Origin of the sequence: Gilliamella sp. wkB195 (genome assembly GCF_001690445.1) — a bacterium.
Lineage (GTDB): Bacteria > Pseudomonadota > Gammaproteobacteria > Enterobacterales > Orbaceae > Gilliamella > Gilliamella apicola_E.
On sequence record NZ_LZGP01000025.1, the window covers coordinates 1 to 57671 of the forward strand.

Annotated in this window: 44 protein-coding genes (1 of these 44 running past the window's edge); 17 read left to right on the forward strand and 27 right to left on the reverse strand. The window is 34.4% G+C overall.

Going from position 1 to position 57671, the window contains the following annotated elements:
• The first annotated feature begins 190 nt into the window (after nucleotides 1–190).
• Nucleotides 191–1249, forward strand: a complete 1059-nt coding sequence (locus A9G08_RS06185) for an FAD-binding protein (protein WP_065562861.1) — start codon at nucleotides 191–193, stop codon at nucleotides 1247–1249.
• A 44-nt stretch (nucleotides 1250–1293) separates the two neighbouring features.
• Nucleotides 1294–1953, forward strand: coding sequence for a carbonate dehydratase (gene can, locus A9G08_RS06190; RefSeq protein WP_065562862.1), 660 nt, complete (start codon nucleotides 1294–1296; stop codon nucleotides 1951–1953).
• 2 nt (nucleotides 1954–1955) lie between these two features.
• On the opposite strand, the gene nrdG is transcribed toward can, so the two are convergent.
• From nrdG to trxA, 5 genes are all read right to left on the reverse strand, one after another.
• Nucleotides 1956–2420, reverse strand: a complete 465-nt coding sequence (gene nrdG / locus A9G08_RS06195; protein WP_065562863.1) for an anaerobic ribonucleoside-triphosphate reductase-activating protein — start codon at nucleotides 2418–2420, stop codon at nucleotides 1956–1958.
• 18 nt (nucleotides 2421–2438) lie between these two features.
• Nucleotides 2439–4574: an anaerobic ribonucleoside-triphosphate reductase gene (gene nrdD, locus A9G08_RS06200; RefSeq protein ID WP_065562864.1), complete on the reverse strand. Its 2136-nt coding sequence runs from the start codon at nucleotides 4572–4574 to the stop codon at nucleotides 2439–2441.
• Between the two features lie 378 nt (nucleotides 4575–4952).
• Nucleotides 4953–6368, reverse strand: coding sequence for an NADP-dependent phosphogluconate dehydrogenase (gene gndA, locus A9G08_RS06205; protein ID WP_065562865.1), 1416 nt, complete (start codon nucleotides 6366–6368; stop codon nucleotides 4953–4955).
• Between the two features lie 164 nt (nucleotides 6369–6532).
• Nucleotides 6533–7795 carry a transcription termination factor Rho gene (rho, locus tag A9G08_RS06210; protein WP_034883026.1) on the reverse strand — a complete coding sequence of 421 codons (1263 nt, stop codon included), beginning with the start codon at nucleotides 7793–7795 and terminating at the stop codon, nucleotides 6533–6535.
• Between the two features lie 324 nt (nucleotides 7796–8119).
• The gene (trxA, locus tag A9G08_RS06215) at nucleotides 8120–8446 is read right to left on the reverse strand and encodes a thioredoxin TrxA (protein WP_065562866.1); all 327 of its coding nucleotides are present in this window, start codon (nucleotides 8444–8446) and stop codon (nucleotides 8120–8122) included.
• 153 nt (nucleotides 8447–8599) lie between these two features.
• On the opposite strand from trxA, the gene rhlB reads away from it, so the two are divergent.
• Nucleotides 8600–9826, forward strand: a complete 1227-nt coding sequence (gene rhlB, locus A9G08_RS06220; RefSeq protein WP_065562867.1) for an ATP-dependent RNA helicase RhlB — start codon at nucleotides 8600–8602, stop codon at nucleotides 9824–9826.
• A gap of 95 nt (nucleotides 9827–9921) precedes the next feature.
• On the opposite strand, the gene A9G08_RS06225 is transcribed toward rhlB, so the two are convergent.
• Entirely contained in the window at nucleotides 9922–10539 is a 618-nt protein-coding gene (locus tag A9G08_RS06225) for a TfoX/Sxy family protein (RefSeq protein WP_065562868.1), read from the reverse strand.
• A gap of 319 nt (nucleotides 10540–10858) precedes the next feature.
• Here A9G08_RS06225 and A9G08_RS06230 point away from each other — a divergent pair, with 319 nt between their 5' ends.
• Nucleotides 10859–11515 (forward strand): hypothetical protein, encoded by a 657-nt coding sequence (locus tag A9G08_RS06230; RefSeq protein ID WP_141673941.1) that lies wholly within the window; start codon nucleotides 10859–10861, stop codon nucleotides 11513–11515.
• Here the strand turns inward: A9G08_RS06230 and glnB are convergent.
• Nucleotides 11508–11846, reverse strand: a complete 339-nt coding sequence (glnB, locus tag A9G08_RS06235) for a nitrogen regulatory protein P-II (protein ID WP_034883030.1) — start codon at nucleotides 11844–11846, stop codon at nucleotides 11508–11510. The two genes, A9G08_RS06230 and glnB, sit on opposite strands and share 8 nt — an antisense overlap.
• A gap of 23 nt (nucleotides 11847–11869) precedes the next feature.
• Nucleotides 11870–13477: an NAD+ synthase gene (locus A9G08_RS06240; RefSeq protein WP_141673942.1), complete on the reverse strand. Its 1608-nt coding sequence runs from the start codon at nucleotides 13475–13477 to the stop codon at nucleotides 11870–11872.
• Between the two features lie 113 nt (nucleotides 13478–13590).
• Here A9G08_RS06240 and aroB point away from each other — a divergent pair, with 113 nt between their 5' ends.
• Together aroB and A9G08_RS06250 are read left to right on the forward strand one after the other, a co-directional pair.
• Entirely contained in the window at nucleotides 13591–14670 is a 1080-nt protein-coding gene (gene aroB, locus A9G08_RS06245; protein ID WP_065562871.1) for a 3-dehydroquinate synthase, read from the forward strand.
• Nucleotides 14671–14918: 248 nt separating this feature from the next.
• Nucleotides 14919–15989: a 3-deoxy-7-phosphoheptulonate synthase gene (locus tag A9G08_RS06250; protein WP_065562872.1), complete on the forward strand. Its 1071-nt coding sequence runs from the start codon at nucleotides 14919–14921 to the stop codon at nucleotides 15987–15989.
• A gap of 60 nt (nucleotides 15990–16049) precedes the next feature.
• Here the strand turns inward: A9G08_RS06250 and purL are convergent, their stop codons facing one another.
• From purL to A9G08_RS06270, 4 genes are all read right to left on the reverse strand, one after another.
• Complete coding sequence (gene purL / locus A9G08_RS06255) at nucleotides 16050–19952, reverse strand: phosphoribosylformylglycinamidine synthase (RefSeq protein WP_065562873.1); 3903 nt, start codon at nucleotides 19950–19952, stop codon at nucleotides 16050–16052.
• 363 nt (nucleotides 19953–20315) lie between these two features.
• Nucleotides 20316–21992: a glutamine--tRNA ligase gene (gene glnS, locus A9G08_RS06260; RefSeq protein WP_065562874.1), complete on the reverse strand. Its 1677-nt coding sequence runs from the start codon at nucleotides 21990–21992 to the stop codon at nucleotides 20316–20318.
• A gap of 206 nt (nucleotides 21993–22198) precedes the next feature.
• Nucleotides 22199–23542: an ATP-binding protein gene (locus A9G08_RS06265; protein WP_065562875.1), complete on the reverse strand. Its 1344-nt coding sequence runs from the start codon at nucleotides 23540–23542 to the stop codon at nucleotides 22199–22201.
• Nucleotides 23539–24267 carry a winged helix-turn-helix domain-containing protein gene (locus tag A9G08_RS06270; protein ID WP_065562876.1) on the reverse strand — a complete coding sequence of 243 codons (729 nt, stop codon included), beginning with the start codon at nucleotides 24265–24267 and terminating at the stop codon, nucleotides 23539–23541. Before A9G08_RS06270 ends, A9G08_RS06265 begins: the two co-directional genes overlap by 4 nt.
• 158 nt (nucleotides 24268–24425) lie before the next feature.
• Between A9G08_RS06270 and A9G08_RS06275 the strand changes: the two genes are divergently transcribed.
• The 4 genes from A9G08_RS06275 to A9G08_RS06290 are packed head-to-tail and all read left to right on the forward strand — an operon-like array spanning nucleotide 24426 to nucleotide 26757.
• Nucleotides 24426–25154 (forward strand): MtnX-like HAD-IB family phosphatase, encoded by a 729-nt coding sequence (locus A9G08_RS06275; RefSeq protein ID WP_065562877.1) that lies wholly within the window; start codon nucleotides 24426–24428, stop codon nucleotides 25152–25154.
• Nucleotides 25155–25164: 10 nt separating this feature from the next.
• Nucleotides 25165–25992, forward strand: coding sequence for an alpha/beta hydrolase (locus A9G08_RS06280; RefSeq protein ID WP_065562878.1), 828 nt, complete (start codon nucleotides 25165–25167; stop codon nucleotides 25990–25992).
• A gap of 5 nt (nucleotides 25993–25997) precedes the next feature.
• Complete coding sequence (locus A9G08_RS06285) at nucleotides 25998–26354, forward strand: EamA family transporter (protein WP_065562879.1); 357 nt, start codon at nucleotides 25998–26000, stop codon at nucleotides 26352–26354.
• Between the two features lies 1 nt (nucleotide 26355).
• The gene (locus A9G08_RS06290) at nucleotides 26356–26757 is read left to right on the forward strand and encodes a DMT family transporter (RefSeq protein ID WP_065562880.1); all 402 of its coding nucleotides are present in this window, start codon (nucleotides 26356–26358) and stop codon (nucleotides 26755–26757) included.
• 49 nt (nucleotides 26758–26806) lie between these two features.
• Here the strand turns inward: A9G08_RS06290 and A9G08_RS06295 are convergent, their stop codons facing one another.
• The 3 genes from A9G08_RS06295 to A9G08_RS06305 all read right to left on the reverse strand — a co-directional run bounded on the left by A9G08_RS06295 (nucleotide 26807) and on the right by A9G08_RS06305 (nucleotide 30200).
• Complete coding sequence (locus tag A9G08_RS06295) at nucleotides 26807–27679, reverse strand: arginase family protein (RefSeq protein WP_065562881.1); 873 nt, start codon at nucleotides 27677–27679, stop codon at nucleotides 26807–26809.
• Entirely contained in the window at nucleotides 27676–28725 is a 1050-nt protein-coding gene (locus tag A9G08_RS06300) for a GNAT family N-acetyltransferase (protein WP_065562882.1), read from the reverse strand. Before A9G08_RS06300 ends, A9G08_RS06295 begins: the two co-directional genes overlap by 4 nt.
• A 65-nt stretch (nucleotides 28726–28790) precedes the next feature.
• Entirely contained in the window at nucleotides 28791–30200 is a 1410-nt protein-coding gene (locus tag A9G08_RS06305; protein ID WP_141673943.1) for an aspartate aminotransferase family protein, read from the reverse strand.
• Between the two features lie 170 nt (nucleotides 30201–30370).
• On the opposite strand from A9G08_RS06305, the gene A9G08_RS06310 reads away from it, so the two are divergent.
• The 7 genes from A9G08_RS06310 to gyrB all read left to right on the forward strand — a co-directional run bounded on the left by A9G08_RS06310 (nucleotide 30371) and on the right by gyrB (nucleotide 39616).
• Nucleotides 30371–31120 carry a MipA/OmpV family protein gene (locus A9G08_RS06310; protein WP_081299519.1) on the forward strand — a complete coding sequence of 250 codons (750 nt, stop codon included), beginning with the start codon at nucleotides 30371–30373 and terminating at the stop codon, nucleotides 31118–31120.
• Nucleotides 31121–31226: 106 nt separating this feature from the next.
• Nucleotides 31227–32135, forward strand: coding sequence for a recombination-associated protein RdgC (locus A9G08_RS06315; protein WP_065562883.1), 909 nt, complete (start codon nucleotides 31227–31229; stop codon nucleotides 32133–32135).
• A 180-nt stretch (nucleotides 32136–32315) separates the two neighbouring features.
• Nucleotides 32316–33416, forward strand: a complete 1101-nt coding sequence (gene ompA / locus A9G08_RS06320) for a porin OmpA (protein WP_065562884.1) — start codon at nucleotides 32316–32318, stop codon at nucleotides 33414–33416.
• A gap of 157 nt (nucleotides 33417–33573) precedes the next feature.
• Nucleotides 33574–34926, forward strand: coding sequence for a chromosomal replication initiator protein DnaA (gene dnaA / locus A9G08_RS06325; RefSeq protein WP_065562885.1), 1353 nt, complete (start codon nucleotides 33574–33576; stop codon nucleotides 34924–34926).
• A 15-nt stretch (nucleotides 34927–34941) separates the two neighbouring features.
• On the forward strand, nucleotides 34942–36045 hold the full coding sequence (dnaN, locus tag A9G08_RS06330) for a DNA polymerase III subunit beta (RefSeq protein ID WP_065562886.1): 1104 nt from the start codon (nucleotides 34942–34944) through the stop codon (nucleotides 36043–36045).
• Nucleotides 36046–36091: 46 nt separating this feature from the next.
• Entirely contained in the window at nucleotides 36092–37162 is a 1071-nt protein-coding gene (gene recF / locus A9G08_RS06335) for a DNA replication/repair protein RecF (protein ID WP_065562887.1), read from the forward strand.
• Nucleotides 37163–37204: 42 nt separating this feature from the next.
• Nucleotides 37205–39616, forward strand: a complete 2412-nt coding sequence (gene gyrB, locus A9G08_RS06340; protein ID WP_065562888.1) for a DNA topoisomerase (ATP-hydrolyzing) subunit B — start codon at nucleotides 37205–37207, stop codon at nucleotides 39614–39616.
• Nucleotides 39617–39721: 105 nt separating this feature from the next.
• On the opposite strand, the gene A9G08_RS11830 is transcribed toward gyrB, so the two are convergent.
• From A9G08_RS11830 to A9G08_RS06400, 12 genes are all read right to left on the reverse strand, one after another.
• A complete protein-coding gene (locus A9G08_RS11830; protein WP_065562889.1) occupies nucleotides 39722–41323 on the reverse strand; it encodes a VWA domain-containing protein in 1602 nt (533 codons plus the stop codon).
• Nucleotides 41324–41376: 53 nt separating this feature from the next.
• Entirely contained in the window at nucleotides 41377–42831 is a 1455-nt protein-coding gene (locus A9G08_RS06350) for a VWA domain-containing protein (protein ID WP_065562890.1), read from the reverse strand.
• Between the two features lie 58 nt (nucleotides 42832–42889).
• Complete coding sequence (locus A9G08_RS06355; RefSeq protein WP_065562891.1) at nucleotides 42890–43375, reverse strand: hypothetical protein; 486 nt, start codon at nucleotides 43373–43375, stop codon at nucleotides 42890–42892.
• 1 nt (nucleotide 43376) lies between these two features.
• Nucleotides 43377–44066, reverse strand: a complete 690-nt coding sequence (locus A9G08_RS06360) for a hypothetical protein (RefSeq protein WP_065562892.1) — start codon at nucleotides 44064–44066, stop codon at nucleotides 43377–43379.
• A complete protein-coding gene (locus A9G08_RS06365) occupies nucleotides 44066–45673 on the reverse strand; it encodes an SUMF1/EgtB/PvdO family nonheme iron enzyme (protein WP_065562893.1) in 1608 nt (535 codons plus the stop codon). Before A9G08_RS06365 ends, A9G08_RS06360 begins: the two co-directional genes overlap by 1 nt.
• The gene (locus A9G08_RS06370) at nucleotides 45630–46853 is read right to left on the reverse strand and encodes an ABC transporter permease (protein ID WP_065562894.1); all 1224 of its coding nucleotides are present in this window, start codon (nucleotides 46851–46853) and stop codon (nucleotides 45630–45632) included. The genes A9G08_RS06365 and A9G08_RS06370 overlap by 44 nt, the downstream gene beginning before the upstream one ends.
• A 10-nt stretch (nucleotides 46854–46863) precedes the next feature.
• Nucleotides 46864–47577 carry an ABC transporter ATP-binding protein gene (locus A9G08_RS06375; RefSeq protein WP_065562895.1) on the reverse strand — a complete coding sequence of 238 codons (714 nt, stop codon included), beginning with the start codon at nucleotides 47575–47577 and terminating at the stop codon, nucleotides 46864–46866.
• A 3-nt stretch (nucleotides 47578–47580) separates the two neighbouring features.
• Complete coding sequence (locus A9G08_RS06380; protein ID WP_065562896.1) at nucleotides 47581–49545, reverse strand: vWA domain-containing protein; 1965 nt, start codon at nucleotides 49543–49545, stop codon at nucleotides 47581–47583.
• A 12-nt stretch (nucleotides 49546–49557) separates the two neighbouring features.
• Nucleotides 49558–50619, reverse strand: a complete 1062-nt coding sequence (locus A9G08_RS06385; RefSeq protein ID WP_065562897.1) for a hypothetical protein — start codon at nucleotides 50617–50619, stop codon at nucleotides 49558–49560.
• A gap of 126 nt (nucleotides 50620–50745) precedes the next feature.
• The gene (locus tag A9G08_RS06390) at nucleotides 50746–53418 is read right to left on the reverse strand and encodes a putative virulence factor (RefSeq protein ID WP_065562898.1); all 2673 of its coding nucleotides are present in this window, start codon (nucleotides 53416–53418) and stop codon (nucleotides 50746–50748) included.
• Complete coding sequence (locus A9G08_RS06395) at nucleotides 53415–56441, reverse strand: virulence factor SrfB (RefSeq protein ID WP_065562899.1); 3027 nt, start codon at nucleotides 56439–56441, stop codon at nucleotides 53415–53417. The genes A9G08_RS06390 and A9G08_RS06395 overlap by 4 nt, the downstream gene beginning before the upstream one ends.
• Before the next feature lie 8 nt (nucleotides 56442–56449).
• A protein-coding gene (locus A9G08_RS06400; RefSeq protein ID WP_065562900.1) for an SrfA family protein crosses the window boundary here: on the reverse strand, nucleotides 56450–57671 show its 3' portion. 428 nt of this gene lie beyond the right edge of the window; 1222 of the gene's 1650 nt are visible here — the last part of the coding sequence; its start codon lies off the right edge, out of view — the gene reads right to left on this strand; its stop codon occupies nucleotides 56450–56452.

A 57671-nucleotide genomic window follows, 5' to 3' on the forward strand; every position in this document is an offset into this window, starting at 1 on the left:
ATATTAAATAAAAAATTCTTAATTTTATTTTAAATCAATTAGTAGGAAGTAGAATTAGATTTCAAAAACCCTCTCCTCAACTTTTTTTACGAAAATTGACTAATTTCCTTATTTTCCTATTTACTACAATTTTATCGAAGTATGATAAAATAGATGATATTCAATCTTATAAATCAAACAATACAATAATATGGATTACGATATTGCTATCATTGGACTTGGACCTGCAGGTAGTACCCTCGCACGTCTACTTAACCCATCTTTTAAAATTATTGCATTAGATAAAAAGCATCAAGCTGGTAATGAGGGTTTTCATAAACCTTGTGGTGGATTATTAGCAGATGACGCTCAAAAAGCATTTGTGCGACAAAAGTTAAATTTACCTACTGATATATTGACTGATCCACAAATTTTTAGCGTTAAAACGATCGATCTTCAATCCAAACTTATTCGTAATTATCAACGTAGTTATGTTAGTTTTGACCGACATAAATTTGACCTATGGTTAAAATCATTAATTCCCAACACTGTCAAGGTTTTACATAACACACTATGTAAAGAAATCAGAAGAGTAATCGATGGATATCAAGTTACTTACATCGATGAAAATAAAATCGAACACAAAATTACGGCTAAATATGTAGTTGGTGCAGATGGCGCTAACTCGATTGTTAGACGAATGCGTTATCCTCATCATTCCATCAGACAATATGTTGCTATTCAACAATGGTTTACTGAAAAACATCAACGTCCTTTTAATACATGTATTTTTGATAATCAATCAACAAATTGTTATGCGTGGAGTATTTCTAAAGATGGATATTTCATTTTTGGTGGTGCTTTCCCGAAAAAAACAGCGAATCAACACTTTGAATCGTTGAAAGAAAAGCTAACAAAGCAAGGGTTTATTTTTGGAGAACCGTTAAAAACTGAAAAATGTCTTGTGGTTTATCCAAATCGCTTCCAAGATTTTTATACAGGCAATGAAAATATCTTTTTAATCGGTGAAGCAGCAGGTTTCATAAGCGCAAGCTCATTAGAAGGTATTAGTTATGCGCTTGATAGCGCAGAGATTTTAAGCAAGATATTAAATAGTGGTATAGCAAAACCAAATAAGCGTTATTATCAAAAAACAATTCCATTACGCTTAAAGCTTTATAGCAAAATTATCAAGGCTAAAATACTGACTACACCATTGTGGCGTAAATTAATTATGAAAAGTAAAATTCAACATATCAAAACAATTTAATTTATAAAAAATGAAATAATGAAATATAACAAGGAAAAGACATTATGTTTGATGTCAACGATCTAATTCGCTTTAATCATGAATGGTCAGAAAAGATAGCACAGGAAGATCCTGAATTCTTTAAACAGCTCGCGGTTGCGCAAAATCCTAAATTTTTGTGGATCGGTTGTTCCGATAGTCGCGTTCCAGCAGAAAAGCTTATCAAACTAAAACCGGGTGAAATGTTTGTTCATCGAAACGTTGGCAACCAAGTGATTCATACGGATCTAAATTGCCTTTCAGTTGTCCAATACGCAGTTGATGTACTTAAAATCGAAGATATTATTGTTTGTGGTCATTTAGATTGTGGTGGTATCCGTGCCGCAGTTGAAAATCCCGATTTGGGCCTAGTTAATAATTGGCTACTTCATATCCGTGATTTATGGTTTCGCAACAGTTCTTTACTTGGTAAGTTTCCTGCTGATATTAGAATGGACATTTTATGTGAACTCAATGTAATTGAACAAATCTATAATTTAGGGCATTCGACCATTATTCAAGCAGCATGGCAACGTGGTCAAAAGGTTAATTTACATGGTTGGGTTTATGGGATCGATAATGGAAAAATTACAGATTTGCATATTACATCATCAAGTAGTGAAAATCTCGAAATCAACTATCGTGAAGCGATTTCTTATCTGTTAAATCTGCATAAATTACAATAAATTTATTTGAATCGATGGATAATTTGATTACTGCTACCTCGCCATAATAGTTTAGGATCAGCGAGATCTTGTACAAATTTTCCATCAATCAAGACATCAATATAAGGCACTACAGATTGCTGTTCATCGGTTAATTCATTAAGTTTATAACCTGTCCATAACCAAATATCTTTATTATCACATTCGGCTTTTACTCGTTTAACTAATTTCAAAATGGTTGGCACATTTTTAGGGTGTAAAGGATCACCACCAGAAAGTGATAATCCTTGGCGTTTTATTTCGGTATCTTGTAAATCTTTAATGATTTGATCTTCAAGTGATTGTGTAAATGGCTTACCAGAGTTTATTCCCCATGTGCTTTTGTTATAGCAGCCAGGACATTGATGTACACAACCTGCTACAAAAAGTGTACAACGAGTCCCTTCGCCATTAACAACATCAACAGGATAATAACGATGATAATTCATAATAACAAAATTAATTTTTTAGCCTATTTGGCCATTATCCAAATGTTTAACTCGACGTTTTACTTCTTCTTGCTTACCGGCATTAAATGGACGAGCATCAGGACTTCCTAAATAACCACAAACACGGCGAGTAACAGAAACTTTTGACGAATCATGGTTACCACAACTAGGGCAAACAAATCCTTTGCTAGTACATGAAAACTCACCGGTATAACCGCATTCATAACATTCGTCAATCGGGGTATTAGTGCCATAATAAGGTACACGAGTGTAACTGTAATCCCAGACATCCTCTAATGCTTTAACATTATTAATCATGTTAGGATACTCGCCATAACAAATAAATCCGCCACTTGCTACTGCTGGGTAAGGTTTTTCAAACTCGATTTTTTCATATGGGTTAACCTTTTTCTCAACATCGAGGTGGAAACTATTCGTATAATAACCTTTATCTGTTACTCCAGGAATAATACCAAATTCAGCTGTATCTAAACGGCAGAATCGGTCACATAAATTTTCACTTGGTGTACTATATAAGCTAAATCCATAGCCTGTTTCTTTCTTCCATTGGTCAACAGCTTTAGCTAAGTGTTCAACTATTGCTATACCTTTTTTGCGTAAAGTTTCACTGTCAAATGGATGGGTTTGGTTTCCGTATAGTGCATTTAGTGTTTCATGTAGACCTATATAACCTAATGAAATTGACGCACGACCATTTTTAAAGATTTCAGAAACACTATCATCTTCTTTCAATCGAACGCCACACGCCCCTTCCATATATAAAATCGGAGCAACACGTGCTTTTACTCCATCAAGGCGAGCAATACGCGTCATCAATGCTTTTTTACAAAGGTTTAAACGTTTATCTAAAATTTCCCAAAAACGTGCTTCATCACCTTTTGCTTCAATTGCAATACGAGGTAAATTAAGGCTAATTACACCTAAATTGTTACGTCCGTCATGAATTTGTTGTCCGTCTTCTTCATAAACACCTAAAAAGCTTCGGCATCCCATTGGTGTTTTGAATGATCCAGTTACTTCAACAACTTTATCGTAATTTAAAATATCTGGATACATACGTTTACTAGCACACTCTAACGCCAATTGTTTAATATCATAATTAGCATCACCTTGTTTATGGTTAATACCATCTTTAATAGCAAAAACAAGTTTTGGGAATACTGCAGTTTTATGATTTTTTCCTAACCCTTTTATGCGCACTTTTAAAATTGATTCTTGGATAAGTCTTGATTCCCAACTGGTTCCTAAACCAAAACCAAAAGTAACAAAAGGCGTTTGTCCATTTGCAGTATGAAGTGTATTAACTTCATACTCTAAAGATTGAAATGCATCATAACATTCTTTTTGCGTACGGCTTTCTGCATACGCTTCAGGATTTGGAATATCCCACTCTTCTGCAACTTTTTTATGCTTTTGATAACTGATAGTCACAAATTTTGCTAGAATTTCATCAATTCGATTAATGGTTGTACCACCATAAATATGACTAGCGACTTGTGCGATGATTTGAGCGGTTACCGCAGTTGCAGTTGCAATAGATTTTGGTGGCTCAATTTCAGCATTACCCATCTTAAAACCATTTGTTAACATCCCGTCTAAATCAATTAACATACAGTTGAACATTGGGAAAAATGGCGCGTAATCGAGATCATGATAATGAATTTCACCACAATCATGTGCACGAGAAATATCTTTAGGTAACAAATATTGTTTAGCATAATGTCTTGCAACAATACCCGCTAATAGATCTCGTTGAGTTGGAATAACTTTACTATCTTTATTCGCATTTTCGTTCAAAATAGCAACGTTACTTTGTTCTATTAAGCCACGAATATCTTGATTCAAACGGCTACGTTCTTCACGCGCGCGATCACGATCATGTCGGTATTCAATATAAGTTCTTGCCAATTTTTTATAAGGCCCTGACATAAGTTGATTTTCAACGACATTTTGAATTTCATTAATATCAACACTTTCACGATCCATCATTTGATTGGTCACAACGCGAGCAACGGAGGCACAATAGTCTGGGTCATTAACATTGGCCGCAACAGCTGCTCTTATAATAGCGTCTTTAATACGAACCTCATTAAATGCAGTTTGACAGCCATCACGTTTGATTACTACGGGCATATATATACTCCTCAATATTCATTAATAGTTAGCGCTTGGCATGAGTTTTATATCAACCTTAATAGTTGTTGTGGCTATTCAAAACTATTGATTTTTTATTAAAATATGGGCCTTTTGATATAAACTCGGATTTTCACATCGCTTTAGAAAACACTATATGTAGTAAATATTAGTAAATTATACACCATATATTGTGTTTTTCTAGTTTATTTGAAAAATAAATTTGCTTGACAAGACCAACACTAATAATTGCAAGTCTTTCGATGATTAATTTCAGAAAAATTTGGGTAGATTGGATATAAAAGATGGATAAATTTTGTATGAGTGCAACTGATTTTGCACTCATACATCGAATACAACAACAAATCTTAATCAGAATTAAGATTCAATATTTAACCAATCAGTATGGAACACACCTTCTTTATCGATACGTTTATAGGTATGAGCACCAAAATAGTCTCTCTGAGCCTGAATTAAATTAGCAGGTAGCACAGCTGAACGATAGCTATCATAATATGCTATTGCTGCCGACAAAGTAGGAACAGGAATACCTTGCGAAACCGCTAGACAAATAACATCACGTAATGATTGTTGATAAGCCTCAACCGTTTTACGAAAATATGGTGCTAACAGTAAGTTATCAATATTGTTATTTTCAGTATAAGCATCAGTAATTTTTTGTAAAAATTGCGCTCTAATAATACAACCTGCTCTAAAAATCTTTGCAATTTCACCATAATTTAATTGCCAATTATAATGTTCTGATGCAGCTTTTAACTGTGCAAATCCTTGCGCATAAGAGATAATTTTACCCATATAAAGTGCTTTACGTACTTTTTCAATTAAAGTTTGTTTATCTCCTGTAAAAGCTACTTTTTCCGGCCCTTCAAGCACTTTTGATGCCGCTACTCGCTGATCTTTAATCGCTGAAATATAGCGAGCGAATACAGATTCAGTTATCAAAGATAAAGGCTCACCTAAATCTAATGCACTTTGGCTTGTCCATTTTCCGGTACCCTTATTACCAGCAGCATCAAGGATCATATCGACCAAATAATCGCCATTTTCATCTTTATATTTAAAAATGTCCGCTGTTATCTCAGTTAAATAGCTGTCTAATTCGCCTTTATTCCAATCAGCAAACACATCGGCAAGCTCATCATTTGTTAAACCAACAACATGTTTTAGTACACTATAGCTCTCTGCAATTAATTGCATGTCACCATATTCAATTCCATTGTGCGCCATTTTAACGTAATGTCCTGCTCCATCAGGGCCGATATAAGCCACACATGGTTCACCATTCGCTTTAGCCGCTATTTTTTCTAAAATCGGAGCAACTAACTCATATGCCTCTTTTTGACCACCAGGCATAATTGAAGGTCCTTTTAATGCACCTTCTTCACCTCCAGAAACACCGGCTCCTATAAAATTAAAGCCTTCATCGGATAACATTTTATTACGACGAATAGTATCTTCAAAGAAAGCATTACCACCATCAATAATGATATCCCCTTTATCTAATAAAGGTCTCAGCTCATCAATTACGGCATCTGTTCCTTTACCTGCTTGCACCATAATTAATATACGCCGTGGTTTTTCTAATGAGTTAACAAAATCTTCAATACTATAATAAGGAACCAATCGTTTATCAGAATGTTCAGCCATTACTTGTTCTGTCTTATCTTTAGAACGATTATAAATTGATACTGAAAATCCTCGACTTTCGATATTAAGTGCAAGGTTTCGCCCCATAACGGCCATTCCAATAACACCGATTTGCTGTTTAGACATAATTTGGCTCCTTTATTTAATCTCTATAACCTTAACAAGGTTTGGTACTGTTACCTTAACGCTTATTAACAATATAAGTTATATATTGCCATAAAAAAACCGTATCAATACATAATACGGCTTTTTTTCATTATTTTAATTAAAATGCTTTGGAATTAAGCGAATTATGAACGCTTCATCATTTCAAAAAACTCATCATTAGTTTTTGTCATGGCAAGTTTATCAATTAAGAATTCCATTGCATCAATTTCACCCATTGGGTTGAGGATTTTACGCAAAATCCACATTTTTTGTAGTTCATCAGGTGAAGTCATTAGATCTTCTTTACGCGTACCTGAACGATTAAAGTCAATAGCAGGGAATACACGTCGCTCAGCAATTTTACGTGATAAGTGTACTTCCATATTACCCGTACCTTTGAACTCTTCGTAAATGACTTCATCCATTTTAGAACCAGTATCAATTAAAGCAGTAGCAATAATTGTTAAACTACCGCCCTCTTCTACATTACGTGCAGCACCAAAAAAACGTTTAGGACGATGTAACGCGTTAGCATCAACACCACCAGTCAATACTTTACCTGATGATGGAATAACGGTATTGTACGCACGAGCTAAACGAGTGATTGAGTCTAATAAAATAATGACATCTTTTTTATGTTCAACTAAACGTTTTGCGCGCTCAATTACCATTTCAGCGACTTGAACATGTCTTGCTGCTGGTTCGTCAAACGTAGAAGCTACAACTTCACCTTTAACTAAACGTTGCATTTCAGTAACTTCTTCTGGTCGTTCATCAATCATCAATACGACTAATTCACATTCTGGATGATTTACCGCTAAGCTTTGTGCAATGTTTTGTAATAACATTGTTTTACCCGCTTTTGGCGGAGCAACAATTAAACCACGTTGACCTTTACCAATTGGTGAAGCTAAATCAAGTACTCTTGCGGTAATATCTTCTGTAGAACCATTACCTCGCTCCATACGTAAGCGAGAATTAGGATGTAAAGGAGTTAAATTTTCAAAAAGGATTTTATTGCGAGCGTCTTCAGGTTTATCGTGATTAACTTCATTTACTTTTAATAAAGCAAAATATCTCTCACCTTCTTTCGGCGGTCTAATTTTGCCGGCAATGGTATCACCAGTTCTTAAATTGAATCGTCTAATTTGACTAGGAGAGACATATATATCGTCAGGTCCAGCCAAATAAGAACTATCTGCAGAACGCAAAAATCCAAAGCCGTCTTGCAAAATTTCAAGTACACCATCGCCAAAAATATCTTCACCACTTTTAGCGTGTTGTTTTAATATTGCAAAAATAATATCTTGTTTTCTAAGACGGGCAAGATTCTCAAGCCCCATTTTTTTCTCACCAAGCGCTACAAGCTCGGAAACGGAAGTGTTTTTTAATTCAGTTAAATTCATAGTTTATAAATTCTTGAGGATAAAATTGATATGTTTACAATTACTGCTATTTTTGTATATTTCTTTCATTTACTTATAAAAAATTTTCTTTCTAGCAATATATAAAATTAATTTATTAATCAGCTTTTTCGATGATAATTATGTATTTGGGCATTGAATTTTAACCACTTTATCAAGAAAAACAATGGATTGCTGAAAGGGGTTTATGTAAGAAATTAGCAATTTACACTAAAATTATAGGTATGTCTATACTTAATTACGATTTTTGGGAATAAAAAATAATAAGCGTTATAAAACGCTTATTATTTATATTTTTTCAATTAATTAAAGCTGTGGATCAATAAATGCTTTAAGTTGTGCTTTTGATAACGCACCTACTTGAGTGGCAACAACTTGACCATTTTTAAAAATCAATAGAGTTGGAATACCTCTAATCCCAAATTTTGGGGCAATATCCGGGTTTTGTTCAACATTTAATTTGGCGATAATAATTTTATCAGCATATTCTGGAGCTATTTCTTCCAAAATCGGGGCAACCATTTTACAAGGTCCACACCACTCAGCCCAAAAGTCAACCAATACTGGTTTAGTTGATTCGCTTATTACTTTATCAAATGTAGCTTCAGAAAGTGCAACAATGTTATCACTCATTTAATTATCTCCTAGAAAATTTGTCTAAAAATATATTAGGATATTTTCATACCTACCGCTAGTAATTATTTTAATAGGACATAATTATTAGTGAAGTTGTTGTATTTAGTATGCTACAATTACCGAATTCTGATAATTATATTCTAAACAATAATGATTCAATCATATCTTACAAAAACAACTTTCAATCAATTTCCCTTACACCCATTAGTCATAAAAGCGTTGGAGAAAAAAGGTTTCGTTTACTGTACCCCAATTCAAGAACAAACATTGCCATTTACAACAAAAGGAATTGACATTGCAGGGCAAGGACAAACTGGAACGGGTAAAACGATTGCGTTTTTGGCATCAACATTTAATCATTTATTGAATAATTCTCCATTACCCGATCATAAATCTAATCAACCAAGAGCAGTCATTATTGCTCCAACACGTGAGTTAGTTGTACAAATATACAATGATGCTCAACCTCTTTCAGAAGAAACAGGTATTAAATTAGGGCTAGCTTATGGCGGTGATGGTTATGATAAGCAACTCAAGATGCTTTCTGCTGGTGTTGATGTATTAATTGCAACCACAGGAAGACTCATCGATTATGCAAAACAAGATTATATTAATTTAGGTGCAATCCAAGTTGCAGTTCTAGATGAAGCGGATCGTATGTTTGATTTAGGTTTCATCCGTGATATCCGATGGATATTTAGACATATGACATCGCCACAAAATCGTCTAACCATGTTATTTTCAGCGACGTTAACTCACAATGTTCGTGAATTAGCTTTTGAATATATGAACGAACCACAATATGTTGAAGTTGAGCCTGAACAAAAAATTGGTCACAGAATAAAGGAAGAGCTGTTTTTTCCATCAAACGAAGATAAATTAGCTCTCTTACAAACTCTTATTGAAGAAGAGTGGCCTGACCGTAGCATTGTATTTGCTAATACTAAAGTTGCCTGCGAAAAAATCTGGCGTCATTTAGTTGCAGACGGCCATAGAGTAGGACTACTTACTGGTGATATCGCACAAAAAAAACGTTTATCCATTCTTGATAAATTTACCCAAGGAGATCTTGATATTTTAGTAGCAACAGATGTTGCTGCCCGTGGTTTACATATCCCAAATGTAACCCATGTTTTTAACTATGATCTTCCTGATGATTGTGATGATTATAGACATCGAATAGGTCGTACAGGACGAGCCGGTGCCGAAGGTTATTCAATTTCATTAGCTTGTGAACGTTATTCACAAAACTTACCTGCTATTGAAAAAGCCATTGATCATACTATTCCTGTTAGTCAATATGATCCTCAGGCGTTATTAACTAATTTACCAACACCTAAACCATTCAAAAGACCAACTCGTAGAAAACCATCATAATAGAAATCGTTGGTCAATCCCTAAATAGCATTGAATTTAATACCATCATTAAAACTAAGTTTAATGATGGTATTTTCCTTATAAAAAGGAATTGATTAAATCAAATCTTGTTTCGTATTCAAGAAATTCTGATAAGCTAATTCAATTTCTTCTTTAGATTCGGATGATAATGTTCCTACATGCCGATCATGTTGAGCTCCATATAAACCAAACAGAACATTAATTGACAGTTTTGGATTTTTACTTTTTATTCGATAAAAAGTTTCCAAATAACCGACTTCTTTAAATGTTCCTATATCGGTAATATCAGAGCTTACCATCAATTTTTCCAAAGAAACCGTCATGTTGGGTAAAGATTTTAAACGACTCTGGTATTTAGCTACTTTTTCGTCTAGATCTTGTTTTGCATATTCAATGACCATTTTCACTATATCATGCAATTTTTTTCGATCTTGGCGTAACGCATCACTTGCTTTATAGTAATCAAGCAATTTATGTGATCCATCAAATACCAGATCAAGTGGTTGCATACCGAGTTCAACAAACATTGAACGATATTTATCATGAGCTCTCAAATAAACATCATTTTGATCGACCCAAGCAAACATAACTGATTCACTATTAAGACTAAATCCTCCAAAAAATGACCTTAATGAAATGTCTTCAATGCAAGAAAACTCCTGTTTAATATTCACTGCTAATGTTTTAAGCATATAAATTCCCTTTTCACTTACCTTTTCAAATAACTTTAACTAATATGTTTATGCTAAACTATATTAATTTGATTAATATTAAAACAACTAATTAACATTAATTAATAAATATGGGATCTGTCTTCCATAAATGAATATTTGTTTGATTTGTACTTGATTAATTAAATTTTTTTTGCTCTAAAAATATTTGAAGGCCTTTTTGGTGGTTAAATATTTGTCAAATCTTAATATTTCTTAAAAAAAGAAAAAACGGTTTAACATTGTTATTCTGTTGTAATAATTATACAATCAAAGACAATTAACTAAATGGTATCTATTTTTGTCAATTTCAATCAACATGCTCAAAAACGTTATAGTCCCACTTTTTATGTTTTGTTCATTTGCCGTATCAGCAGATAAAATACCGCTGATTGAAGAATTGACATCCTGTAACCCTGACTTTTTTAATCATGTCTATCAGCATAGAGAAGAATTAAAAAATCATACTAATGTTGAAATTTTTAATCATAATCAAGCTTATATTCCAGTTGAAAACCGCACAGACACGAACAACAACTTCATTTATTTCAAAACGCCAATTCAATATAAAAACTTAAAACTTATCGGTTATTATGATAGTGCGATGGATTTGAAAAAGATGGGGAAATATTATTTCTGGGGATTCATCATTGATAATGATATGAATGAGATACGTGAAAGTTTGGATTTTTTAGAGTGGAAAAATATGGAAGATAATCTTCTGTATATTGCCAATCCAAGAATTCGAAATATTACTGACGATATCCAGGTTTGGCATAAAAACACAGGGACAGTAGTTGGAGTAAAAACAATACCAGCTCCAAATACTACCGAAAAGTTATTACTGCTTGAAAAAGGTGATAATATGCAACTCCTTATTTGTTCGATTCAAGGCGTTGTCACCAATAATCTACTTAGGCAAGAACGTCCCGATATTCAAATCAATAAAGTTAAATAGCTGACTCATCCATTTCACCAGTACGTATACGAATTACTTGCTCAACGTTATAAACAAATATCTTTCCATCACCAATTTTACCTGTTTGAGCAGTTTTCATGATAGTCTCAATACATGTTTCTAAAATATCGTCAGCGACAACAAGTTCTATTTTTACTTTTGGTAAAAAATCAACCATATATTCAGCACCACGATAAAGCTCAGTATGCCCTTTTTGGCGACCAAAACCTTTCACTTCAGTAACGGTCATCCCCGTAATTCCTTGATCAGCAAGAGCTTCTCGAATATCATCTAGTTTAAAAGGTTTAATAATTGCTTCAATTTTTTTCATATTTTTTTGCCCTTAATTCGAGATTACCAATTCTTAAATCCAAAAGCAGAAGTAATTGGATATCGTCTACCTTTACCAAAATTACGAGTCGTAATTTTAGGACCTACTGCTGATTGACGTCTTTTATATTCGTTAATATCAACTAATTTAATCACTCGCCTTACAGTTGTTTCATCATAACCTTGCGCAACTAGTTGTTCAACGGAAAAATCGTGTTCAACATAGCCTTTTAATATCCCATCTAAAATATCATATGGAGGCAAACTATCTTCATCTTTTTGATCTGGTGCAAGTTCAGCTGAAGGTGGGCGTGTAATGACTCGTTCAGGAATGACAGGCGATCTACTATTTCGATATTTAGATAACGCAAATACCATGGTTTTAGGTACATCTTTAAGTACATCAAAACCACCAGCCATATCACCATAAAGTGTTGCATAACCAACCGACATTTCACTTTTATTGCCTGTCGTTAAGACTAATCTACGACGTTTATTTGAAAGCGCCATTAAAATTACACCGCGGCAACGCGCTTGTAGATTTTCTTCAGTTGTATCTTTTTGTGTCCCCATAAACATCGGCATTAAAGAAGACATAAAAGCATCAAACATCGGTTCAATTGAAATAATATCAAATTCAACACCCAATATTTCAGCCTCTTCTTTTGCATCAGCAATACTAATATCTGCCGTATATCGGAACGGCATCATAACCGCTTGTACTTTATCTTTACCCAAAGCATCAACTGCAATTGCCAATGTTAAAGCGGAATCAATTCCACCAGATAATCCCAATACTGCACCTTGAAAACCATTTTTAGTAATATAATCGCGAGTCGCTAAAACTAATGCATCGTAAACATTTGCTAATGGATCACTTTTAGAATCAACAACTGGTTTATAATCATGTCCAAGATGAAAAATAAAAATTTGTTCTTCAAAAAAGTTGAGCCGATGAACGATATGGCCTTTATCATCACATACAAATGAGCCACCATCAAAAATAAGTTCATCTTGACCACCAATTTGATTCACATAAATAATTGGTAAGCCGGTTCTTAAAGCATGTTGTTTTATAAGCTCTTCGCGATGCTTTTGTTTTTCATAAGCATAAGGTGAAGCATTAATAGAAATAACCAGATCCGCATCCTGAGCGCCAATTCGATCAATAGGCTCACATTGCCAAAGATCTTCACAGATCAATAAACCAATTTTTTTACCTTTGAAATCGATAACACAAGTCTGCTGACCAGCACTAAAATAACGTTTTTCATCAAATACATCGTAATTAGGTAACTGCTGTTTATGGTAACACGCTATTTGTTGTCCTTCAGAAAACAATGATAACGCATTATAAACCACTCCATCTTGCCAATGAGGATGACCAACAATAACACTACATTGTTGACTAGCTTGCTTGATAGTCAATAAAGCTTGTTGACAACGAATTTTAAAATCATCTCGATAAATTAAATCTTCTGGAGGATAACCACAAATTGCAAGCTCAGATAAAATAATTAGATCATTAGAGGAATAGTTTTGTATCAGTTCAATGATTTGCTGAGTATTACCTTCAATATCACCTACACGCCAATTTTTTTGTGCTAACACGAAAGATAAAGTCATATAAATTCAACATTACAGAAAAAAATTGCCAATAAGTTTAAATGATTCTAAGTTGCGCTGCCACTTTTTTATCGTTAACATTGAAGATTAAATTGGCATGAACTTATCTGGAAATAATTATGAAAAAGATCCTAAATGTAGCGTTAGATAATCGCAGTTATCCCATCACTATTGGTGAAAACTTACTTAGTCAATTTGAATATTTCAAACTACATAGTGGCCAGAGAGTCCTCATTGCTACAAATGACACTATTGCTCCAATTTATTTACAGCAATTAATTAAAATGCTTGAAGATCATGGGGTCAAAACTGATTTCATTATTGTTCCTGATGGCGAGCAATACAAAACTATGGAAACTTGGAATAAAATCTTGACCGCTTTACTTGCCAACAATCATACTCGCAGCAGCATACTTATTGCACTGGGCGGTGGCGTTATTGGAGATGTGGCAGGTTTTGCAGCTTCCGCATATCAACGTGGCATAAAATTTATACAGGTTCCTACTACTTTATTATCTCAAGTAGATTCTTCCGTTGGTGGTAAAACTGCAATTAATCACCCTCTAGGTAAAAATATGATTGGTGCATTTTATCAGCCACAATCAGTCGTAATTGATATTAATTGTTTAAAAACTTTACCACAAAGAGAACTTTCAGCAGGTCTAGCTGAAGTGATTAAATATGGCATTATAATGGATTGTGAGTTTTTTAATTGGCTGGAATTGCATATAGAGGATTTACTTAATTTAGATGTCGATGCATTAAGTTACTGTATTTATCGTTGTTGTGAATTAAAAGCTCAGGTTGTCGCTGCTGATGAAACAGAACAAGATATGCGCGCTATATTAAATCTTGGCCACACCTACGGCCATGCAATTGAAGCTGAGCTTGGCTATGGGAATTGGTTACATGGTGAAGCAGTTAGTGTTGGAATGCTAATGGCAGCTCAAACAGCTAAGTTACTTGGCAAATTTACTGATGAAGATTTTGATCGGATTAAAAAGTTATTAATTAAGGCCAAATTGCCAGTAAAAAGACCTACACAGATGCCAAATGAATCTTATATTCCTCACATGTTACGAGATAAGAAAGTTCAATCTGGGCAAATTAGATTAGTTTTACCGGCTAAAATAGGTTCTGTTGAAGTCATTGATGTTATTGATAAACAATTAATATTAAAAGCAATATCTTCTATTTAAATCTTAGTTAACCTCATTGATATACGAGTACTTGTAATTAATTCAAGTATTCGTACACATTTGTTTCCACTTATTTGAATTAAATCTTTAAGGTGTAAACAAGTATTTACACTTTGATATTATATCTTATCTAACAATAAGTAAAATTTTAATTTACTATTTTGTAATTTTGTGTTTACATATTAAGTGTTTATGTAATCAATATTTTACATATAAAAAATATGCATGATTTTAACAAGGAAAATAAAATGTTAAAAGACACACTAAATAATGTTCGAATTAGAGATGAGCACATGTTAATTACACCTGAAGAAATTAAGAATCTTTATCCATTATCATCAGAATTAGAAAATCAAATTGCTTCATCTCGTCAAACTATTGTTAATATTTTAGAACGTCGTGACCATCGACTACTTATTGTTTGTGGTCCTTGTTCTATTCACGATACTGAAGCCGCAATTGAATATGCACATAAACTAAAAAAACTATCTGATGAGGTTAAAGATAACTTATTTATCGTTATGCGTGTTTATTTTGAAAAACCAAGAACTACTGTTGGTTGGAAAGGTATGATCAATGACCCTCATATGGATAGTTCATTCGATATCGAACATGGTTTAAAAAAAGCACGTAAATTACTTCTTGATATCACTAAAATCGGGTTACCAATTGCAACTGAAGCATTAGATCCAAATACACCTCAATACATCGGTGATTTAATTAGCTGGTCAGCTATTGGTGCAAGAACCACTGAATCACAAACTCACCGAGAAATGGCGTCAGGATTATCCATGCCAGTTGGCTTTAAAAATGGTACAGATGGTAGTTTAGATGTGGCGATTAATGCAATGAAATCAGCCTCAATGGCACATCGATTTGTAGGTATTAATCAACAAGGGCAAGTTACGGTATTACAAACTTTAGGTAATCCACATGGTCACGTGATCCTAAGAGGAGGAAAAACACCTAACTTTGATGCCGAAAATGTTGCATTATGTGAAGTTCAAATGAACAAGGCTAAATTAGTGCCTAATTTAATGATAGATTGTAGTCACGCCAACTCAAATAAAGATTACCGTAATCAACCAATTGTTGTTGACTCAATTATTGAGCAAATTAAGCAAGGCAACAATTCAATTATTGGTGTCATGATCGAAAGTAATTTATTTGAAGGAAATCAATCATCTGAACAACCAAAAGAAAACTTTAAGTATGGTGTATCAGTTACTGATGCTTGCATCAATTTTGAAACAACTGAGCAATTATTGCGAAAAATGAACAATGACTTAGCAGAGCCTCTAAATAATAGGCAAAAGTAACCGATTAAAGTTTATATTATTTTTATGAAACTAAATCGCCGACAGAAGTCGGCGATTTTTTTATCCAAGTTGCTTACGTGCATTGCGGAAAATTCGCATCCAAGGACTATCTTCGCCCCAATTATCAGGATGCCATGAATTGGTTACAGTCCTAAAAACTCGCTCTGGATGTGGCATCATTATAGTGGATCGACCATCACTTGACGTTACAGCTGTAATACCATTTGGTGATCCATTCGGATTTGCTGGGTACTGCTCTGTCGCTTTTCCAAAATGGTCAATATACCTGACTGCCACTAAACCTGAAGCCTCTAAACGAGTTAAATGATCTAAATCTCTAGTTTCAACTTGACCTTCACCATGAGAAACCGCAATAGGCATATGCGAACCAGCCATATCAGTAAAGAGTAATGAAGGACTTGATTGGATTTTGACCAAACTAAAGCGTGCCTCAAAGCGTTCCGATACGTTTCGTACAAAACGAGGCCATAACTCAGCACCTGGTATTAGATCTTTGAGATTTGACATCATTTGGCAGCCATTACATACACCTAATGACAAAGTATCATTACGATGGAAGAATTGCTCAAACTCATGGCGAACTTGTTCATTAAATAAAATAGACTTAGCCCATCCTTCGCCTGCACCTAATACATCTCCGTAAGAGAAACCACCACAAGCAACGATGGTATTAAATTGATTCAATGTCACTTGCCCAGATAATAAATCCGTCATATGGACATCAATTGATTCAAATCCAGCTCGAGCAAATGCAGCAGCCATTTCAACATGCGAGTTGACTCCCTGTTCGCGTAAAATTGCAACTTTAGGCTTCACACCTTTGGCTATATAAGGTGCAGCAATATCTTGTTCTGAATCAAAAGTAAGGTGAACATTTAATCCCGGATCGTCATCATTTTGTTTGGCTTGATGCTCCTGATCAGCACATGCTGGATTATCTCGCAAACGCTGCATTTGCCAAGTGGTTTCTGCCCACCAAGTTCTCATGGTTAATCGAGATTCGCTATATACCACAGCACTGTTATTACGCACAATAAATTGCTGTCCGGCCTTAGCTGAGCCTAATTTATAAATCGCATGGGACAGTCCAAAATGCTTAAAGCATGTCATGACTTCGTCTAAATCACTACCACGAATTTGAATAACTGCCCCTAGCTCCTCATTAAATAACGAGGCAATCACATCACTACCGAGAGAATGAATATCAACATCAATACCGCAATGCCCTGCAAATGCCATTTCAGCCAAAGTAACCAATAACCCACCATCTGAGCGATCATGATAAGCCAATAGATTATTTTGAGCGACTAGCGTTTGTATAGCTTGATAAAAATCAGCTAATTCTTTAGCGTCATGAACATCAGCAGTTCTTTGTCCAAGATGGCGATAAACCTGCGCCAATGCCGTTGCACCTAATGCATGGTAACCTTTAGAGAGATCAACAAACAACAATAGATTATCCTGATCGGTGCGAAGTTGTGGCGTAACTGTTTTACGGACATCTTCAACTCGAGCAAATGCCGAAATCACTAATGATAAAGGTGAAGTTACCGTTTTTTGTTCACCATTTTGTTGCCATGTCGTTTTCATTGACATGGAATCTTTACCGACTGGAATAGCCAGACCCAATGTTGGGCATAGTTCTTCACCAATAGCTTTAACTGCTTGATAAAGACCAGCATCCTCACCCGGATGACCTGCGGCTGCCATCCAGTTAGCCGAAAGCTTAATTCGCTTAATGTCGCCAATGTTTGTCGCCGCAATGTTGGTAATTGCTTCACCAACAGCTAATCGTGCTGATGCAGCATAGTTAAGCAAAGCAACAGGGGCGCGTTCACCCATTGACATAGCTTCACCATAATAACTATCTAAACTTGCTGTTGTCACTGCACAATCGGCAACAGGTACTTGCCAAGGTCCAACCATCTGATCACGAGCAACCATGCCAGTTACCGAACGGTCACCAATAGTAATTAAAAAGGTTTTTTCGGCTACAACCGGCAAATGCAGAACTCGTTTCACTGCATCATATAAATTGATATCAGATGTAGAAAAATGGTCACCTTCGGCTTGGCTTGACTTTACATCACGTAACATTTTAGGGGTTTTACCAAGTAAAACATCTAAAGGTAAATCTATCGGATTATTATTAAAATGCTCATCATGTAAAACTACTGCTTTATTTATTGTAGCTTCCCCGATAACCGCATAGGGTGCGCGTTCTCGTTTACAAAGTTCATCAAATAGCTCAAGGCTTTCCGGATGAATAGCCAGTACATAACGCTCTTGTGATTCATTACACCAAATTTCTAAAGGCGACATCCCCGGCTCATCACTTAATATTTTGCGCAATTCAAACTGACCACCACAGCCACCATCACTAACAAGTTCAGGCATAGCATTAGACAAGCCTCCCGCGCCTACATCATGGATAAATAAAATAGGATTTTTATCGCCAAGTTGCCAGCAACGGTCGATGACCTCTTGGCAACGACGTTCCATTTCAGGATTATCACGTTGAACCGAAGCAAAATCGAGATCCGCATCCGATTGCCCAGAAGTCATTGAGGACGCAGCACCACCACCTAAACCAATATTCATAGCTGGTCCGCCTAAAACAATTAGTTTGGAACCAATAGGAAATTCACCTTTCTGGATATGTTCTCGACGGATATTTCCCATACCACCAGCTAACATAATTGGTTTATGATAACCTCTGACCTCTTCGCCATTAAAGCTGTTTACTTTTTCTTCATAAGTACGAAAATAACCTAACAATGCTGGACGACCAAATTCATTATTAAATGCAGCGCCACCTAAAGGTCCATCCATCATAATATCGAAGGCGCTCACTATTCGATCCGGTTTACCAAAATCTTGTTCCCACGGTTGCTCAAAATTAGGAATTCGTAAATTTGAAACGGAAAAACCAACTAAACCAGCTTTGGGTTTAGCGCCTTTTCCAGTCGCACCTTCATCCCGAATCTCACCACCACTACCAGTTGCTGCTCCTGGCCAAGGAGATATCGCAGTTGGATGATTATGCGTTTCAACCTTCATGAGAATATCTGCATATTCCTGATGAAAATCGTAAGTTCGATTTTCATAATCAGCAAAAAAACGCCCCACTTTTGAGCCATCCATTACCGCAGCATTATCTTTATAAGCGGATGACACATAATCTGGCGTATTTTCAAAGGTGTTTTTTATCATTTTAAACAATGATTTTGGTTGTTTTATACCATCAATCACCCAATCAGCATTGAATATCTTATGGCGACAATGTTCAGAATTCGCTTGACCGAACATATAAAGTTCAATATCTGTAGGATTACGGTTTAATTTTTGGAAACTTTCAACTAAATAGTCAATTTCATCCGGCGCTAAAGCTAAACCTAATTTTACATTAGCCTCTTCTAAAGCATTGCGCCCTTTTCCTAATAAATCAACAATGGTTACTGGTTTGGGCTGTTCAGTCTTAAATAATTGCTGAGCTTGCTCAAAGCTACTTAATACCGTTTCCATCATTCGGTCATGAATTAATGAAAGAAAAGTATTTTGTTGTATTGCCGTTAAGGATGAACTAACTTGTACATAATAAGCAATTCCACGCTCTATTCGATGGATTTGTGATAGCCCACAATTATGTGCTATATCGGTGGCTTTAGATGACCATGGTGAGATAGTGCCTTCGCGTGGGGTAACTAAAAAGAGTATTTTATTTGCTGGATTTTCTATCTTTATCTGCGCACTTTTAGGACCATATTGTAACAGCTTATCCAAGGTTAAACTCTGTTCGGAATTCAGCTCATCAATCAGATCGATAAAGTGAATATATTGAGCTTCGATATTGACAATGGGGATAGATTGTTCACGACATGAGGATAGAATTTTATTAATACGAAATGTCGATAGAGCAGAAGAACCAGCTAAAATTTTCATGCTAAGTACTCTTTTTAAGCAAAAAAAGGAAAAAAATAGAACAACATTATAAAAGAAAGTAGCTAAAGAGGCTATCTTAAAAATCATTATATGATTTAATAAAAAAAGTTGAGGAGCGGGGTTTTTGAAAGCTTATTTACTCATTTTTACACTAATGTAGCACTTTGATTAACATATAAAAAACTGATTTCTTACAAATCATCTCTTTCATCTATAGGGTTAATTTTGGAGAATTAATACTAGAAGAATTATTTTTAATGCTTATAGCTATAAGATTGCTAAAAGAAGTAAAAAGGTAGAATAATATCTCAACAACGATGACAATAAAAAACGCCAACTAAAGTTGGCGTTTTTATTCTATGATTAAGCTTCGTTCCAACTATCTCTTAAGCCTACGGTTCGATTAAAGACTAATTTATCTTCTGTCGCATACTTACTATCAAGACAGAAATAACCTTCACGTTCAAATTGATAAGCTTGTTCGGCTTTGGCTTTTTTCAAACTAGGCTCAACAAATCCTTGTTTAATAATTAAAGAATTTGGATTGATAGTTGATAAGAAATCCTCAGCGCTACCAGGATTTGGGGTACTAAATAAACGATCATAAAGACGAATTTCAGCAGGTTTACCATACTTGGCAGATACCCAATGAATGACACCTTTAACTTTACGTCCATCTTCAGGATTTTTATTTAATGTTGCCGGATCGTAACTACAATAAATAGTTTGTATATTACCTTCTGCGTCCTTTTCAACACGATCAGCGCGTATCACATAAGCATTACGCAGACGGACTTCTTTACCTAATACTAAACGCTTATAATTTTTATTAGCTTCTTCCCTGAAATCAGCTCGATCAATATAAATCTCGCGTGTAAATGTTACTTCACGATGTCCAAGTTCTGGCCTGTTAGGATGGTTTGGCATACTTAATACTTCATCAAGTGTTTCTGAGAAGTTTTCAATTACCACTTTTACCGGATCAAGTACCGCCATTGCTCGAGGTGCATTTTCGTTGAGATCTTCTCGAATACAGAATTCAAGTGTACTCATTTCAACGGTATTTTCTTGTTTAGTTACCCCGATTCGACGACAAAATTCACGAATTGAAGCTGGGGTATAACCTCGACGGCGTAAACCTGAAACGGTTGGCATACGAGGATCATTCCAACCATCTACAATTTCTTCGGCAACCAATTGTGTTAATTTACGTTTTGAGGTAATAGCATATTCTAGATTTAATCTAGAAAACTCATACTGATGAGGACGAGCTTGAATAGTAATATTATCTAAAACCCAGTCATATAAACGACGGTTATCTTGGAACTCAAGCGTACAAAGTGAATGGGTTATATTTTCAATAGCATCCGAAATACAGTGAGTAAAATCATACATCGGATAAATACACCATTTATTACCAGTTTGGTGATGCTCGGCAAATTTAATACGGTATAAAACTGGATCACGCATAACAATAAAAGGTGAAGCCATGTCGATTTTCGCTCTTAAGCAAGCTTTACCTTCAGCAAATTTACCCTCTTTCATTTGGATAAATAATGCTAAATTTTCCTCTATGCTTCGATCACGATAAGGGCTATTTTTACCTGGTTGTGTTAAAGTGCCCCGATACTCTCGGATTTCTTCAGGAGATAGTTCATCTACATAAGCTAATCCTTTATTGATAAGCTCTATGGCATATTCATATAAACGGTCAAAATAGTCAGACGAATAGCAAATCTCACCATCCCATTCGAATCCTAACCAGCGGACATCTTCCTTAATTGATTCAACATATTCAATATCTTCTTTGGCTGGATTGGTATCATCAAACCGTAAATTACATTTACCGTGATAATCTTGGGCAATACCGAAGTTTAAACAGATAGATTTTGCATGACCAATATGTAAATAGCCATTAGGTTCAGGCGGAAAACGAGTATGCGTTGTTTTATATTTTCCCGCAGCAAGATCCGCATCAATAATTTGACGAATAAAGTTATTTGGACGAGTTTCGTTCTCTGTCGGTAAATCACCGCTCATAAAAAACCTCTGATTATATATGTTTACTCATAACCAATTTAGAAATGAGATTTATCACTTTTATCACTTCGACCGACGAATATAGCAAATTTTTTGTTTTTTCGAAACGTTAAAACAAGAGATTTCAGTTACCTGAAAAAAATAATTACCCTCAAACGGATAACACTCCTAAATAATTTTAACAATTATTTTAATTTTAACTTCAGTTATTCCTCACCTGATTTTATCGAAACAACAAATCGTGCACCACCTAGTGGGCTAGTAACCACGAATGCTTTACCGTCATGAAATTCTGCCATTAATTTTACATAAGCTAAGCCTAACCCATATCCACCAGTTGATCGTGTACGACTGGTGTCAAGGCGAGCAAAAGGCATAAAAATTTTTTCTCGAGAATCGAAAGGAATGCCTGCACCATCATCATCAATTTCCAAAATAACTCGGTTATCTTGTTTGGTTATATTTAATACTGCTTTATGGGCTGCATATTTAAACGCATTAAGTAGCAGATTTTTGACAATAGTTTCTGCCAAATTGATATCAATTTTAGCTTTAGCATCTTGGCTATGGCAAATGAGCTCAAAGCCCTTAGGTTTAAATAGTGCTAATGACTGACAAACTTTTTCACCCCATTGTTTTAACGATACAGTAGTAAAGTTTAATTCAATATTACTTTGCTGCATTTTGAAATAATTCAAACTAGCATTAATGAGGGTTTCAAGTTCATCTATATCATCACTCATTCCTTTTTGTAAATCAGATCTTTCTACTTCGTCTGTAGATTCTTCAAGCATACTTAACTCAAATCGCATTCGTGCAAGAGGGGTTCGTAGTTCATGTGCCATCGCATGTGAAATTGTTTGGTTAGTGCTGACAAGATGCTCAATGTGAGTCCCCATATTATTTAAAACATTGGCTAATGGTTTGAATAACCAACCTTTCACATTTTCCGTTCGAGCCTTCAAATTGCCCTGTCCAAGTTGTTCTGCGGTTTGACGTATGTTGACCAGATCTTTCCATACAGCACTAAACGCGAAATAGATTAATATAAAAAAGATTATGGCACTAAATAATGCCCAAATAATAAGGAAAACGCTCAACGACATGGTATTTGATTCTAATATATCTCGCATTAGAATCGGCCCCAATTGTAATAAATGACCATCATTGAGATTGATATAGACAACTTCGTCATCACCATCATAAGCAAAATCAAGTTTTTCAAGTTCTTTTTTTACAGAATGAGATAATTCTGTATTTGCAGGTAATACTTTGATTGGATAACCAAAATATGGTTGTAACTCGTCAACTACTGCTTGCAGTGGACGCTGTTTGTTTTCATCAATATGTTTGCGAATTAAGTTGACTGTTCCTCGTTGTGATTCACGAAAAACGATATGATCATCTGGCATATCAGTTAATGATGAAGGTAGTGAATCAAACACTAATAATGCGCCATAGGCGATAATACATTGCAATGAAAGTAAAATAACTAGATAAAAGACGATGCGGCGGTTAAAAAATAGCGGTTTAGCTAATAACTGTCTCAATGGTTTTCCCCTTCGCGCATGAATAAATACCCCTTTCCTCGAACCGTTTTAATTCTTGAAGGATTATCAGGATCATCAAGGAGTTTACGTCTTAACCGAGAAATTCGTGCATCAATTGAGCGATCGCTACCGTCAAAATCAATCCCTCTAACTTGGGAAAATATATCGTCTCGAGATAGAATCTTACCTGCGTTATTAGCTAACAACCAGAGTAAGTCAAATTCGGCAGTCGTTAAATCTATTTCATGCCCGTCTAATAACACTTTACGATTTTCACCATCAATCACTAAATTTTCAAAGGCTAAAGTATTATTGTTAAATAAAGCAATTTGCTCTTTTAGGCCTTCTTTGTCTGTTTCATTTTGTTTTCGGCGTAGCAATGCTCGAATCCGAGCTAGTAATAATCGTGGTTCAACCGGTTTAGCTAAATAATCATCAGCGCCTAACTCTAATCCCACGATTTCATCAATATTATCTTCGCTAGCCGTCATTATAAGAATATAGTTACTGAACCATGAACGTATATCTCGACAGATATCAAATCCAGTTTTTTCCGGTAACATTACATCTAAAATAACCAAATCAGGGTTGATTTTTTGTATTTTTTCTTCTGCTCCTTCACCACTATTATGCCAATCTACCCTATATCCTTGACGGATTAGGTAGACTTGTATTAAATTGGCTAATCTTTCATCATCTTCGATAATTAATATGCGTTCACTCATTTCTGATTCTCTTTACCGTAAAGTGGACTTCGAGATGCTTCATTATACAGGCAAATAGAGCCTCGTTACAAAATATATACAAAGAGCCAACAAAGTTAGCTACCACTTTGTGAGAAAATTGTCGCCAATATCTATAACTAGCAATTTTTACTTGGAATATGAATACTTTTTCATCAATTACTAATCATCTTTTTCAACCATCTTACACTCGCTATCACAACCCTATTATTTTGTGTGATTTTGATGGCACAATTAGTGTTAAAGATGTAACTGATACTTTACTTAGTCAGTTCGGCCAAGATGGCTGTGATGAGCTCGAAGAGTTGTGGGTTAGTGGTAAAATTGGTTCTCAAGAGTGTATGAGTAAACAGATTGCCTTAATGGACGCAAGCTTAGAAGAGCTTAATCAAGCATTGGCAAAAATTGAAATTGATTCTAGCTTTAAATCATTCATTAAGTATACCGAAAAAAAACATATACCAGTTCATGTAGTTAGTGATGGTTTAGATTATGCTATCCAATTTGTATTAAAGCGTCATGGTATTGAACATTTACCTATTTATGCTAATAAACTATTGCATGATAATCACAGAAGTTGGCGCCTTGAGTTCCCTTACGCTAATAAGGATTGTATAAAACAAAGTGGTAATTGCAAATGCAATCATGTAAAACAACAGCAACATTTTCCTCAAATATTGTATGTTGGTGATGGTACTTCTGATTTTTGCGTTTCACATCATGTCGATCTGGTTTTTGCTAAAGATAAGCTGATCAATTACTGTGAAAAAAATAACATTAAGCACACTGCTATTGTTAATTTTGCTGATGTAACAGAGGCTTTAAAACAAGCAGAGCAATCACTAATTCCAGTCATGATGGTGAAATAAAGGAACAATAATGAGTACAATTGAAGATTTATCTTATTTTTTACCAGGAAATAAAAATGGCGTGCTATTAATTCATGGTTTAACTGGCACACCAAATGAAATGCGTATTTTAGCCAATGGTTTACATAAAGCAGGATTTACTGTTTATGCAATACAATTGGCAGGTCACTGTGGTACTGAAGCAGATCTATGTAAAACAACTTGGCAAGATTGGTATAAAAGCGTTCAAGATGGTGCTGATTATTTAGCTAAACATGTAGACAACCTTTTTGTCGCAGGTTTATCAATGGGCGCCCTTTTGGCGTTGAAACTTGCTGCAGATCGTCCAAATCAAGTTAAAGGTGTTGGTGTTCTAGCACCTACATTTTATTATGATGGTTGGAGTATGCCATTTTGGGCTAAAAAGTTTTTCTTTTTATTGGTCTATTTTAAAAAACTTGGCATTTTTCAAAAAGTCTCTTTTATTGAAAAACCGCCTTATGGTCTTAAAGATGAGCGTATCCGAGCGGTGGTATCAGAAAGCATGTTAAGTGGCGACGCTGCGTCCGCTGGACTTGCTGGAAATCCATTTCCTGCATTAGCAGAAATGCAATTATTGGCAAAACATGTTCGCCAAGAATTACCAAAAGTTACGTCACCTTGTTTAATTATGCATTCAGGTAATGACGATATTGCCAATATTGAAACTAATGCAAAATTAGTTGAGAAGCATGTTTCTGGTCCAAAACGATTAGTTGTATTAAATGATAGTTATCATTTAATTACTATTGATAGCCAACGCCGTGAAGTAATTAAAGAGTGCGCTTCATTTTTTAATAATCTGGCAGAAGGAACTTAAGCATAATGTCATCCTTAGTTATTTTTCTTTGGGTTAGTAATATTTGTTTTGATACCTTAGGACAAGTTGCTTTTAAATATGCTGCAATATCACCTACCAATAGAGATGGATGGTACTATTGGTTAGATCTCGCCAAAAATCATTGGATTTGGATAGGAATATCATCTTACATTGCCGAATTTTTACTGTGGTTAGCTTTTTTAACTTTAGTTCCACTTTCCCAAGGTGTATTGCTCGCCTCATTTAATATCATTACTATCATGTTAGTAGGTCGGATTCTATTTAAAGAATTACTGACGGTATATCGTGTTATTGGCATGTCTTTAATTACTGCTGGTGTGATCTTTGTGGGGTTATCTTAATATGGCTAAGTTCTATTTAATTGGTTTTACCGTATTATTAATGTTTGATACGATTGCACAATGTAGCTTTAAATTGGCCGCCGAACATGCCCTGCCACTTTCAATGAGCATTGAATGGATAGTTAGGGTATTTTCCGGTCATTGGATCTATGTATCAATAGCTGGCTACATTTTTACTTTCTTTACTTGGATGACTTTATTAAAAAAAGCGCCTGTAGGACCTGCTTTTGCAGCTTCACATTTTGAAGTTGTTACCGTAATGATTGCTTCAGTTTGGCTATTTAATGAACCTATCACTTTATTTAAGTTAATTGGAACTATATTGATTGTTTCAGGGATTTTGTTTTTAGCACTAGCAGAAAGTAAACTTGCGAAGAAAGATACTCATCATCGTTCTAAATAACTTCAAGATAAGGATTAAAAACCTGGCAAACTATATCAGTTCTTGAATGCTAGGTTTTTAAAGCTTTTAATAATGTTAAATTAAGTTGATGTTGTTCTTGTTGCCAATCATTTAACTTTTCTAATGATATCTCAGGCTGTTTGTCCAGTGAACTTAGTAATCTCTTAAACCAATTTTTAGGCTGCCATATTGATAATTCGCCCGTGATATCACTACCGATAATCCGAGGCTTAATAGATGTAATAGTATCTAATAAATGATAGGTTTGTAGTTTTCCTTGGTCCCAATTGGTATGAATAACTTCTTCACTTAAGGCATCTTTATCTATCGATAAATATATCGGTTTAGTATTACGGTATTGTTCGGATAGAAACTGAGTAATAAGATCATCTGGCGAATCAAAATAGCGAAAAGCATGACTTAAACCAATTTTCTTAGCCCAGGAGACATTAACATCCATGCTCCAATAAGTCAGTTTTTTATGAAACAATGGTGACCATCTATTTTCCCAAAAATGCCATAAGCCAATATCATGTGATGTAATTCCTAATACATGTACATGGCTAACAAAAGGTAAACTAGCCACATAGCTAACCCATGATCCACAGTGAATGCCAAACAGATAACGCATGTTATCTGGATGGTTGTCGAAAATAACTACTTCAATGGGATTTTCTTCTGTATATTGCTTAGCTAGCTGCTCAATAAGTAATAACGAAATATGGTGGTAATCACCGCTACCCATTAATACCGTACCATAGTTTTCTGGTAATGATTGTTGTAATACCTTTTTAAATTTTTGAAATTTTTTTGTACTACAACCAAAGCGAATGACATCTTGCCACTGAGTAAAATCAATCGTTTTAGCATTATCAATTTCACCTACACTTTGATCAAAGTTAAGGATAACTAGCGATGTCATGCTACTTTCTCCTTATCAGTTTCGAAATGGCCAATTAATCTACGCAAAACAGCCCTTAATAAAGGGTTTCGTATATAAACTAAGTGTTTAGTTAAGGTAAAACTAGCACCTAAAGAAGCTTTAACTTCTGGATCAGTCCAACCTGCAACATAATTACTAAGTTTTTGTTGTAATGCATATTCAAGATTAACAAACCAACTAACAAAATAGAGGTTTAATTCTCTTGCTTGAGGATAAACCATTCCTATGTATTTATCGATTAAAACATTGTTCACTACAAAACAGATATTATAACCAATTAATTGTCCATTATGATGATAAGTAAAAATACGTCCATTTGAGGATTTGCTTTGCAGTAATTGGGTGAAAAATGGCTTAGTTAATAAATCAAAATGTACTTCACTCTGCTCATATACATTCAGATAAAGTTGATAATATAGATCAAGAGTCGCCTCATCAAAAAAACAATCATCACCAGTTTGTAAGATGTTAATCTCCAATTTTTCACGGGACTTTAGTTTTCTTCTTAAATTTTTACGACGACTGTATGATAGTTTTGCAAAAAAATCATCGATCGACTCAAAATCAATTGGAACCCAAGCTAAAGCTTGTCCTTCAACTTCAATAAACCCCCGTTCTTTTAAGGAACCAATAATCTGTTTAGAATATTGATTATCCTGTTTACTAAGCAGAGGTGAATCGGATGGCAAATCTTTAACAATAACAAATGGATATTTTTTTGTATAAGCTGCCTTAACATTGTCAGCTAATTGATGCGCATCGATTTTATTAGTCAATAAACTATATTCTGAAACGGTTGTACCCACAAAGCATGTTTTTGGTTGTAACCAATGCCGCCATTTTTTATAAAAAGGCAATTTATGAACTTTATGTTTAAAATCATCATCAGCAGTTATGAGCAAATCAAACTTAGCGGAAAAAGCAGGTATACCGTCTTCACTCATCCAGCTAGTAAACTCTCGCGGAGGATGAGAAAGAAAATTGTTGATTAATTCATTAGGTTCTAATTGATTGATATATCGCATAACTTTCTATAAATGATCTGAAATTCCCGCTAATTGATATTAGCGGGATTATTTTGATTTAAGACTTAAAGTTCTTTTTTAGCTCGAGTAATTAATTGATCGAGTAGTTCAATACCTTGATCAATCTCTTGACGAGTAATATGTAATGAAGGAGCAAAAGTGATAACATTTTTGTAATAACCACCAATATCAAGCACTAAGCCCATTTTGTTACCTTTCCAATCAAGATCACCTGACATACCAATATCTACCATTTTATCAACTAATGCTTTGTTAGCTGTAAATCCATCTTCGGTACAAATTTCAGCACGAAGTGCAAGACCTAGGCCATCAACTTCGCCTATTTCTTTATGTTTCTTCTCAAGTGTTTTTAATCCGTCAAGGAAATATGCACCGCTATCCATTACCATTTTTTCGTAATCTGTTTCAGAAGTCATTTTTAATACTTCTAGGCCAACTGCGGTACCTAAAGGATTTGAAGCAAACGTAGAGTGGGTTGAGCCAACTGGGAATACTTCTGGATTGATTAACTCTTCACGAGCCCATAAACCACCTAATGGATTTAAACCATTAGTTAATGCTTTCGCAAATACCACCACATCAGGTTTAACATCAAAATGTTCAATTGACCATAATTTACCAGTACGATAAAAGCCCATTTGAATTTCATCAACAACTAATAAAATACCATATTGATCTAAAACTTTTTTCAGACCTTTAAAGTAATTACGAGGAGGAACAATATAACCACCCGTTGCTTGTAATGGTTCGGCATAAAATGCAGCATATTCTGCTTGTCCGACTTTGGGATCCCATACACCGTGATACTCAGTTTCAAATAAACGTGCAAACTCAGCAACTAAGTGTTCACCATATTCTTCTGCTGTCATTCCTTTTGGACGACGGAACGGATATGGGAATGGTACAAACATTGCACGATCACCAAAATGACCATAACGACGACGGTAACGGTAGCTCGAAGTAATTGAAGATGCACCCAAAGTACGACCATGGTAACCACCTTGAAATGCAAACATCAGGGATTTACCACCAGTAGCATTACGAACGACTTTTAATGAATCTTCAATACATTGTGAACCACCAACATTAAAATGAACTCGTCCTTGGTAACCGAATCGCTGTTCCATACCTTGAGCAATTGTTTTTGCTAATTCGATTTTAGTTGGATGTAAATACTGGCTAGCACATTGCGGTAAAGTATCGATTTGCTTTTTAAGTACGTTATTTAAACGCTCATTAGCATAACCAAAGTTACAAGCAGAGTACCACATTTGTAAATCAAGGAAGGCTTTACCTTCTTTATCATACATGTAACTACCTTCACAACCATCAAAAATCTTTGGTGGTTCAACATAATGCACGGTATCACCAAATGAACAGTATTTTGCTTCATCCGCTAATAACGTTGCATCGTCGGGACGACTATTAATCATTTCTAAAGTTGGTTTACTCATAATTTATCTCACTAATCCATATTCAAATATGACAAAATGTGGCATTATTATCAGAGAAAATGGATTGTAACAATGTACATTTAATGTATAGATTTTGTGACAACAAGCCTTGAGTGACAAAATAACTACAATAATTGTCTTAAATCATATCAGTATGAGTGGTTATCAAAATGAAAAAATTAAGCTGCATAATCTCACTATTATCAATGTTTCCTTTAGGGTATACTCATATTGCGTCAGCAGATCCTACTTCATTAGGCGTCGGTTTGGGTTGGTCTAACTCACCATATAAAAATTATAGTTCAAGTTACTATCCGGTTCCTCATATTGATTATGATAATGGCTATTTTTTTATTGATGATCTATCAGCTGGTATTTACGCTTTTAACAACGATAATCAAAGTTTATCATTTGGCGTTCGTTATCTTGCTAATGAATTTAAACCTCATGATTCTGACAATCATAAGTTAAGACAACTTAATAGTCGTCATTCCACTGTGTTAGCTGAAATTGATTATGATATCACCACTAATTGGGGTATTTTTTCAAGTAGTATTGGCGCTGATATGCTCAATAATAGTAATGGAATCTTAGTTAATGCCGACTATACTGTTCCTTATATACAAGGTAATTTAATTATCGCACCTACTATTGGTATAAACTGGGCTGATGGTAAACATAATGACTATTATTATGGTGTATCTCATAAAGAATCTTCACGTTCAGGATTACGCTATTTCAATGCAGATAGTTCTTTTACACCTTACTTTGAAATCGGTGCGCAATATTCTTTAACAGATAATATCGCTACTTTTGGCGGAATTCATATTGATAAACTGACTGGTGATGCAGCTGACAGCCCTATGGTTGATGATAGTACGATAACATCCATTTATATGGGCTTATCTTATAAATTTTAATACTTTTATTAAATCTTATTAATAATACTTTATTTTCTGTGAAAATCTTATTTTAATTATTTTAATTAAATAATTTTCATGAATTAATTTTTGGAAAAATTACACTATGCTTTGGTTTAAAAACGCAATTATCTATCAACTTAATAATGATAATTTACTGGATAAACAGACTATTGAAAATGCACTCAAATCTGCTTTATTTTCTCCTTGTGGTAATTTAGATACCACCAAAATGGGTTGGGTATCCCCTTACGATGATAACAATTTGGATGATTTTATTATTGATATGCAAGGGCATTTATTATTAAAAATAAAGAAAGAAACTAAAATTTTACCTGCACCTGTCATCAAACAAGCCTTAAATGAGAAGATTGACAAGCAAGAGAAGGCATTAAGCCGTAAACTTAGTAAAAATGAAAAAGCGACATTAAAAGATGAAGTGATGATCGATTTAATGCCTAGAGCATTTAGCAAATATAACTATTATTGGTTATGGATCGACATTGAAAATAAAAGGATTATTATCGATTGCAGTAGTTTTAAACTTGCTGAAGATATTCTAGCGATTTTACGGAAAGAACTTGGAGCATTAGCATTAACGCCTCTTTCCATCGAAAAACCGCTTGAAAAGATTATGACAACTTGGGTTAGAGAAAAACTTAGTTTTCCTCCTTTTATATTGGGTGATGAAGCAGAATTAAAAGATCCACTTGAGGGTAATGGGATTATCAGTTGTAAAAATCAAGATATTACAAGTGATGAAATGTTAGTTCATTTAGATTCTGGTAAATGGGTCACCAAACTTAAAATCATTGATGAACGTGGAATCAATTTTATTATTAATCCTGACTTAACATTGAAAAGAATTAAATTTGATTCTGTTATTTTAGATGAAAATGAAGATATTGGATCTGATGAATTTGATAAACGTTTAGAAGCTGATTTCTATATTATGGCTAACACATTATCAAACTCAATTAACGATTTATATATTATTATAAATAAGATTGTTTAATTTTTTTACAATATATTATCAATTATCCTAGATCCGAATAATAATTGTGCTATAATACGTAATAGATTATGTGTAACATAATTGGTCATTAAGTATAAAACACCGTAAAAATTAAGTAAAATTAAACAATAAAAGCAAATTAAACAACGTCTATTACAACAAATAAGTTGAGGCAAAAAAATGAAAAAAACAACTCTAGCTCTAGCAATGGCTGTTGCAAGTTTAACCGCTACTGCCGCTAACGCTGCATATGAAGACAATACTTTTTATGTAGGTGCTAAATTAGGTTGGTCAGAACTTTATAATTTAGACGCAAATAAAGTTCGTGGTTATGATAAAGATGAAGCTGGTATTAAAACTTCTAATAGAAGTAATGTTGCTGGCGGTGCTTTCCTTGGTTTCCAAGCTAATCCTTACTTAGCTTTTGAATTAGGTTATGATTGGTTAGGTTCTGCAAAATATAAAAGAACTTATCTTGGTGATCATTCTAACGCTGGTAATAGTAAAGTTTCAGCACAAGGCGTTTCTTTAACTGGTAAATTAAGTTACCCACTATCATTCATTTCTGACGATTTAGATATTTATGGTCGTGCAGGTGGAATGGTAACTATTGCTAAATGGAAAAATAGTGGTGATATCAAAGAAGCTTACGGCCGTGGTAAAACAAAAACTGATTTATCACCAGTTTATGCTTTAGGTCTTGATTATCGTCTTAACGAAGATTTCTCTACTCGTTTAGAATACCAATATGTTCAACATATTCATACTAAAACTCACGCATCTCCAGATGCAGGAACTGTAAGCTTAGGTATTACTTACCGTTTAGGTTCTCCATCTGTTGCAGCTCCAGTTGAAATCAAAACTGAAGTAAATCGTTATGTTTTAAATGAAGATGTGTTATTTGCTTATGCAAAATCTGATTTAAAAGCAGAAGGTCGTCAAGCACTTGATAATTTATTAACTACTCTTGTTAAAATTAACCCAACTCAAAGTGCTATCGTAGTAATTGGTCACACTGACCGTATCGGTTCAGATAGCTATAACCAAAAACTATCAGAACGTCGTGCACACACTGTATTGAACTATTTAGTTCAAAAAGGTGTTCCAGCTGAAATCATCACTTCACGCGGTATGGGTAAAGCACAACCAGTTACTGGTAATAAATGTAATGCACTTCGTGGCGCTGACTTAAAAGCATGTTTAGCACCAGATCGTCGTGTTGAAATTGAAGTTAAAGCACGTAACGTGCAAGAGGTCCAAGTAATTGATCAAACAAAATAGTTTTTGTTATTAATTACACCTTTGAACCCAGCTTCGGCTGGGTTTTTTCATTTATATGTTAATAATTAAATTATATCTTGCTTGAACCCTACAAATTATCCACAAAAAAGATTATAATTATTCCAGTATTGTTAGTATCCCAATTAAAGGAGTAGCCATGTCTACCTCGATTTGGCAAGATTGTCTTTCTCAATTACAAGAAGCGCTTCCTACAACAGAATTCAATTTATGGATTCGACCGTTACAAGTGGAAATGGTTGAGAATAAACTTTATATTTATGCTCCAAACAGATTTGTATTAGATTGGGTTAAAAATAAATATTTAACGACTATCTCGCAATTATTGAATAATTTACTGGGTAATGATTCACTAAAATTATATTTGGAAGTTGGTTCAACTTTATCTGTAGAAAAAAAATCTAAAATTAATAAATCTGATGTTGTACCTTCTTGGAAAACAACAAAAGAGAATAATAATAATCACACTTATTATTCGGGTATTAATCATAAGCATACTTTCAACAGCTTTGTTGAAGGTAAATCTAATCAACTTGCTGTTGCAGCAGCTAAACAAGTAGCTGAAAATCCAGGAAAAGCTTACAACCCTCTTTTTTTATATGGCTCAACAGGTTTAGGAAAAACTCACTTGTTACATGCTGTTGGTAATGAAATTATGGCAGGTAAAGCTAACGCTAAAGTTGTTTATATGCATTCAGAACGCTTTGTTCAAGACATGGTCAAAGCTTTACAAAATAATGCTATTGAAGAGTTTAAAAACTATTATCGATCTGTTGACGCTCTCCTTATTGATGATATTCAATTTTTTGCAAATAAAGAGCGTTCACAAGAAGAGTTTTTCCATACATTTAATTCATTGTTAGAAGGCAACCAACAAATTATCCTAACCTCGGATCGTTATCCTAAAGAAATTGATGGTGTAGAAGATCGTTTAAAGTCAAGGTTTGGTTGGGGATTAACCATCGCTATAGAACCACCAGAACTTGAAACTCGAGTGGCTATTTTGATGAAAAAAGCAGACGAAAACAAAATAAAATTACCTGAAGAGGTCGCTTTTTTCATTGCTAAACGACTACGATCAAACGTAAGAGAATTAGAAGGTGCACTTAATCGAGTTATTGCCAATGCTAATTTTACAGGCAAATCTATCACCATTGATTTTGTCAAAGATGCTTTAAAAGATTTACTTGCCTTACAAGAAAAATTGATTACTATTGAAAATATTCAAAAAACGGTTGCTGAATATTATAAAATTAAAGTTTCTGACTTATTATCTAAACGCCGTTCTCGTTCTGTCGCAAGACCAAGACAAGTAGCAATGGCGTTAGCGAAAGAGCTAACCAACAAAAGCCTTCCAGAAATAGGTGATGGTTTTGGTGGAAGAGATCATACAACAGTATTACATGCATGTCGGAAGATCGCAGAGTTAAAAGAAGAAAGCAATGACATTAAAGAGGATTATTCCAATTTAATTCGAACATTATCAACTTAAAAAAGAATTAACACTATGAAATTTATTATAGATCGTGAAAAACTTATCAAACCATTGCAACTTGTTAGTGCACCATTAGGTAGCCGACCTACCCTCCCCATTTTAGGTAATTTATTATTGCAGGTGAGTGAAAACACGCTATCCATGACGGGAACAGATTTAGAAATTGAAATGATTTCTCATATTCCCCTAACAGAGCCTAGTGAAGCGGGTGCTACAACTGTTCCAGCTAGAAAGTTTCTTGATATCTGTCGAAATCTTCCTAGTGATGCTCAAATATCGATAAGCGTTGACGATAATCGATTGATTATTCAGTCAGGTCGAAGTAAATTTTCTTTATCTACACTACCTGCATCAGATTTTCCTAATCTAGAAAATTGGCAAAGTGATGTTGAACTTTCTATACCTCAAAAGACTATCAAACGACTTATAGACGCAGTTCAATTCTCAATGGCTAACCAAGATGTAAGATATTATTTAAATGGTATGCTATTTGAAATTGAAGATGGTCTATTAAAAACCGTTGCAACTGATGGTCATCGATTAGCTGTGTGTGCTCAACCTGTTGGTCATGAGATCTCTGAATGCTGTTCAGTCATTTTACCAAGAAAAGGCGTAATTGAACTGGCAAAACTAGTTGGTGATAATGATGAGCTAGTTAATATGCAAATTGGTAACAATAATTTACGTATTAGTCTTGGCGATTTTACTTTTACTTCAAAACTTATTGATGGAAAATTTCCTGATTATAAACGTGTAATGCCTCGTAATCCTGATAAACCACTTGAAGTATCATGTGAAGAACTAAGAAATGCTTTATCTCGTGTTGCGATTCTTTCAAATGAAAAATTTCGCGGCATAAGATTATATGTACATAGCAATCAGATTAAAATTACTGCAAACAATCCTGAACAAGAAGAAGCAGAAGAAGTTATTGATGTAAAATACGAATCTCAAGAGCTTGAAATTGGTTTCAATGTAACGTATTTATTGGACATATTAAACACATTAAAATGCGATAGCGTCCAATTATTATTAACTGATGCAACATCAAGTGTGCAAATTGAAGATATCAACAACCAATCTGCAACTTATGTTGTTATGCCAATGCGCTTATAATTAACGATCATTTAAACTTCCGGCCTCGGCCGGAAACTTTACCGACATGACACTTTCTCAAATCAAAATTTATCACTTTCGAAATATTGATTATGCTGAATTATCATTATCCAAACATTTTAATTATATAGTTGGTGATAATGGTAGCGGAAAAACCAGCCTCCTCGAGGCGATTTATATGCTCGGACATGGTCGAGCTTTTAGACATATTCAATCCAATCGAATAATACAACATGAAAAACCAGAGTTAGTATTATTTAGTCAAATTGAATCTGCACAAAAAACTCGAACAATAGGTTTATCAAAAACACGCCATAACGATAATACGATAAAAATTGATGGTGACGAAGGATTTCGGTTGACGGATTTAGCTAAATTATTACCAATTCAACTTATTACGCCTGAAGGATTTGATCTACTTACCGGAGGACCAAAATATCGCCGTGCTTTTATAGATTGGGGATGTTTTCATCACTATCCTGAATTTGTATCACTTTGGAATAACTTAAAACGCCTCTTTAAACAGCGTAATGCTTTATTAAAACAGTCATCAAACTATAATCAATTATTACCTTGGGATAAAGAGTTAGCACCGATTGCAGAAAAAATCAGCCAGATTAGGGCTAGTTATAGTCAAAATATATTTCCTCAAATTATGCAAACCTGTCATGATTTTCTACCAGAATATCAACTTAATTGCCAATATTATCAGGGCTGGGAGCATGGAATCAGTTATTCAGATATATTATATAGACAATTTGAAAGAGATAAGTTCATTAATTATACTTCGCTAGGTCCTCATAAAGCAGATTTAAAATTACGAATAGATAATATTCCTGTTGAAGATTTATTATCTCGGGGACAATTAAAATTACTCATGTGTGCATTACGTTTGTCTCAAGGTGAATATTTCTCAGAAACAACAGGCCAATCCTGTATTTACTTAATTGATGACTTTGCTTCAGAGCTTGATAAAAATAAACGTAACTTATTAGCAAAACGATTAAAATCAGCACAATCTCAAGTTTTCATTACAGCGGTTAATCAAGAGCAAATTAGCCATATGATCGATGAAAATGATAAGATTTTTCACATAAATTCTGGTATAATTTCTTAAATATACAAAATGATATAAATAATCAAATAAGTCGAGAAATCCATGTCTAACTCTTATGATTCTTCCAGCATTAAAGTACTTAAAGGACTTGATGCTGTCCGAAAACGCCCAGGTATGTATATTGGTGATACTGATGATGGAACAGGGCTTCACCATATGGTTTTTGAAGTGGTAGATAATGCCATTGATGAAGCATTAGCTGGTTATTGTCACCATATTGAAGTTACAATCCATCCTGATAATTCCGTTTCTGTACGAGATGATGGTCGAGGTATACCTACTGGCATCCATGAAGAAGAAGGTATTTCCGCAGCAGAAGTTATTATGACTGTTTTGCATGCCGGTGGTAAATTTGATGATAATTCATACAAAGTGTCTGGTGGTTTACATGGTGTTGGTGTTTCAGTCGTCAATGCTTTATCAGATAAGTTAGAATTAGTGATTTATCGTGAAGGTAAAATACATAAACAAATTTATCATTTAGGCGTTCCTGAAGAACCGCTAAAAATCATTGGTGAAACAACTGAATCAGGTACATATGTTCGTTTTTGGCCAAGTCCAGAAACTTTTTCTAACATTGAATTTGTGTATGACCATCTGGCAAAAAGATTACGCGAACTATCATTCTTAAATTCAGGTGTTTCAATCAAACTCACCGATGAACGTACAGGTAAAAGTGAACATTACCATTATGAAGGTGGTATTCAAGCTTTCGTAGAATATCTAAATAAAAATAAAAACCCAATTCATCCAAAGATTTTTTATTTTAGTACTGAGAAAGATAATATTGGTGTCGAAGTTGCACTACAATGGAATGACGGTTACCAAGAAAATATCTATTGTTTTACAAATAACATTCCTCAACGTGATGGTGGTACTCACTTGGCTGGCTTCCGTGGCGCTATGACACGTACATTAAATAACTACATGGAAACCGAAGGCTATAGCAAAAAAGCAAAAATTAGTGCTACAGGTGATGATGCTCGAGAAGGGTTAATTGCTGTTGTATCAGTAAAAGTGCCTGATCCTAAATTCTCATCACAAACTAAAGATAAATTGGTGTCATCTGAAGTTAAATCAGCAGTTGAGTCTGTAATGGGCGAAAAACTAGCTGAATATTTACTTGAAAATCCTTCAGATGCAAAAATTGTAGTAGGTAAAATTATCGATGCAGCGAGAGCTCGTGAGGCAGCAAGAAAAGCTCGCGAAATGACACGTCGTAAAGGCGCTTTAGATTTAGGTGGTTTGCCTGGAAAACTTGCTGATTGCCAAGAAAAAGATCCAGCTTTATCTGAACTATACCTAGTGGAAGGGGACTCTGCAGGTGGCTCTGCAAAACAAGGACGAAATCGTAGAAACCAAGCAATTTTACCGTTAAAAGGTAAAATTCTAAATGTTGAAAAAGCTCGTTTTGACAAAATGCTTTCTTCACAAGAAGTAGCAACGTTAATTACTGCTTTAGGTTGTGGCATTGGCCGTGATGAATATAATCCAGATAAAATGCGTTACCATAGCATTATTATTATGACCGATGCCGATGTTGATGGATCGCATATTAGAACATTATTGCTAACATTCTTCTACCGTCAAATGCCTGAGATCATTGAACGAGGTTATGTCTATATTGCTCAACCACCACTATATAAGGTCAAAAAAGGGAAACAAGAGCAATATATTAAAGATGACGATGCAATGACTCAATTCCAAATCGCTTTGGCATTAGAAGATGCATCATTACATGTTAATGACCATGCTCCAGCTTTAGCTGGCGAAGCTTTAGAAAAATTAATTGCCGAATATCAGAAAGTCGAAAAATTAATTACTAAAATGGAACGTCGCTACCCTAAAGCCTTATTATCAGAATTAGTTTATCAGGAAGTATTAGATGAAAATATCTTGAAAGATCAATACAAAGCTGAAAATTGGGCAAAATCTATTGTTGAAAAACTATCTAATAAAGAACAACACGGTAGTACCTACCTTTATAGTGCGGATTACAACGAAAAAGCAGAATTGTATATACCTGTTATTAAAGTAAGAACACATGGTGTGGATACTAATTATGCGTTAGATCAAGTGTTTATTCATAGTAATGAATATCGAAATATCTGCCATTTAGGATCACAATTGAAAGATTTACTTGAGGAAAGCGCATTTATACAACGTGGTGAGAGAAAACAACCAGTTAGCTCATTTGAAGATGCAGTTGATTGGTTAATTCGTGAATCTCGTCGTGGATTAACTATCCAACGTTATAAAGGTTTAGGTGAAATGAACCCAGAACAATTATGGGAAACAACCATGGATCCAACAAGCCGAAGAATGTTACAAGTAACCATTAAAGATGCCATTGAAGCAGATCAATTGTTTACTACATTAATGGGTGATGAGGTTGAACCTCGTAGATTATTCATTGAAGAAAATGCCTTGAAAGCAGCTAATTTGGATTTCTAATTAATTATCTAATAAAAAACCAGACATTGTGTCTGGTTTTTTTTTGCAAATTTATTAAAAATTAAAAAGTAATTTTATGTGATAAATTCCATCTATTAACTTTAATTACTGACAAACAGACCTATTGATTTTTAAGTCTGAAACAGCTTTATTCATCTGCCTAATCATATCTTTAGGACTTTGTGCAATATACACTTTGCCACCTGTCGCATTTGCGATACAGTCTATTTTATGTTCACCTGCAATATCTACTATATTTATCTTCAAACGAGGTTTTTGGGTAGCTATATGATTAGCAAGAGTACAAATATTTGCACGCGTACAATTATCCTCACCATCACTAATTATAAGAATATAATCATCACGTTTTACACCGTCAAGCATTTGGCTGGCTTTTTCTAATCCGCTATAAAGTGGTGTTCCTCCACCACCAGCAGCACTTGGTGTTAATCTATTAATTTTACTTTTCAAAGCACCTCTACTTGAATAATTATAAAAAGGCGTAGTATCGGCTACTGGGCAACCATTAAGTGCCACCAATGAAATATTAATATTTTGCTGTATTTTATCAATACTTGTTAATGCAACTTTTTTACTGGTTGATAAGCGAGTGGGTAAACGCGTCATTCGTTTGTCATAATCTATTTTATCTTGCTGAGACATACCTCTCGGATAACCATAGCTTAAATAATTGAAATATTGCCCGACTTCCATTGGTGATTCAGCTAAAGTTACAGTCATCGATAATGAATTATCGAATATTAATGCCATTTTAGATGGATTACTATTTTTGGCTAATTCTTCTTTAGTAATACAATTTGGTGGATTTTTTACTTTTGGCTTTGGTTCAGGTTTAGGTTCAGGTTTAGGTTCAGGTTTAGGTTCAGGCTTAGGCTCAGGATTAGTAATCGGATCTGGAACCGGTTTTGGTTTAACAACAGGTTGAGGTTCAGGAGCTTTAGGCTCTTGTTTTACTTCAGGCTTAGACTCAGGATTAGTAATCGGATCTGGAACCGGTTTTGGTTTAACAACAGGTTGGGGTTCAGGAACGTTAGGTTCTTGCTTTACTTCAGGCTCTGGTTGAGGCTTAATAACTGGTTCTTTTGGTTGTTCAACAGTTGGCTCTACTTTTTTTTCTTCCTTGACAGTTATAGGCTCGACGTTTTTAGATTCTTTAAAAGGATTAAAAAAGTACCATAATAATCCTAAAGCTGCTAATAAAAGTAAGGCTAAAATCAAAGTATACCACCATTTCCAGAAAGGTTTTGGTACTATTACTGGAGCAATTGGTAGTTCGATAGGTTCAAATGTATCGACAATAACCGGCTCATTATTGATTACATAAATATTATTCTTTAGGTTTTTAATTCTCAGTAACCATGAAGAAACTAGAGTTTTTTGTTCATTAGTTAAAGAAATTAATTTTGCTGCTGTTTCAATATCATTGATTCTAGTAGCTAGAGTTTGTTTAATTTCAGATTTATGAGATTCGTCAATTATGTCATTAAGTAAGGTGGGTTGCCCTTCAAGATTTGTATACCAACCTATATATTGATTGTCTTCAATTAATTTTGGTGTAGCAAAAATTGAATATGTTCTAGCGGTTAGATGTGGTTTAAGTATTGAAAGTAAAAAGCCATACTGTTCCAGTAACTGCATCTTGTTTAAATTACTTTGTTCAAAAGCTATGCGAGTTATTCTTTGCATTTCTTAACTTAATCCTCATCACTAGCCGGTAATTTGAAAAATTACTCGGTATTTTATTCGCAAATAGGCTTACTAATATTCATGTTTGAAACTGCATTATTCATTTGATTAATAAGCTCTGTTGGACTTTTAGCTATATAAACATTTCCCCCCGTTCTTTTTGCAACACAATCTATTTTATGTTGCCCAGCTATATCAACAATATTTATTTTTAAACGTGGTTTTTCTGCTGCAATTTTAGTAGCAAGGGTACAAATATTAGCACGAGTACAATTATCCTCACCATCGCTGATAATTAAAATATAATCATCACGATTAACGCCATCAAGGAGTTTACTCGCCTGTTTAACACCACTGTATAATGGTGTTGCACTGTTATAGTCTAAAGGACGCAATCGTTTAATTTTATTTTTTAGTTTTTCTCTATTTTGATAAGAATAAAATGGTGTTGTTTGTGCTGCCGGACAGCTTGTTAATGTCACAAGTGAAATATCGATATTTTGTTGTATTTTATCAATACTTGTTACTGCAACTTCTTTGCTTTTTGATAAACGATTAGGTAAACGGGTCATCCGCTTTTCATAAGCTTCAGCTTCTTTCCGAGTCATTGAATAAAAATTAGCTTTTAAAAACTTATTAATACTTGCTTGTGACTCCATTAAGGTAATTGTCATGGAAGCTGAATTATCGAAAATCAAAACCATTTTAGGTGCGTCTTTATTATTGAGCACTTCTTCTTTAGGTACACAATCTTTTGTTTTTTCTACTGGTGCAGGTGCAGGTGCAGGTTCAGGAATAGGTTCAGGAATAGGTTCAGGAACTGGTTCTGGTTTAACAACAGGTTTAACATCTTCTGGTACCGATTTTATTTCAGGCTCTTTTGGTGGTTCAACTATTGGAGTTGGTTCCGTTTTATGTTCTTCTACATTTTGAGCAATTATTTGCTCAGGTATTTTTTCTTTTCCATATGGACAGAAGAAGTACCAAAGTAAACCAAGCAATCCAATTAAAAATAAGGCAAGCAACAAGAAATACCACCACCGCCAAAATGATTTTGGTGGAACTACCGGTGGTGTTATAGGAGATTTAGGTAAAATAGGTTCTTCAAAAGTATTAACTATAACCGGATCATCGTTGATAACATAAATTGTATTACCCAAACTTTTAATTCTCGGCAACCAGGTTGATATTAAAGTTTGTTCTTCGATTGTTAATGACATCGTTTTAATCGCTAATTCAATGTCATTAATCCGAGTATATAGCGTTTTTTCAATCTGCTTTTTATGTTCCTCGTTTTCAATATTACTAAGTAAGACAGGTTGACCTTCAAGATTACTATACCAACCAACATATTGATTATTATCAATTAACTTAGGAATACCTAAAATTGAAAACGTCCGCTCTGTTAAATTTCTTTTTAACAATGCTAACAAAGAATTATATTGTTCTAACAAAGACGCTTTATTAGGATCACCATTATCAAATATAATTCTTGTTATTCGCTGCATTGTTTCTTTATTTCCCTATGTTCAACAAATTTTTTAGTTAATCAATATCAAATCATTGTTAAATATTTAACGCTTTTTGTAATCTTTGAAGCTTTTTATTTAACTTATCTAACTCAACTTGTTTTTCAATGTCAGATGCATTTGAATTATTAACTTTATTCATCTGCTGTTCAATGTCTTTAACTTGAGCTTGAAGATCATTACGATTTTTAGCTTTTGCTTTGACCTCATTGGTTAACTGAGTTAACTCAGTTTTTAATTTTTGTAATTGAGCTTGTTTTTGTTTAACACTCAGTGATGTAGAGTTTTTCTGTCTCTCAATAGTTGCGTAAATTTCTCTAAACTGCGCATTAGCTCTTTTCTCGTTTTCTAATATTTGTTCTTTCTTATCAATACGAGCTTGATAATTACCAGAATAATTACAGCTAATTTTGTCCAAAATACCAATGTTTGTATTGGTTGGATCGCACTGTTCTGGCGTTGTTGAACAACCACTCAAAAAAACGAGCGAGCTTAGTAATAAAATAAGTGAAATCTTTTTCATATTAGCTTACCTTCACTGCTGAGCGTTGCTGAGTAACAAGGTTGACTTGCTTTTCAAGCACAGCAATTTGTTTATGTAATTGGTTAATTTGTTTATCAAGTTTTGAAACGTTTACGCCTGATCGTCGTTCTTGAGCAGAAATTGATATCCAATCTCTTTCAACTTTTTTCATACGAGATAATTTATCTGTTAAATAAGCAATGTTAGCATCAATTTGAGTTAAATCACGTTTAGCTTCGGTTTTATTCACTGTTTGTGACTTAATTTGATTATTTAATGTTTTAAGTGTTGCTAAATTTTTATCTAATACAGTTTTAGCTGTTTCTGTTACAGCTTGAACTTCATAAGTATTTTGCTGAACATCTTGAATATAAACATCAAGTCGCATTTCGGCATCAGCGTATTCTGCACGTTTAGTATCAAGATAGTAATTTGCACCCATCATTACACCACAACCCACTGCAGCTGACGCAATACAAGTACCTGCTTTACCACCTAATAAAAAACATCCAACACCAGCTACACCTGCACCTACAGCGCAAGACTGCCATGCTGATTTACTAAAGAACTTAGCACTATTACTTTTAGTTAAGGTAGGATCTACACCTTTAGTTCTTGCCCCACCCGAATTCTGACAACCAGTTAAAACCATTGAGATACATAAGGTTATCGTTACTATTAGTTTATTCATTATTTTTTCCCTTTTATTTCATTACATGTTTGAAGCCAAGTGGAACGCTCGATCTTCCCTGATTCAATATATTGATTAATATGTTTGAAATAGAGTTTTAAATAATCACTCATATTAGCCTTACCACTATTTTCTAAAATAAATTGTGTGGGTTTAGATTGATTATTAATCGTGTCTATTTCATAATTTGTAGCAGTATTTACAATCGTATCAGAATAATATTTTAGTATAAAATCACGCGCCTTTTTAGATTCATCTAAGACCTTTTTTAAATTATTTAATTTCACTTTCGAGCACATATTTTCATCATCTAAAGAATCTATTTCGTTTGGATCACAGATTTCTTCAGTCATTGTTTCATACAGATTATTATTATATTCAAATTTATCATTCAAATCTGATACATTAGCACAGAGGAAAGCACCTAATTGTAGTGCTGATTGAATCGAGCGGTCTCTTTGTTCATCTCGCGCTTGATTAGCGCTGCGTAATAAGGCATTTAGTTGATTCAATTCCTTTTTAGTTTTTTCATCATCAACTTGTTTAGTGATTTTTTCAAGTTCATTGACAACATTCTCATTCTTCGAAATGCCAGCACCATTACCTAATTCGTTCCATTCTTGATCGAGCTGTTTTACCAGATCATTCGACTGAATAACTTCACTTGTATAAACTAAACGAAAACCAACATCTTTGCTTTTATATGCACTTTGAGCATCATAATAAGGTTTTTCCGTTCTAATAGCTGTTGTCATTGAGGATTCAGGGGTTAAATAACTGCCTCCTCGAACAATCATACCGCCTTGTTGTCCATGGTAACGATCAAGCTTATTCATACGGAATGAATCAAACATCATTTCACTTGCATTACCCAAAATATCATAGATATCAAGAGGGTTAGGTTCTAATCGCCCAATAAGCTGCAATTTACCATTTGCTGATTTAGCACCTGAGAACCAAGCATAATTTTCTAAGTTATTAGTCATAGGAAATCTTGATTCTCTAAATTCCGATTCCGTAACTTTAGACCCACCTCGTGCTGCATATTCCCATTCAGTATTACTGGGTAATCGAACATAACCTTTAGGTACATCAATTGATTTAACTGTAGATTGATTAAGTAACCATCGATTATATTTATCAGTAAAAGCAACGGCATCAAACCAACTAACTTCAGTAATTGGGAAAATAAGATTAGGTTTAGCGGTTGGACAAGTATCATTCATAACAGCTTGATATTGAAGTGCAGTAATTTCATATTTACCAATAAGAAAATACCTTTCCTTACCAGCATCGGAAAAACTACCAGATATATAATTAGGAGTCGCGTACTCAGCAAAACCTAATTCTTTATTATTACTACCTAAAACAATTTTGACATCATCTAGTAGTTTACGTGTTGGTGTAAAAACTTTTTTCATCACCAAACTGCCTTCACATGGCATAGGTAAAATAACGTCATCATTTGAAGGTTTGGGATTATAAAATTTACTATCCCATGGTTCAGCATAACTTATACTCGAAATTAAACCTAATCCAATTGCCAAGAAAACTGGTCTAAAATTACGCTTCGCGTAGACTTTCTGCTGGTTGAATACTAATAGCACCTCGTCCTCCTATCGCAACAACAACAAATGATATAAATAACGTTAATACAAATGCGATAATAAAATGATAAAATTGTAATTGACTTACAATTGGTTGTGAAACTAAATTTTTACCTAAGACCAGATTAAATGTACAATTCCCTAATAAAAAAAGTACACATGAAACAATAAAAGCTAAACAACTTAATGCCATCGCTTGAGTAAGCAAATAAAACATCACTTCCTTAGACTTAAATCCGATAAGTCTCATAAAAGCAATATCTTTACGCTTTCGCTCAATATTAGATAAAAATGAACCACTAAAGGATAATATACAACCAAAAATTGCGGTAATAGCAATCACGCTGAAAATAAAACTAAGTACCTTATCAATTGCTTGCATATTTTCAATTGCATTTGCTTGTGTTCGAGTTTCTATATTTTTTTCACGTAATTTCAATGATAAAGGCGCAACATTATCAAGAGAATTGGCATAAATTCGCGCTCTGGCAAATGAATCAGGATAAGTAGAATTAGCCAAACCGGTTCCGGTTGAAAAAATTTCACTTTGAAAACCATCGTAAAAATGTTCCATTTCAATTAAAAGGTCTAAACTTACAAAGCCGGCTGCACGTCCATAATAAGTTTCAGGCACAATGCCAATAACATCCAATTCCGTCATACCTTTTTCAATTTTGCCATCCAGTTGCCTTGTGATTACCATTTTTACTCGGCTTCCTATTTTTGCTTGCATTTTTTCAGCAGCTAGAGCGCTCAATAAAACTTGATTTTCTTGACTAATCAATGGCATATTTTGGGTTATCGGATCACCTTTTGCTGTTGGAAGAACTTCAACATTATTAACAAAATGTCCAGAATCTTTAAACATATCTGCTTGGGTATTCAATGAACGTGTAAGAGGAATAACAAATGCAGTTTCAGGTTGGTTTTTAATCCAATCAAACATTGACTGATCAAATTGTAAATTACCAACAATTTTTACTTCTAAATTTTGTGGATCATTAAGTAATTGATGGCGTAGCTGTGCAACAACACCATATTTTAAACTAAACAAAAGTAACAAGGGTGTAATAACTGATATTATTGAAGCAATAATACAAAATGATACTTTCTTGTCATACCATAAATCGGCCAATGATAATCGAGAAATAAACCGCCACTTTGATGTTACTTTATCCATATTTTACACCTTACTTTATAACGGACGGTAAAAATTCTGACGATTGCATAGATGTTAATTTTGCCGATAAAGTGAACAACCCTTTATTTTCAATACTTTGCCAATCATGTGTAACAATCATTGCAGCAATATTATCTTGTTGAGCTTGTTCTATTATTAAATCAAATAACAAATTTGCATTATAAGGATCAAGAGCAGAGGTTGGCTCGTCAGCTAATAATAACGCGGGTTTATGAATAATAGATCGAATAAAAGATGCCCGTTGCCTTTCACCTATAGATAGTTGTTTCGGATATTTATTCAATAAATGAGCAATATTAAGTTTATCAACCAAATAGTCAAATCGATTAGAATCAACAGGTTTTCGCAATACTTTAGCTGATAACAAAATATTATTTTTAATATTTAAAAATGGAAGTAATCCACCAGTTTGTAACATAAAACCCAAATATTGCGCTCGGATATTGGCTAATTGATTAATATTATTCTGATGAATCACATTAGCAATGTCATAAGTTTCATTATCAACCATAAGATTATAACAATCGACTTCATCTGGCTTAAGAATTAAGCCTATCATCTCAAGTAAAGTACTTTTACCGCAACCACTATCACCTTTAATGACAACCACTTGCCCTGCTTTCACCGAAAGCTCAGGCAAACAAACCTTAAAAAAAGATTTACCGATCGGTCTAGAAATCACCAAATTATTTATAGTTAACATATTTTATGGCAACATTTCTAACGGAATCGGGTAAACGTTTTCTCTAGGGTCACTACCTTCAGATAGTGATATCCAACGATCAACATCAGCATTACATTTTTGGTAATAACGTACTTTACTATTTAGATTACGTATGAATTTTTCTTGTTCAATCCCACTCATACTTTTCCATGTCTCTTGATCAAGACTAGTTACATCACTTTTATACGGAATATTATCTAAATATTCACCTAATAGTCCTAAATCAGCAATTTTTGTGACTGAATCTGATTTTAATTTACTTGGATCTTGCCCCATCGCAGCAGCAACAGAACGTAATTGTGAGAACATATCATCGGCAGAAATTAACCCATCATTAGCAGCATTAGCGATTTTAGTTACAATATCGCTTAAATCACTTAATTGTGATTTAGTTAGTAAAATTCTAGGTTCTGCTGTTGGAATTGTCGGTTTAACAAAGTCTTTATCAGCTATCCAGGCTTTAAAAACTGACGGAGCCTTAGTGCCGTTAGTATCACCTAAATAAGCTAGCTGCATTGCTTTACCTAATAGTAAAGCATCTTTTAACATATTAGAGTCATTATCATCTTTGGCATTAAGGGCATTACCAACTGAAGACTCACCTTTATAGGCTAATTTAACTTGCTCTGATAATGCTTGAGCTAATGAATCTACTTTTTTACCAAACTCATTTACATCGCCAGCATTAACAGGATAATAAAGTGATTTATGAATAAAATCGTTATAGGTCAAATCAGAATATTGCTTTTCGGCCACTTGATGATCTTTTTCACCACTTGGCGTTTTTAAATGTAAAGCATAAATTGCAACACCTTTATGCTGTGCTTCAAGTCGTAATTGAGCAGCATCCATACCTGTACTTGAAAGCTTATCATCGCCAGGAATAGCGCTTGCATCAGTAATTAGAATCATATATCGAGCGCCAAAATTATTCCAATTAATATCATTTAACGCTTGTGCAACGCCCGCATAAGAGTCCTCAGCAAAATAAGTTGTTGAGACCGTGGCTTGTTTAAGAGAAGCACTAAGTTTTTTGAATTCTTCCTTATTTTTTACTTGATTTGGATCTACAAATATCTTACTGACAAACTCCAATTTATCCGAAGCTTTTAAGCTTGAACGAAAGGATACCAATCCAAATTTAACCTGATCTTGTAACTGCTCTTTTTCAATACGCTGATAAACTCGTTCAACAGCCTCTTTTGTTCTCGATATATAAGGATCCATCGAAATCGTTGAATCAATAACAAACACAATTGCAGCTTTGAATGGAGCAACTTGATTAGTATTATCATCCGAAGATGAGGTAGATGGTTTATTATTACTTTTAACGACTGTTTGTTGTTTACTAACTGAAGCAACCTCTAAAATTCGTTCATAAAAACCTTGACCATTCATTACCTCCTCACCTTGTAAAATCGGTAATAAATAAAAATTATTCTTGAAATCAACAAATTCCTTCGGTTCTTGAGCCAGAATCTGTGGTACTGCTTTATTATCTTTTAGTTCGTCTCGAATAGGCTTTAATAACGTTTCAGGATTATCCGCATCAACAATTGAGGATAATGATGCTTTATCTTTAAAAAATAACAGAGGGTCACGATCAACTGGATTTGTGAACACTAAAGTCAATTGCATATTCCACTCAACCGCACATGAATTATTAATCCAACCAACTGTATTGCCGTAAGAATCTGGACCAACATTCAACCATTCTTGATTATTCTCATTTTTACGTTCATAGACATAATAACGAGAAAACGCAGGTACTGATTGGCCTTTAACATCATTAATATTCTTCTTCAATTCACACGTCGGAGTACTAAGAACTCGCTGATAAAGTGTTGTTTTACCTGCTTGCTTTAATGGTTCTAAAGCCGACGTAACTATAGGTAAGCAAGTAAGACTAAATCCGATAATCAATATTGAAATGACTGTTTTTTTCATACCTGCACCTTATTATTTTTGCAATTCAGCTAGACGTTCTTTAGCTAAAACGTTATTAGGGTCATTATTTAATGATGTTTCATACCAATAAATTGCGGTACCTTTATCAACTTTAAAACACTGATTATCTTGATAAAATTTTTCATCATATTCTTTAGCATAAAGTAAAGCAATTTTAGCATTCAGCAAAGACTGATTAGCATATAAACGCTGTGCGATATTACATTTATTGGCTTGTTTTGCTTGATTTATTATCTCAATTATTGCATCCGTATCAGGTTTTGACTGTAAACACTGTTGAATAAAAGATAGATCATTATTGTTTGCTGTTGTAACATCACACTGACTATTCATTGTCGCAGTCAAAGGACTCTGATCTTTTGAAAAGAAGAAATACCATGCCGCTACACTTAGACCAGCTAAAACTAATAATGTGATAAAAATTAGGATAATTATTCCCTTTTTACTTTTTGATTTAACTGGTTGTGGAGTAGAAACTTCTTCTGGTGTAATTGCTGGTTCAGGTTCAAGTTCAGGCTCAGGAGCTGCTTCTATTTCAACTTCAGGCTCGGCAATTACCTGATTTTCTTCTTCAGCAACAGGCATTTCAGTTTGAGGAACAGCAGATTCTGAAGGTGCTTTCGAATCTGATTCAGTAAAATTCGAAACAATCTCATCAGGTTCAATTTTATCTTCTTCTATAGCATCAGATTGTTGAGTATTTAGAGCAGATGACGGAAATACTGTTTTACCAATATTAACAACACCACTATCGGTATAGCTTTCATTTTGCTTATCACGGATCTGAATAAGAAATCTAACACGGTTTTCTTGAGACAATAATGAGTCAACTAACCACTCATCAACTTGGCCAGTTAATTGCTCATTATCTACCGACATATTAGTTAATGTATGCCAATTTTTTTCTGGTCCCCACTGATTAAGACCTGATAAATAATAACCATCCTGGTTACGTTGAATAAGCATATCAATATCGGCACTACCATTCCATTTTTGTGCCAAAAATTTAGCAATACCTGGCTTGTAGCCTTCTAATTCAATTTTTAATGCCATGATATCCTCTATTTCACAATTATAATTTTATCAATATGGATTGATAAATCTTTCATAATAGAAGGTAGTTTAAGCTACCTTTTTTATAATTATTAAATGATAACCATCTAATATAATCACAACATATTATTTTATTTGCGATTGTTTGAAGATAGTTAAAACCTCACCAAGTTGAGAATTTTGTTCTTGACTAATTTCACGCCCAGCGTGATGCCCGACATTTTCTTGTGCCAGCACCGCAAATGCAATAAACCAATCAAATATAGCAAACTGAGAATAATTTTTAGTCTTATCATCAAGCACTGGAAGTGGATGAGATAATTGACTTGAAAATTGGCTCAATGGTGAAGAAAATATAGGTTTACCTTGATTAACACGGCTTGTCGGTATTTCATTTGCTTGCCCTTGAATAAACCCAAGCCAAGCAATAAAGTCGGTCAAAAAGAGATGAATAGAGCTAATTTGTCGAGACTCAAGATCATCACGTTTACTTCCCATATTTTCGATATCTAAAATTTTCTGCGTTAAACTTGCTTCAAGTTTTAAACGGTTAGCGGCAGTTATTAATTCTTCAACAATAAAAGAGAGTGATTTTTGCTCAAGTCCAAAAAATTGTAATATATGTTTATCTAATACAATATTTCTTAAATGCTCCAACCATGCAGTAAATACGTTTTTCGCAAATTTTGATTCAGTAGGTAAACTAGCAACAGCTTTAGGTTTTAGAGGAGAGCTAGAATCGGGGAACAGCTCAAACTCTGTATTTAAACCAAAATCGTTTGAAGAATTATCTAATATATCATCACTACCAGTACTGCTAACTTCATTATTTATATGGCTTGAATGATATAGGGCTCGAATAGTTTGATCAGGCAATTCTAAAACTTTAAGTAGTTCGCCTAATAATAATGCTTTACCTTGTAGTTCTTTTACTACACCACTAATGATTTGTTTTTTCTTACCAAGTTCTTCATCACTGCCAGCTTGATACCAAGTATCAAAACGCATATTGATGATATAATCTATTTTCTCATTAAGTTGCTCAACAATTCGTTGTTGTTTAACTTCAGTAATAGCGACTTGTTCTAAATATTGACTAATTCGACCAATTCCACCATCATTTAGCTTCAACATCGCATCCCAAGCTTGGTCTGGATCGCTTACATACTCTTTAATATCTGGATTTTCAACAAATGTCTTTTTCAAAATTGACATTTCTTGTTGATAATTATCATTATAAGATAGTTCAAGATTTGCCTTGGCGTCGACATTTAAAAACGGTACATCAAATCCAGGTTTACGAACCAAAAATACATTATTAAATTTACCATTATTTGACCAATTGGATAACCAATCATAGCTACCAAAACGTTCTAAAATAGTTTGTTGTAATAATCCACCTTTACCCCAAGTATTACTTAGATTATCTTCTGATTGATGTAATGATGCTCCAATTCTTTTATCAAACATGGTAATAGCCCATAGCAAGCCAGCTTTTTTAGTGGCTCTTTTCTCAGCAGTTTCACCTTGCGTTTTATCAATCCAACGTTCTAATACTGGACCAACATCATTAACATCTGACTGTTTATCTGATGGAGTACAAACAACCAAAACATTCATTTCTTGGCTATCAGTATATTTCTCAAATAGATAAGCAACTTTACCACGCAATAAAAGTTGAGCAATTGGATTACCTTCTTTAACATCAGAGATAGAAATTAAATTTAATCGACCTCGATATCCAGGAAAATCAAGTAAATCGACCTTCTCAAAAGTTGGTACTCGAGTTTGATTTACTAAAGGGAAGATTAATTCTGCGGTTAAAAAAGCTAATTGAGCTAATGATATCGAAGTTGGTATTCCATTAAGTGGTGTAACGGATACAGATGAATCTTTCTCCGTATTTAACCTTTCAAGCATATCAACATTCATTATGCTATCAACCTGTGACTTTTTACCATCATGCTCCTTCACCAATACTGAAAGAGGTGCATAAATAGTATTAGCATGGTTTAAACTTGACAAGGTCGTAGCTAACTGCACATAAATTGCAGTGAGTTCACTTATGCCTCCCCACAACACAGAGAATAAAGCACCTCGGTCTACAGTCGAAAGATAAGGTAGTAAAGACACAGCTTTCTCCCAATACCCCCCTTTTAAACCTTCAAGTGAATTACCAAAGTTTTCAGATAAATAATCATAGAGATCAACAATATCATCTTCAGTTATACCACCCGTATAATCAGATTGTTTTTTATTTTCAGATTGTTGAATAAGTTGATTTAACTCTGAAAATTCAATCTTATTCACAACTTTCTGTTGATCAAAATCTTTAAAATATGCATTAATTAAAATTTTAACAATTTCGATTTCTTGAAAAAGTTTAAGCTCTAGCGGATAGTTGGCAATGCCACCTTTAGCGGTACGACTAAATCGTGTAACAAGTCCCGTTGCCTCTTTACCACCGCCAACAGGATTGACATGATCAATAAAATCTAATATTTCATTATCGACAACGGTTTCAAGCTTACCATTCTCACCCGCAGCTAACGCTGAAATGAGATAAGATTTACCTGCTTGCGACAATCCAAAAAAGCCCACTGCAACAGACTTGGTTGACACATCACCTAATCGTTTTGCGCTATTACGCAAACGACGTAGATCTAGAATTAAGTTATCAGCCTCATTGTTCAAACGCTTTGATGAATCTCGGGTTTGACTCACCCACTCTATTGCTTGTTCTGATGCTTGATAAACCTGTTCCCAGGATTTAGGGAGTTGTTCATTTAAATTTTTCATCGTTTTATCATTCCACTATCAAGCCAATATTGTGTGCTAATTAAACCTGAATTTACCATTGTGTTTAAATTAAGTTTGATATCCTTGGTTTTATTACAAGCACGTCCATCTGAAGCTTTGACATCTTTAATATAAAAATTCTCAACAGTTTTTTGTCGATTTTTAATGCCTAAAGTTACCTCTAAAACCACACCCTCAGCACTCAACCGTTTAGCCACATCACTATTTTCAATAGTCAAAATATAAATTGGTGATGCAGGCCAACGATCGATTTCAAGCTGTTTAAAACCAAGCCTTGTTGTGCCTCTAATTTCGAAAGAATGGTCAGGAAAATCATAATCAGGATCATCTAAATCAATATCTTGATAATAAATATTTTCTTTCTTTATCATGTTTAGATTATCTAACAAACCAATGTATTTGACTGTTGAATATAAATCCATATTCGATGATCTAAAATAGAAATTCGGTAATCTTAAGTTTTTACTTAGAAAACATAACATAGCGCCAACAGCAGCCGTTGTTTTTGGATCATCAATACGTTCTTGTTTATGGAATGGATACCATCCACCTGTATAATAACCATGTAATGGTAATATACGTCCTACTGGCATTGATAATCGTGAACGGAAATAACTTTGTACACCAGGCAGCCGCGAAGGACGGCCAGTTAATAACAATACATCACATTGATAACAACTAATAATCTCTGATAACGCATCAAACGTTTTACAAATATTGTAATAATCACCACGAATAAATAAGTGATGAATACGTTTAAGGTCAATTTCCACATTTAAATCAAGCACAGAAAATTCAGGATTATTTAATGCTCGACTAATCGGTTCATTGATAAAATTCAGAACATGATCGGTCATCGCATTATTTTGCAGTAATTCACTAAATGTCATGTTATAAACATGCTGCTCAGCATGTAATGGATCATAAAGCTCATAAAGCTTTAATACATGCAAGCCTACTGGCGTAAACAGTTGTAAAGTTAATTGTTGGCGCAGTACTGCATCTTGTATTGATACCTGCTGAGAACCAATAATAGTAGATAAAATCGGATTAGGATCTGCAAGCCCAGCTTGTTTTAGGCCATTGTTTAGCGAAGATAAAACAGTATCTTGAATAATATCAAGTAAAATATCATCACCAGCGACTTTAAATCCATCACGAAAACGTTGTGTCGGAACAATGTAAGCATTACTGCCACTAAGCTGTTTATTAGCACCATAATCAAGTTCATAATCATTTATAACTAAATCAGTTGTGCCACCACCAATATCAACGGTCGCAATCGTTAATTTTTGTTTATTGGTTTTATCTGGTCTGACCATTGAAGCGATAAACTCTTCTGATCGACCATTATAATTGTTTTGAGTTTCATTAAAGAGATAGACCACTTGGCCACAGGTCGCTTCATCCCACTGAATGTAAATTTCAGGGATGTTTGGCCATATACTTTTTAATTGTTCAGGATCACTAAAATCTATATCATCGTCAGAACTATCCCAACCTAAACTTTTCCATACCAAACCGATAGCTTGATAAACACAGCTTTTAAAGATAGCTTGTTCTGGTTTTGGCATCGCTGGGGGGATAGTAAGAATAATTGAACGTAAATTACGAGGCGTTCTAGCGTGTTCAAGCTTATTACGCTGAGCAACACTATTTATTTGCATTAAAGCATGCATTAATACTTCACATAGCATAAATGTCATTAGTGAGCTACGTGAATATTTTGGATGAAACACAGGCATTTTACGATCAAATTCTTCCTCAATTTCATTACTGAGGACATGCAGTGCTTCACCATATTCATTAATTAAGCTAGAGAACGGCTCTGCCGTTGCAAAGGGTTCATGATCGCTCTTCACATAATGAGAATTGAATCGCCAACCTTGCTCATACTTCTCCTGATCCCACAAATAACGTTTTGGACTTGAAAGCCCAGTTGCACCTTCGTTCCCTTCACGACGACTAGCTAAACGACTGGCTTCTTTTCCAACTCGTACAATACTAGGCCAGCGGAAAGTATCACGTCGTCCACTTTGTAAAGAAAAGTGCTCTTTACCAAAAAAGGTTTGTGCAAATTCTACTCGGCTCTCAAACGGTTCATTATAGATATGTTCAGGTTGAGTTAAATCCCGAATTTCAAGCTCATAGCGACGATTTAAGCTATCTTTATCTTGAACGTGATCTTCAATTAGTATTCCACATGTTCTAGAATTACCAACATCTAAAATCATATCAACAGGAATTGATTTAACCACATCATCTCGATTATTTGAGACAATTTTGATTTTTGGTAACTGTAATGAATCAGCAAGCAAATTAAGAATATTTAAATAATGACCATAGTAAGCTTTATTATTTATTTCTAACTCAATATCATCTTTATGAATTTTTAGTCGCTCTGGTTGGGGCGCTAACTCTTGAAATAGATCAATTAACCAACTGGTGATCCACTTTTGCTCTAAGTACCAAGCAACTTGATCTGAACGATGAGCTAAACTAAAAACAGCTCCTGTTTTGACATCATTTTCAGTCGGCGCTAAATAAGCAACGTCCTGCATATTGCTGAAAATTTTTGTATCGAAGGCGAATGTAATGCGGTGTGTATTGCCATCAGCATCTTCACCTTCTGGTATACTAACAATTCGAACTCGACTCCAGTTATGCGGGCCTTTATCAAAACGCTCTGGTGGCATTGATCTTAAAACTGGCACAGGTAACCAAATGCCATCAAACAGTTTTAATGATTGGTCAACACTTATCTCTTGAGTTGGCGTAACAGCAAAAGAGAGATTATCCGGCGCAAAAAATTTACCACTATCGATATCTTCAATTAATCTAACTAGTGCTCCGCTTTCTGATGGATCAATAAAACAGCCATTAACTTTACTTCGCCATTTATTATCTTTCCAATCTATTTTTAATGCAAAATCAAGAAACTGAATTCCACTATTCATGATAAGTGTGACTTCTTGACCATAATTGCGTATTTCTGGAAGCATATACAAACCTATTGTTTTTTCATCGTAATTGGGAATGAAGTCCCGTTATCATAAACTCCCTGACAATCAGCTTGATTATTTTTGCCAGGTTTACACTGAATATTTGGTAATTTATATTTAGTATTATCACTACAAGTAGCTTCGGTATTACCCACAATATTTAAATTCGCGTTTTGAATCCCACTACCGACCTTACCAACACATTTGACGCCATCACTACGAGTAAGCGTCACTTCACCATTGCCTTGATTAAAATTATAACTTAATTGTAATGGTTTACCGGTTGCTTTATCTTGAATACCGGCTCCAACTGACCATTGGCCATTTAAAAAGTTCGTTGACCCTTGCTTTAATGCATCAGTAGGTAAAGCTAAATTTTGGGATTGATTAGCATTGGTATCAGGTGAATTACCTTGATTAGAAGTGTTAGCTTCAGAATTATTAACGACATCTGGTGGTGTCGTTTGAGCATTTTTATCGTCATTATTCTGACCATTTTGATCCACGTTTTTATCATCAGGCGAATTAGGATTATTCGGGGTATTATTATCTTCACCCCCTTTATTTCCTTGATCACCTTGATCACCGTTATTTCCTTTATCATCAGGATTATTTGCATCAGGAGGCGTAGGTTGAAGTGGATCTGTAACACCATTTGCAGTATTTTCTACTGTTTCATTTGGAGCAGCAGGTGGTACAGCTGAATTATCAACAGCAGCAGAATCGGTAGGAACTGCATTCACTGCATTAGGATCTACAGCAACAGTCCGATTTGATACGACACCATTAACCACACCAACAGGTCTGTTATCTATGATAACTTCTTTAGGTTTTTGCTCAGGATCCAGTTTATTATCCTCTGGTTTTTTGAGTTCTTCTGGTTTTTCTTCTTTCTTTTCATTGTTAACAACAGAAGGATTAACTTTATTATCTATTGAGATATTTGGATCTAAAGTTATACTTGGTTTTAACCAATAACCTTTTAACCACAGCAACGCTAACAATAGTAATAAAAGGAGTAATAATCCCAATAACCAAACCCACCAACGCTTCCACCAAGGCTTTTTAACAACAACAGGTATTTTTTGAGAAGGTGCGGGTGCTGTACTTCTAAAGGCCTCTAAACAATAAAATGGCGAAGTCGCTTGTGGTGTTTGCGGATTAACAAAGCCCCAAAAAGTAATAACGGGTTTGCCATTAACAATATAAACAAACTGATTGCTAGGAAAG

What these genes read in the sequence shown, in the direction of transcription:
- trxA (WP_065562866.1), bottom strand. Translation starts at nt 8,446, where the DNA reads ATGAGTGATAACATTGTTGCACTTTCTGAAGCTACATTTGATAAAGTA.
- A9G08_RS06185 (WP_065562861.1), top strand. Translation starts at nt 191, where the DNA reads ATGGATTACGATATTGCTATCATTGGACTTGGACCTGCAGGTAGTACC.
- A9G08_RS06370 (WP_065562894.1), bottom strand. Translation starts at nt 46,853, where the DNA reads ATGGATAAAGTAACATCAAAGTGGCGGTTTATTTCTCGATTATCATTG.
- A9G08_RS06310 (WP_081299519.1), top strand. Translation starts at nt 30,371, where the DNA reads ATGAAAAAATTAAGCTGCATAATCTCACTATTATCAATGTTTCCTTTA.
- glnB (WP_034883030.1), bottom strand. Translation starts at nt 11,846, where the DNA reads ATGAAAAAAATTGAAGCAATTATTAAACCTTTTAAACTAGATGATATT.
- A9G08_RS06300 (WP_065562882.1), bottom strand. Translation starts at nt 28,725, where the DNA reads ATGCGATATATCAATCAATTAGAACCTAATGAATTAATCAACAATTTT.
- ompA (WP_065562884.1), top strand. Translation starts at nt 32,316, where the DNA reads ATGAAAAAAACAACTCTAGCTCTAGCAATGGCTGTTGCAAGTTTAACC.
- A9G08_RS06360 (WP_065562892.1), bottom strand. Translation starts at nt 44,066, where the DNA reads ATGAATAAACTAATAGTAACGATAACCTTATGTATCTCAATGGTTTTA.
- A9G08_RS06390 (WP_065562898.1), bottom strand. Translation starts at nt 53,418, where the DNA reads ATGAAAAATTTAAATGAACAACTCCCTAAATCCTGGGAACAGGTTTAT.
- A9G08_RS06305 (WP_141673943.1), bottom strand. Translation starts at nt 30,200, where the DNA reads ATGAGTAAACCAACTTTAGAAATGATTAATAGTCGTCCCGACGATGCA.
- gndA (WP_065562865.1), bottom strand. Translation starts at nt 6,368, where the DNA reads ATGTCTAAACAGCAAATCGGTGTTATTGGAATGGCCGTTATGGGGCGA.
- dnaN (WP_065562886.1), top strand. Translation starts at nt 34,942, where the DNA reads ATGAAATTTATTATAGATCGTGAAAAACTTATCAAACCATTGCAACTT.
- glnS (WP_065562874.1), bottom strand. Translation starts at nt 21,992, where the DNA reads ATGAGCGGTGATTTACCGACAGAGAACGAAACTCGTCCAAATAACTTT.
- A9G08_RS06285 (WP_065562879.1), top strand. Translation starts at nt 25,998, where the DNA reads ATGTCATCCTTAGTTATTTTTCTTTGGGTTAGTAATATTTGTTTTGAT.
- A9G08_RS06225 (WP_065562868.1), bottom strand. Translation starts at nt 10,539, where the DNA reads ATGCTTAAAACATTAGCAGTGAATATTAAACAGGAGTTTTCTTGCATT.
- A9G08_RS06375 (WP_065562895.1), bottom strand. Translation starts at nt 47,577, where the DNA reads ATGTTAACTATAAATAATTTGGTGATTTCTAGACCGATCGGTAAATCT.
- A9G08_RS06270 (WP_065562876.1), bottom strand. Translation starts at nt 24,267, where the DNA reads ATGAGTGAACGCATATTAATTATCGAAGATGATGAAAGATTAGCCAAT.
- rho (WP_034883026.1), bottom strand. Translation starts at nt 7,795, where the DNA reads ATGAATTTAACTGAATTAAAAAACACTTCCGTTTCCGAGCTTGTAGCG.
- aroB (WP_065562871.1), top strand. Translation starts at nt 13,591, where the DNA reads ATGAAAAAGATCCTAAATGTAGCGTTAGATAATCGCAGTTATCCCATC.
- A9G08_RS06355 (WP_065562891.1), bottom strand. Translation starts at nt 43,375, where the DNA reads ATGAAAAAGATTTCACTTATTTTATTACTAAGCTCGCTCGTTTTTTTG.
- A9G08_RS06250 (WP_065562872.1), top strand. Translation starts at nt 14,919, where the DNA reads ATGTTAAAAGACACACTAAATAATGTTCGAATTAGAGATGAGCACATG.
- A9G08_RS06280 (WP_065562878.1), top strand. Translation starts at nt 25,165, where the DNA reads ATGAGTACAATTGAAGATTTATCTTATTTTTTACCAGGAAATAAAAAT.
- dnaA (WP_065562885.1), top strand. Translation starts at nt 33,574, where the DNA reads ATGTCTACCTCGATTTGGCAAGATTGTCTTTCTCAATTACAAGAAGCG.
- A9G08_RS06275 (WP_065562877.1), top strand. Translation starts at nt 24,426, where the DNA reads ATGAATACTTTTTCATCAATTACTAATCATCTTTTTCAACCATCTTAC.
- A9G08_RS11830 (WP_065562889.1), bottom strand. Translation starts at nt 41,323, where the DNA reads ATGCAAAGAATAACTCGCATAGCTTTTGAACAAAGTAATTTAAACAAG.
- recF (WP_065562887.1), top strand. Translation starts at nt 36,092, where the DNA reads ATGACACTTTCTCAAATCAAAATTTATCACTTTCGAAATATTGATTAT.
- A9G08_RS06385 (WP_065562897.1), bottom strand. Translation starts at nt 50,619, where the DNA reads ATGGCATTAAAAATTGAATTAGAAGGCTACAAGCCAGGTATTGCTAAA.
- A9G08_RS06315 (WP_065562883.1), top strand. Translation starts at nt 31,227, where the DNA reads ATGCTTTGGTTTAAAAACGCAATTATCTATCAACTTAATAATGATAAT.
- nrdD (WP_065562864.1), bottom strand. Translation starts at nt 4,574, where the DNA reads ATGCCCGTAGTAATCAAACGTGATGGCTGTCAAACTGCATTTAATGAG.
- rhlB (WP_065562867.1), top strand. Translation starts at nt 8,600, where the DNA reads ATGATTCAATCATATCTTACAAAAACAACTTTCAATCAATTTCCCTTA.
- A9G08_RS06395 (WP_065562899.1), bottom strand. Translation starts at nt 56,441, where the DNA reads ATGCTTCCAGAAATACGCAATTATGGTCAAGAAGTCACACTTATCATG.
- A9G08_RS06380 (WP_065562896.1), bottom strand. Translation starts at nt 49,545, where the DNA reads ATGAAAAAAACAGTCATTTCAATATTGATTATCGGATTTAGTCTTACT.
- nrdG (WP_065562863.1), bottom strand. Translation starts at nt 2,420, where the DNA reads ATGAATTATCATCGTTATTATCCTGTTGATGTTGTTAATGGCGAAGGG.
- gyrB (WP_065562888.1), top strand. Translation starts at nt 37,205, where the DNA reads ATGTCTAACTCTTATGATTCTTCCAGCATTAAAGTACTTAAAGGACTT.
- A9G08_RS06295 (WP_065562881.1), bottom strand. Translation starts at nt 27,679, where the DNA reads ATGACATCGCTAGTTATCCTTAACTTTGATCAAAGTGTAGGTGAAATT.
- purL (WP_065562873.1), bottom strand. Translation starts at nt 19,952, where the DNA reads ATGAAAATTTTAGCTGGTTCTTCTGCTCTATCGACATTTCGTATTAAT.
- A9G08_RS06290 (WP_065562880.1), top strand. Translation starts at nt 26,356, where the DNA reads ATGGCTAAGTTCTATTTAATTGGTTTTACCGTATTATTAATGTTTGAT.
- can (WP_065562862.1), top strand. Translation starts at nt 1,294, where the DNA reads ATGTTTGATGTCAACGATCTAATTCGCTTTAATCATGAATGGTCAGAA.
- A9G08_RS06350 (WP_065562890.1), bottom strand. Translation starts at nt 42,831, where the DNA reads ATGCAGCGAATAACAAGAATTATATTTGATAATGGTGATCCTAATAAA.